General features: G+C 36.4%; 35 protein-coding genes, 4 tRNA genes and 4 pseudogenes. 13 read left to right on the forward strand and 30 right to left on the reverse strand.

Annotated features, from left to right (window positions below):
* From V5N67_RS00005 to V5N67_RS00020, 4 genes and pseudogenes are all read right to left on the reverse strand, one after another.
* Window positions 1–6,571: hypothetical protein (locus V5N67_RS00005; RefSeq protein ID WP_332059660.1), on the reverse strand; the 6,571-nt coding region annotated here is incomplete at its 3' end.
* A gap of 1,210 nt (window positions 6,572–7,781) precedes the next feature.
* Complete coding sequence (pgi, locus tag V5N67_RS00010) at window positions 7,782–9,440, reverse strand: glucose-6-phosphate isomerase (protein WP_332059662.1); 1,659 nt, start codon at window positions 9,438–9,440, stop codon at window positions 7,782–7,784.
* Window positions 9,441–9,636: 196 nt separating this feature from the next.
* Window positions 9,637–12,772 (reverse strand): annotated as a pseudogene (locus V5N67_RS00015) (efflux RND transporter permease subunit).
* Window positions 12,772–13,911, reverse strand: a complete 1,140-nt coding sequence (locus tag V5N67_RS00020) for an efflux RND transporter periplasmic adaptor subunit (RefSeq protein ID WP_332059663.1) — start codon at window positions 13,909–13,911, stop codon at window positions 12,772–12,774. Before V5N67_RS00020 ends, V5N67_RS00015 begins: the two are co-directional and overlap by 1 nt.
* A 404-nt stretch (window positions 13,912–14,315) precedes the next feature.
* On the opposite strand from V5N67_RS00020, the gene V5N67_RS00025 reads away from it, so the two are divergent.
* Window positions 14,316–14,392 (forward strand) — tRNA-Arg (locus V5N67_RS00025).
* Window positions 14,393–14,827: 435 nt separating this feature from the next.
* Here the strand turns inward: V5N67_RS00025 and V5N67_RS00030 are convergent.
* Together V5N67_RS00030 and V5N67_RS00035 are read right to left on the reverse strand one after the other, a co-directional pair.
* Window positions 14,828–15,718: a hypothetical protein gene (locus V5N67_RS00030; protein ID WP_332059664.1), complete on the reverse strand. Its 891-nt coding sequence runs from the start codon at window positions 15,716–15,718 to the stop codon at window positions 14,828–14,830.
* 140 nt (window positions 15,719–15,858) lie between these two features.
* On the reverse strand, window positions 15,859–16,068 hold the full coding sequence (locus V5N67_RS00035) for a type II toxin-antitoxin system RelB/DinJ family antitoxin (RefSeq protein ID WP_332059665.1): 210 nt from the start codon (window positions 16,066–16,068) through the stop codon (window positions 15,859–15,861).
* Between the two features lie 915 nt (window positions 16,069–16,983).
* Here V5N67_RS00035 and V5N67_RS00040 point away from each other — a divergent pair.
* Window positions 16,984–18,657, forward strand: a complete 1,674-nt coding sequence (locus tag V5N67_RS00040) for a formate--tetrahydrofolate ligase (protein WP_332059666.1) — start codon at window positions 16,984–16,986, stop codon at window positions 18,655–18,657.
* Between the two features lie 169 nt (window positions 18,658–18,826).
* A complete protein-coding gene (rpsU, locus tag V5N67_RS00045; RefSeq protein WP_332059667.1) occupies window positions 18,827–19,060 on the forward strand; it encodes a 30S ribosomal protein S21 in 234 nt (77 codons plus the stop codon).
* A gap of 1,596 nt (window positions 19,061–20,656) precedes the next feature.
* Here the strand turns inward: rpsU and V5N67_RS00050 are convergent.
* Window positions 20,657–22,030, reverse strand: a complete 1,374-nt coding sequence (locus tag V5N67_RS00050; RefSeq protein WP_332059668.1) for a glutamate--cysteine ligase — start codon at window positions 22,028–22,030, stop codon at window positions 20,657–20,659.
* A 68-nt stretch (window positions 22,031–22,098) separates the two neighbouring features.
* Window positions 22,099–22,842 (reverse strand): 16S rRNA (uracil(1498)-N(3))-methyltransferase, encoded by a 744-nt coding sequence (locus V5N67_RS00055; protein ID WP_332059669.1) that lies wholly within the window; start codon window positions 22,840–22,842, stop codon window positions 22,099–22,101.
* A gap of 223 nt (window positions 22,843–23,065) precedes the next feature.
* Between V5N67_RS00055 and V5N67_RS00060 the strand changes: the two genes are divergently transcribed.
* The gene (locus V5N67_RS00060; RefSeq protein WP_332059670.1) at window positions 23,066–23,209 is read left to right on the forward strand and encodes a hypothetical protein; all 144 of its coding nucleotides are present in this window, start codon (window positions 23,066–23,068) and stop codon (window positions 23,207–23,209) included.
* Window positions 23,210–23,295: 86 nt separating this feature from the next.
* On the opposite strand, the gene V5N67_RS00065 is transcribed toward V5N67_RS00060, so the two are convergent.
* Complete coding sequence (locus tag V5N67_RS00065; protein ID WP_332059671.1) at window positions 23,296–25,179, reverse strand: AsmA family protein; 1,884 nt, start codon at window positions 25,177–25,179, stop codon at window positions 23,296–23,298.
* A 331-nt stretch (window positions 25,180–25,510) separates the two neighbouring features.
* Here V5N67_RS00065 and folD point away from each other — a divergent pair, with 331 nt between their 5' ends.
* Window positions 25,511–26,410, forward strand: coding sequence for a bifunctional methylenetetrahydrofolate dehydrogenase/methenyltetrahydrofolate cyclohydrolase FolD (gene folD / locus V5N67_RS00070; RefSeq protein ID WP_332059672.1), 900 nt, complete (start codon window positions 25,511–25,513; stop codon window positions 26,408–26,410).
* A 17-nt stretch (window positions 26,411–26,427) separates the two neighbouring features.
* Here the strand turns inward: folD and V5N67_RS00075 are convergent.
* The 9 genes and pseudogenes from V5N67_RS00075 to V5N67_RS00115 form a co-directional block, all read right to left on the reverse strand.
* Window positions 26,428–26,571, reverse strand: a pseudogene (locus V5N67_RS00075) (6-phosphogluconolactonase); the annotation flags it as partial.
* A gap of 453 nt (window positions 26,572–27,024) precedes the next feature.
* A complete protein-coding gene (gene pgl / locus V5N67_RS00080) occupies window positions 27,025–27,783 on the reverse strand; it encodes a 6-phosphogluconolactonase (protein WP_332059673.1) in 759 nt (252 codons plus the stop codon).
* Between the two features lie 148 nt (window positions 27,784–27,931).
* Window positions 27,932–28,096, reverse strand: a complete 165-nt coding sequence (locus tag V5N67_RS00085; protein WP_332059674.1) for a hypothetical protein — start codon at window positions 28,094–28,096, stop codon at window positions 27,932–27,934.
* A 316-nt stretch (window positions 28,097–28,412) separates the two neighbouring features.
* The gene (locus tag V5N67_RS00090; RefSeq protein ID WP_332059675.1) at window positions 28,413–28,601 is read right to left on the reverse strand and encodes a hypothetical protein; all 189 of its coding nucleotides are present in this window, start codon (window positions 28,599–28,601) and stop codon (window positions 28,413–28,415) included.
* Window positions 28,602–28,621: 20 nt separating this feature from the next.
* Window positions 28,622–28,852 carry a hypothetical protein gene (locus V5N67_RS00095; RefSeq protein WP_332059677.1) on the reverse strand — a complete coding sequence of 77 codons (231 nt, stop codon included), beginning with the start codon at window positions 28,850–28,852 and terminating at the stop codon, window positions 28,622–28,624.
* A 433-nt stretch (window positions 28,853–29,285) separates the two neighbouring features.
* Window positions 29,286–30,569, reverse strand: coding sequence for an NAD(P)/FAD-dependent oxidoreductase (locus tag V5N67_RS00100; protein ID WP_332059678.1), 1,284 nt, complete (start codon window positions 30,567–30,569; stop codon window positions 29,286–29,288).
* 12 nt (window positions 30,570–30,581) lie between these two features.
* Window positions 30,582–31,985, reverse strand: coding sequence for a glutamine synthetase family protein (locus V5N67_RS00105; protein ID WP_332059680.1), 1,404 nt, complete (start codon window positions 31,983–31,985; stop codon window positions 30,582–30,584).
* Between the two features lie 211 nt (window positions 31,986–32,196).
* Window positions 32,197–32,273, reverse strand: a tRNA-His gene (locus V5N67_RS00110).
* Window positions 32,274–32,416: 143 nt separating this feature from the next.
* Window positions 32,417–33,505: a quinone-dependent dihydroorotate dehydrogenase gene (locus tag V5N67_RS00115; RefSeq protein ID WP_332059681.1), complete on the reverse strand. Its 1,089-nt coding sequence runs from the start codon at window positions 33,503–33,505 to the stop codon at window positions 32,417–32,419.
* A gap of 318 nt (window positions 33,506–33,823) precedes the next feature.
* Between V5N67_RS00115 and mscL the strand changes: the two genes are divergently transcribed.
* Window positions 33,824–34,237 (forward strand): large conductance mechanosensitive channel protein MscL, encoded by a 414-nt coding sequence (gene mscL / locus V5N67_RS00120; protein WP_332059682.1) that lies wholly within the window; start codon window positions 33,824–33,826, stop codon window positions 34,235–34,237.
* Window positions 34,238–34,251: 14 nt separating this feature from the next.
* On the opposite strand, the gene V5N67_RS00125 is transcribed toward mscL, so the two are convergent.
* On the reverse strand, window positions 34,252–35,565 hold the full coding sequence (locus V5N67_RS00125) for a PAS domain-containing sensor histidine kinase (protein ID WP_332060276.1): 1,314 nt from the start codon (window positions 35,563–35,565) through the stop codon (window positions 34,252–34,254).
* Window positions 35,566–36,306: 741 nt separating this feature from the next.
* Window positions 36,307–38,868 carry a DNA translocase FtsK gene (locus V5N67_RS00130; RefSeq protein WP_332059683.1) on the reverse strand — a complete coding sequence of 854 codons (2,562 nt, stop codon included), beginning with the start codon at window positions 38,866–38,868 and terminating at the stop codon, window positions 36,307–36,309.
* Window positions 38,869–39,274: 406 nt separating this feature from the next.
* Here V5N67_RS00130 and V5N67_RS00135 point away from each other — a divergent pair, with 406 nt between their 5' ends.
* From V5N67_RS00135 to rpoH, 3 genes are all read left to right on the forward strand, one after another.
* The gene (locus V5N67_RS00135) at window positions 39,275–40,705 is read left to right on the forward strand and encodes an aldehyde dehydrogenase family protein (RefSeq protein ID WP_332059684.1); all 1,431 of its coding nucleotides are present in this window, start codon (window positions 39,275–39,277) and stop codon (window positions 40,703–40,705) included.
* Window positions 40,706–40,736: 31 nt separating this feature from the next.
* On the forward strand, window positions 40,737–41,741 hold the full coding sequence (locus V5N67_RS00140; RefSeq protein WP_332060278.1) for an RluA family pseudouridine synthase: 1,005 nt from the start codon (window positions 40,737–40,739) through the stop codon (window positions 41,739–41,741).
* A gap of 153 nt (window positions 41,742–41,894) precedes the next feature.
* A complete protein-coding gene (gene rpoH, locus V5N67_RS00145) occupies window positions 41,895–42,788 on the forward strand; it encodes an RNA polymerase sigma factor RpoH (protein ID WP_332059685.1) in 894 nt (297 codons plus the stop codon).
* 124 nt (window positions 42,789–42,912) lie between these two features.
* On the opposite strand, the gene V5N67_RS00150 is transcribed toward rpoH, so the two are convergent.
* The 3 genes from V5N67_RS00150 to V5N67_RS00160 form a co-directional block, all read right to left on the reverse strand.
* Window positions 42,913–44,337 (reverse strand): hypothetical protein, encoded by a 1,425-nt coding sequence (locus V5N67_RS00150; protein ID WP_332059686.1) that lies wholly within the window; start codon window positions 44,335–44,337, stop codon window positions 42,913–42,915.
* Window positions 44,338–44,562: 225 nt separating this feature from the next.
* On the reverse strand, window positions 44,563–45,852 hold the full coding sequence (locus tag V5N67_RS00155; protein ID WP_332059688.1) for an adenylosuccinate synthase: 1,290 nt from the start codon (window positions 45,850–45,852) through the stop codon (window positions 44,563–44,565).
* Between the two features lie 356 nt (window positions 45,853–46,208).
* Window positions 46,209–47,366, reverse strand: a complete 1,158-nt coding sequence (locus tag V5N67_RS00160) for a phosphoserine transaminase (protein WP_332059689.1) — start codon at window positions 47,364–47,366, stop codon at window positions 46,209–46,211.
* A gap of 405 nt (window positions 47,367–47,771) precedes the next feature.
* Between V5N67_RS00160 and V5N67_RS00165 the strand changes: the two genes are divergently transcribed.
* Window positions 47,772–47,847: transfer RNA gene (locus V5N67_RS00165), tRNA-Phe, on the forward strand.
* 489 nt (window positions 47,848–48,336) lie between these two features.
* Window positions 48,337–49,272, forward strand: a complete 936-nt coding sequence (locus V5N67_RS00170; protein ID WP_332059691.1) for a YopJ/AvrA family T3SS effector serine/threonine acetyltransferase — start codon at window positions 48,337–48,339, stop codon at window positions 49,270–49,272.
* A gap of 94 nt (window positions 49,273–49,366) precedes the next feature.
* Here V5N67_RS00170 and V5N67_RS00175 read toward each other — a convergent pair.
* Window positions 49,367–49,587 (reverse strand): annotated as a pseudogene (locus V5N67_RS00175) (hypothetical protein).
* A gap of 586 nt (window positions 49,588–50,173) precedes the next feature.
* Between V5N67_RS00175 and V5N67_RS00180 the strand changes: the two are divergent.
* Window positions 50,174–50,404 carry a hypothetical protein gene (locus V5N67_RS00180; RefSeq protein WP_332059693.1) on the forward strand — a complete coding sequence of 77 codons (231 nt, stop codon included), beginning with the start codon at window positions 50,174–50,176 and terminating at the stop codon, window positions 50,402–50,404.
* Between the two features lie 1,217 nt (window positions 50,405–51,621).
* Here the strand turns inward: V5N67_RS00180 and V5N67_RS00185 are convergent.
* The 6 genes and pseudogenes from V5N67_RS00185 to V5N67_RS00210 all read right to left on the reverse strand — a co-directional run bounded on the left by V5N67_RS00185 (window position 51,622) and on the right by V5N67_RS00210 (window position 55,840).
* On the reverse strand, window positions 51,622–52,176 hold the full coding sequence (locus tag V5N67_RS00185; protein ID WP_332059694.1) for a biotin transporter BioY: 555 nt from the start codon (window positions 52,174–52,176) through the stop codon (window positions 51,622–51,624).
* Between the two features lie 41 nt (window positions 52,177–52,217).
* Window positions 52,218–52,382 (reverse strand): annotated as a pseudogene (locus V5N67_RS00190) (energy-coupling factor transporter transmembrane component T); the annotation flags it as partial.
* 115 nt (window positions 52,383–52,497) lie between these two features.
* Window positions 52,498–53,040 (reverse strand): biotin transporter BioY, encoded by a 543-nt coding sequence (locus V5N67_RS00195; protein ID WP_332059695.1) that lies wholly within the window; start codon window positions 53,038–53,040, stop codon window positions 52,498–52,500.
* A gap of 41 nt (window positions 53,041–53,081) precedes the next feature.
* On the reverse strand, window positions 53,082–53,696 hold the full coding sequence (locus V5N67_RS00200; protein WP_332059696.1) for an energy-coupling factor transporter transmembrane component T family protein: 615 nt from the start codon (window positions 53,694–53,696) through the stop codon (window positions 53,082–53,084).
* On the reverse strand, window positions 53,693–54,373 hold the full coding sequence (locus V5N67_RS00205) for an energy-coupling factor ABC transporter ATP-binding protein (protein WP_332059698.1): 681 nt from the start codon (window positions 54,371–54,373) through the stop codon (window positions 53,693–53,695). Before V5N67_RS00205 ends, V5N67_RS00200 begins: the two co-directional genes overlap by 4 nt.
* Window positions 54,374–54,409: 36 nt before the next feature.
* Window positions 54,410–55,840, reverse strand: a complete 1,431-nt coding sequence (locus V5N67_RS00210) for an amino acid permease (protein WP_442879214.1) — start codon at window positions 55,838–55,840, stop codon at window positions 54,410–54,412.
* A gap of 1,607 nt (window positions 55,841–57,447) precedes the next feature.
* Between V5N67_RS00210 and V5N67_RS00215 the strand changes: the two genes are divergently transcribed.
* Window positions 57,448–57,523: transfer RNA gene (locus V5N67_RS00215), tRNA-Thr, on the forward strand.
* Window positions 57,524–57,671: the final 148 nt, after the last annotated feature.

Below are 57,671 nucleotides of genomic sequence, written 5' to 3' on the forward strand. Positions count from 1 at the left end.
CTGTTTGAGTAATTCCAGCGATAACATCATTATTGATTCCATTAACGATTTCTTCCGTTACATCATCCAATACACCGTCTATGACGCCCTGTTTAATATTTATGAAAGAACTGCTTATACCTGCAAGGGCATCAGCAACACTTTTATAACTTCCCTCTACAAAAGCACCTTCATCATTGACTTGGGTAATCGTGAAATCTGGGAGTTTCCATTCTCCACCTTCATATTTAGCTCCTCCTCCAAAATATGAAGCAAGTGCGTTACTCGCCAAATAGAGCTGTGCACCGTTAACAGCCTCTGTTGAGCCAGCTGTAAGCATTCCTGCTTTTACCCCAGAGATACTACGTGATACACCTTCACTGTTGGCAACTGTAATTGCAGTACCACCTATTTCTCCACCAATGCTGATAGTATTTGTGGATGAATTTTGTTTAACAAGGCTAGTGTTCTTAACAGCAGTCGTGACTGTTTGAGTGATGTCATCAATGACATCTTGAGAAATACCATTTGCAACATCGTTTTTAATATTTTTGAACGAGTTGCTCATACCTGCAAGAGCATCGGCAACATTTGTATAGCTTGCCTCTTCAGCAACACCATCATCATTGAGTGTAACAACTGTGAAGTCTGGGAATGTCCATTTTCCATCTTCATATCTAGCGCCACCTCCAAAATATGTAGCAAGTGCATTACTCGCCAAATAGAGCTGTGCACCGTTAACAGCATCTGTTGAGCCAGCAGCAAGCGTTCCTGCTTTTACCCCAGAAACAATACGTGATGCACCATCATTGTTGGCAACTGTAATTTCATTACCAGCTACATTTCCACCAATAATAATAACATTTGTGGATTCATCTTGTTTAACAAGTCTATTACCGTTAACCGCATCCGTAACTGTTTGAGTAATTCCAGCGATAACATCATTATTGATTCCATTAACGATTTCTTCCGTTACATCATCCAATACACCGTCTATGACGCCCTGTTTAATATTTATGAAAGAACTGCTTATACCTGCAAGGGCATCAGCAACACTTTTATAACTTCCCTCTACAAAAGCACCTTCATCATTGACTTGGGTAATCGTGAAATCTGGGAGTTTCCATTCTCCACCTTCATATTTAGCTCCTCCTCCAAAATATGAAGCAAGTGCGTTACTCGCCAAATAGAGCTGTGCACCGTTAACAGCCTCTGTTGAGCCAGCAGCAAGCGTTCCTGCTTTTACCCCAGAGATACTACGTGATACACCTTCACTGTTGGCAACTGTAATTGCAGTACCGCCTATTTCTCCACCAATAGTGATAGCATTTGTGGATTTATCTTGTTTAACAAGGCTAGTACTCTTAACAGCATTCGTGACTGTTTGAGTGATATCGTCAATGACATCTTGAGAAACACCATTTGCAACATCGTTTTTAATATTTTTGAACGAGTTGCTCATACCTGCAAGAGCATCGGCAACATTTGTATAGCTTGCCTCTTCAGCAACACCATCATCATTGAGTGTAACAACCGTGAAGTCTGGAGCTTTCCATTCTCCATCTTCATATCTAGCGCCACCTCCAAAATATGTAGCAAGCATGTTGCTCACTGAATAAAGCTGACCACCAGTTATAGCCTCTGTTGAGCCTTCTGAAATACTCCCTGCCTTCACGCCAGAGATAATACGCGCAAGACCTTCACTGTTGGAAACTGTAATCTCAGCGCCACCTATTTCTCCACCAATAGTGATAGCATTTGTGGATTCATTTTGTTTAACAAGGCTAGTACTCTTAACAGCAGTCGTGACTATTTGAGTGATATCGTCAATGACATCTTGAGAAACACCATTTGCAACATCGTTTTTAATATTTTTGAACGAGTTGCTCATACCTGCAAGAGCATCGGCAACATTTGTATAACTTGCCTCTTCAGCAACACCATCATCATTGAGTGTAACAACCGTGAAGTCTGGAGCTTTCCATTCTCCACCTTCATATCTAGCGCCACCACCAAAATATGTAGCAAGCATGTTGCTCACTGAATAAAGCTGACCACCAGTTATAGCCTCTGTTGAGCCTTCTGAAATACTCCCTGCCTTCACACCAGAGACAATACGCGATGCACCATCACTGTTTGCAATTATAATCTCAGTGCCACCTGTGTTCCCACCAATTGTGATAGGCTTTGTGGAAGAACCTTGTTTTATAAGGCTAGTACGATTAACCTCAGTAATAACTGTTTGAGTAAGATCACTTAGAACATTACCTGTAATTTGATCAATGACCTCTTGAGTAATCTCTGTCGTGAAATCATTTTTAATATTTTTAAACGAGTTGCTCATACCTGCAAGAGCGTCGGCAACATTTGTATAGCTTGCTTCTTCAGCAACACCATTATCATTAAGCTTAGTAACCTTGAAATTTGGTAATGTCCATCCTCCATTTTCGTACCTAGCACCACCACCAAAATATGTAGCAAGCATGTTACTCATTGAATAAAGCTGATTACCAGTTATAACCTCTGTTGACCCTTCTGCAATACTTCCTGCCATCACACCAGAGATAATACGCGACGCACCATCACTGTTTGCAACTATAATTCTATTTCCACCTGTACCTGCACCGATGTTAATAGGAGCAATCTTTCCATTTTGCTGAACAAGAGTCTGATTTTTTACATCATTAATCTTGTCATCAAGACTTACGAAAGCTTCATTAACCCCAGAAAAAGCACTAGCAACATTATTATAACTCCGCTTTTCGCTGATCAATCCACTAGAATTAAATTGTACGACCTCGAATTTTGGCGCAACCCACACTCCATTTTCAAAATTAGCACCACCACCAAAATATGTAGAAAACGTTTTATTCACAGAATAAAGCTGGCCACCTGTTACAGCTTCCGTTGATCCTAACGAGATGTTTCCATCAAGAAGAAACTTAAGCTTAGCATTGGTTTTCACACCATCTATGACATGATTGGCAACAAACGCATTTTCATAGCTATCCCACACCAGAGTGTTTGGATTAATATTTCCACTAATATCATTTTTTATATCAAGAATAGAGTTATTTATACTCGTAATAGAGTTATTAACTCCCTCAAAAGCAGAACCAACATTATTATACGCAGTACCCTGAATACGATAAATTGGATCTGTCCACATTCCATTCGCATACTTAGCGTTACCCCCAAGGTATGAAACAAGAGCATCACCTACCGAATAAAGTTGACCACCATTCACTGCTTCCGTTGAACCTTCAAAGATCAGTCCATCTGCTACACCAGTAAGTTTACGATATACCCCATCCTTATTTGTGAAATCAATTAAAATACCACCTACTGCTTGACCAATAGTAATAGGCAACATATCCCTTGCTTGTTTAACAAGAAGACCATCTTGTACATCACGAATATTCTTATTCAAATTTGCAAAATTGCTACCAACTGCGTCAAAAGCGCTCGAAACAGTATAATAGCTCTTTTTTCCATTACTTAATCCATCAGAATTGAATTCTATAATATCAAATCTTGGACCCGTCCATCTTCCATTTTCGTACCTAGCATCACCACCAAAATATGAAGCAAGCGTGTTATTTACCGAGTAAAGCTGAGAACCATTTATTGCATCAGATGAATCTACAGAAATCTGCCCACTGTCTACACCAGTAATTTTTCGAGACACACCACCACTATTTGCGACATCAACTACAAGACCAACTACTTCACTACCGATAGTAATGATATTATTGCTTTTATCCTGTTTAATGAGAAGATTATCTTTGAGAGTGTCTCTTACATTATCAATCTTACTATTTAAATTTGTAAAAGCAGTATTAACTCCATCGAAAGCACCAGAAACGTTATTATAACTCTGCTTATCACCGATCACTCCCTTAGAGTCTAACTGCACGATATCAAATTTTGGCGCAGTCCACACTCCATTTTCAAAATTAACACCACCACCAAAATATGAAGCAAGCGTGTTATTTACCGAGTAAAGTTGCGAACCATTTATTGCATCAAATGAATTTGCAGAAACCTGCCCACTCGCTACACCAGTGAGCTTGCGAGCCATACCGCTACTATTTGTGACATTGATTACAGTACCAAGTACTTCATTGCCAATAGTAATGATATTACTGCTTTTATCCTGTTTAATGAGAAGATTATCTTTGAGAGTGTCTCTTACATTATCAATCTTACTATTTAAATTTGTAAAAGCAGTATTAACTCCATCGAAAGCACCAGAAACGTTATTATAACTCTGCTTATCACCGATCACTCCTTTAGAGTCTAACTGCACGATATCAAATTTTGGCGCAGTCCACACTCCATTTCCAAAGTTAGCACCACCACCAAAATATGAAGCAAGCGTGTTATTTACCGAGTAAAGCTGAGAACCATTTATTGCATCAGATGAATCTACAGAAATCTGCCCACTCGCTACACCAGTAAGTTTGCGAGACACACCGCTACGATTTGTAACACTGATTACAGTACCAGCAACTTCATTGCCAATAGCAATGATATTACTGTCACCATCCTGTTTAATAAGGAGATTATTTTTTACATTATCAATCTTACTATTCAAATTTGTAAAAGCAGCATTGACCCCATCAAAAGCACCAGAAACGTTATTATAACTCTGCTTATCACCGATCACTCCTTTAGAGTCTAACTGCACGATATCAAATTTTGGCGCAGTCCACACTCCATTTCCAAAGTTAGCACCACCACCAAAATATGAAGCAAGCGTGTTATTTACCGAGTAAAGCTGAGAACCATTTATTGCATCAGATGAATCTACAGAAATCTGCCCACTCGCTACACCAGTAAGTTTGCGAGACACACCGCTACGATTTGTAACACTGATTACAGTACCAGCAACTTCATTGCCAATAGCAATGATATCACTGTCACCATCCTGTTTAATAAGGAGATTATTTTTTACATTATCAATCTTACTATTCAAATTTGTAAAAGCAGCATTGACCCCATCAAAAGCACCAGAAACGTTATCATAACTCTTCTTCTCATCGGACAATGCGTCGGAATTAAATTGCACAATATCAAATTTTGGCGCTGTCCAATTTTCATCTTCATAACGAGCACCCCCGCCCAAATATTTAGCAAATGTATCACTTAAAGCATAAAGTTGACCACCCGTCACAGCTTCTGCTGAAGCGACAGAAACTTTCCCACCCTTAAGATTAGCGATCACTTTATTTCCAGCATCAATGCCATCGTTCGTAATTTTTGGACCACCAGCTATTACCAAACCAGCTGCATCTAAAACACTATCTCCTACTTTTACACTATCCAGCGTAATATTTTTTGCCAAATCAAAAGCTATTTTACTGTCTGAATCTTTTACAACTTTCAAATTGTCACTTGCAGCTGAAAAGTCTAGCTTACCATTCGGTGAAATATTTTCTTCATTAACAGAAATATTCAACTCTAAACTTTCAGCATATCCTTTTAAAGCTTTTAACTGAGCAACATTTACTGCATCGGTCTCGCTGGTTCCTGCAGCCACTCCTGTAATCTGCCGTGTTACCCCATTTTCAACATCACCAATACTAAAAGCACCTTTAGTGCTTACCCATGCAGTATTTTCACTTTCTAATGTCGTATTGATTCCAGGATTATAACCCGCAATGGAAGATTCAGCGCGAGAAACAGCCCCCGCACCCACAGCAACACCACCTTCAGCAACTACCTGTGCGTTTATACCAATAGAAACCGAACCATCCGTATCAGCCTGAGCGTGCGAACCTATAGCAATCGCATTTGCAGCTCCTGCTATTGCCTGTTTTTCATCAGAATCAGCACTGCCTATTGCAATAGAGCCTTGAGCTTGAGCTTGAGCTCGTGAGCCTATAGCTACCCCATAATCTGCATTTGCAGTCGCTCTAGTCCCTATAGCAACACTTTCTTTACCAGATGATAATGAAAGCCCACCCAAAGCAACAGCAGATTCTCCTGAAGCTTCCGATCCCACACCCATAGCAAAACTTACTCTTCCGCTAGCAAGTGCAGAAACGCCAAATGCCATTGCTCCTCCAGCCGATGCAGTTGCGCCCGAACCAAATGCTGTTGAATAATTCCCTGTTGCAGAAGACCCACAACCAGTGGCAAAAGAAAAAATACCATAAGCCTCAGGCTTAGCATTCACTACACCTCCCGTTAGACTCCCCATATAGCCACTATCGCTCTGATTCGTTTTAGTATCAACTACACCATAAGGATTCTTCCCACCAAACACTTGATTTTCAACAAATCTAATATATTGCTCCTCTGCAGTTATTCCCCCAGCACCATGTGAACCGCCTCCACGACCAATAACAAGATCTGCACCACAGGCATTATAATTATCAGCAGTACCACTACCAGGAACACCAGCTAAAATAATACTACCATGACTACCTTCCACAGCACCGTTTTGTGTATTAGCATTTGAACCCTGATTGTTCCACCCCTGTATTGCAAGACTCGCAGCATAAACAGGAGATACACTCGATAAAAGTACTGCCATTGCAGTGCTTAACGAAACAGTTGTAATTAAATTTGATTTTAGCTTTTTCATAGAATCCCCATAAGAAAAATTTTAAAACATAAAAAAAACATATTTTATAATTAGCTTTGGCCATGTTTTTTGAAATTCACGTAGTTTAGTGTGATGTGACGTGCTTTACTCAGGTAAGTTGGTATAATGAGTGAGAAAAAAGTGCACTGTAATAGACATAAAGAAGTCGCATTTGTGTTTTACCATGTATCGAGGTAGGTGTTTAAGTTTGTAGATAAGTGTAGACATTTTGTAAGGGTTACTTTTTTGAATTAAATGAGTGAAGTAATCTGTAAAGTTGTTTTGTAGCGAGATTATTTTTTATATTTACAGATTATTACACGAAATAGTCGTAAAGTGGTAGTGGTTTTTTTGTCACTGTGTGGACTATTCGGGTGTTAAGATTTTTTTTGATGTTAAAGATTGTGTTTTTGCGGAGGGTGATTTGGCTATAGAAAGAGCTTCATCGTTGTGAATTGCGTTGGGTGTTTTTTTGCGTATATTGATGGAGATCTTTGTGGTATTTTGTATCTTTCGTTTTTTTAGAGAATTTGCAAAAAGCTATTCAACGCTGTGGTGGTGATGGTTTTTTGCGAGGTTGTAGTTTATGATGATTAGTTTTTTAGTAAGAACAATGTTTGGTTAACAATGTGATAGCTTCTTTGTATATGAAGGAGTAACAAGTGTGTATTTTACTACTTTACTGCTAAGTTTAAACGTTGCAGTATAAAAGTCGAAGAAAATTCCTTATCGTTAAAGTGTTCAAATTTTAAATAGGTAAGTGTTGAAATTTTTTGTGGCTGTGGTAATCATACATGGCTGATAGTAACTTTTTAGAATCCGATACAAAATCGTATAAGTGGTTAACTATTCTCGCTGTGGATCAATTTTTCTAAAAGGCCTCCATCTCGATAAAGGGTTCATGTGAGTATCATTTGGAGAGTATCTTCAATTATTTCGAAATATTTTAACAAAACAATTATCTAATAAAAAGTAAATATGAAAACATCAATAATAGATTTTTTTCTATTTTTTGAACATTTCATCAAACGTGAAATTCTTTTTGGTTTTTTAGTGATTTTATTCTTTATGTGATTTTTTTCAAAGACTTTTCAGATTTTTCAAAGTCCCCTCCCCTTGTTGCTACTAAATTCAATTTTTGCATTTTCTTGTGTCAAAATTCTATGAATTCCTCCCTAATCTCACTTTTTTCGCTTAATACAACTTACTGTCAAGCTACACTCAAAATACGCCTCTCTTTAATATGCGTTAATAACCCTAATGTTGAGCTATCACGATTATTGGCTTTGTGTGTTCCGCGAATAACAGGTAACAATTCATTTGCAAGCTCTTTTCCCAGCTCAACGCCCCACTGATCAAATGAATTAATATTCATTAAAACACCTTCAACAAAAACACGATGCTCATAAAGTGCAATTAAACGACCAAGCGTAAAAGGAGTCAGTAAATCTTGGATTAACATAATGCTTGGACGATTTCCTGTACAGCTTTTATGAATTGCAAACCTGTCTGCCTCGTTATTATAAGTTTCACCGCTTACAGTGACACGCCTAGCATCCTCAACCCCGCAGCCTTTCATTAAAGCTTCTGACTGTGCTAGACAATTAGCTACCAGCATATCATGCATATGATGTAAATCAGACTCATGCCCTTTTACAAATAAAATAAACTCCACAGGAACAACATCTGTGCCCTGATGTAAAAGTTGGAAAAAAGCATGTTGTCCATTTGTTCCTGAACCTCCCCAAGTAACTGGACCTGTTGAAAAATTTATTGGCTTGCCATTTAAAGAAATATTTTTGCCATTTGATTCCATATCAAGCTGCTGTAAATAAGCTGGAAGACGTGATAAACGCTGTGCATAAGGAATAATAGCTCGCGATGAATAACCACAAATAACACGATGCCAAAATCCTAAAAGAGCAAACCGCACAGGAATATTTTCATGCAAAGGTGCATTTTTAAAATGTTGATCCATTTGCTGAGCACCTTCAAGAAATTGGCGAAAACCTTGACCTCCTATTGCCAACATGACAATAAGACCAACAGCTGACCAAACTGAATGACGCCCTCCTACCCAATCCCAAAATTCAAAAATTCGCGAAGAATCTATACCAAATTTCGTCACTTTATCGACTGCGCTCGAAACAGCAACAAAATGCTTCCCAACAGCCTCTTCCCGTGTATGTGAACTGATCCATTGACGTGCAACGTGAGCATTTTCTATTGTTTCAGCTGTAGTAAAAGTTTTAGAAACAATAATAAACAGTGTCGTTTCTGGATCTAAATCAGCAAGAATGTCAGAAATATGCGCACTATCGATATTAGAAACGAAGTGACAACGTGGTCCATCATGATAAGGCTTTAAGGCACTGGTAACCATTGCAGGTCCAAGATAAGAACCTCCAATACCAATATTTACAACATCAGTTATCCTTTTCCCACTGCTTCCTTTATAACTGCCATTACGAACTGTTTCAGAAAACTTTTCCATATGAGCAAAAACGGCTTGAATATCTTGAACAATATCGCGCTTATTCAAAATAAAAACTTCATTAGCAGGCAAACGCAAAATAGTATGGAGAACTGAACGCTTTTCAGTAAAATTAATAAGCTCACCAGAAAACATGGCTTCGCGTCTACTTAATACACCTGCAACAACAGCCAAATTATCTAAGAGGCATAATGTATGAGATGCTACACCGCATTTTGAAAAGTCAAAAAGAAAATCATCAAGTTTTAAAGAAAAATTGGTAAAGCGTTTTTTGTCTTTTGCAAAATGTTGACGAATATCACAAACTTTATCTTTTGTAGCATGTTCTTTTAGAGCTTTTAAAGCATCCTCAAAGATTTTTTCATCGCGAATCATAAACTATATCTCCTATGGTCATCACCAATAGAATTTAAATACAGATGATAATAGGATAGAAAAGCTCCTTTACTGCAACTAATTCTCACTGTCCATACACAAATGAAACAGTGAGAAAATAAAGTGATAAGATCCCTAAATGATATCTTTTAAGAAAAAGTTTAAAAAATCTTTCAGCTATTTTGTGCCAAACGGATCATTCAGCTTGGCTTAGTTCTCTCGCTAAACGTGCAGTTTCCTCTGCTTTTGGTTTCACAAAACGCCCAAGAAAAAGATAAACAACAGGTGTTACATAAAGAGTGCAAATAGTTGCCAACCCCAAACCACCAACAATGACCCAACCTAAGGCTATGCGTGCTTCCGCACCAGCTCCTTTTGCTAAAATCAAAGGAATCCCCCCTAAAATAGCACAAATCATTGTCATACAAACTGGACGAAGGCGAATATTGGCTGCTTCCTCTACAGCTTCACGCACGCTTTTACCTTGATCACGTAACTGATCCGCAAACTCAACAATTAGAATACCATTTTTGGCCATCACACCAATCAATAAAACCAAACCAATTTGGCTATAAATATTGAGACTAACACCACTCAAAAGCATAGCAATGGCTGCACAACCAAGTCCCAATGGCACAGTAGCCATTATAATAAACCCTGAAATAAAACTTTCAAATTGCGCAGCTAAAACCAATAAAATGATTAAAAAAGCAACTCCAAAAACAACCGTTAAATTAGAAGACGTTTCACCAAGCGTTGCAGCTCCCCCCCAAAGGAATAATATAATTTTCTCCCGATAACAAAGGAGAAGCAATTTCTTGCACAATCCGATAACCACTGCCTAATGCAACACCTGGAGCAAGATTTGTACTTAAAACAACAGCGCTCATACGTTCCTCTCGTTTTAATTGAGGCGCAGTAGCTTTTTCATGCATGTTTGCAATAACTGACAAAGGAATATATTTATTATCTTTTGTTTTTAAAACAACATTTTCTAAATCGGCAGGGTTATTGATAGGATTTTTACGCGACATAAGTTTTACATCGTAAGAATGGTTATCCACATAAATGGAACCAATTTTTTTCCCATCCAACATTGCCTGCAATGTATTACCTAAATTGGTAATATCAATTCCTAAATTAGAAGCTTTTTCTCGGTCAATTTCAATAAAAAATTGCGACTGTGTTGCATCAACAGTAAGGCGAGGACGAACAAAACGCTTATCAGTTCTTAGAGCATGCAGTAGCTCATCAGCAGTTGACTGTAATTTCGCATAATTATCTCCAAGAATTGCAAATTGTAACCCTTGACCAGTTCCTCGAACTCCTAAAGAATTACCTTGAGCAACAAATACGAACACTGCTGGAAACTGTTTAACTTTTTCATTAATATCTTTAACGATTTCCTGTTGGCTACGCGAGCGATTCTCCCAAGATGAAAGCAATAAAATCAGGAAAGCTTTATTAGGAGAACCACCAAACCCCGCTATAGAATAACTATTAGCAACCTCACCAGCATCACGCAACGGCTGCAAGCTCGCTTCAATTTGCTCTACCTGCTCATTCAAATATTGCGTTGACATCCCCTGCGGCCCATTAATAACCAATAGGACAGCACCCCTATCTTCTTCTGGTGTTAGCTCGTGTTGTAATTTCATATAGCTTCCAATACAAACAACAGAAAAAATAAGTGAAACAAAAATAACAGTCCACGGTCGCTCCAAACATCTGCGCAAATTACGAGCATAGCTCTCACTAAAGAAAGTACCTAATTTATCTAAAAAAACAAAATAGCGCGCACTCTTCCCATCATTTTCAACATGCGCTTTAAGAAAACGGGAAGCAAGCATAGGACAAAGCGTCAAAGCAACAACTGAAGAAAGTAAAACAGAAATTGCTAGCACAAAACCGAACTCTCTAAAAAGCCCCCCAATTTGTCCAGGAAGAAAAGAAATAGGCACAAAAACAGCCACGAGAGTCAATGTTGTTGCCAAAACAGCAAAAAATACTTCTCGTGTTCCTAACACCGCTGCTGACAAAGAACCAAGCCCCATATTGCGTCGTCGAACAATATTCTCAAGAACAACAATTGCATCATCCACGACAAGCCCAGTTGCTAAAACAAACCCTAAAAACGTTAAAATATTCAAAGAAAAACCTGCAAAATAAATCGCAGCAACTGTTCCAATGAGCGCTACTGGAATAGATAAGGCAGGAATAAGCGTTATGCGAATATCTCTAAGGAAAAGAAAAATGACTACAATCACACTAAGTATAGCAATGACCAACGCAGCTTCAACTTCATGAAGAGCACTCTTAATAAAAATAGCATCATCATTAATAATATTTACTTGCACAGAAGGAGGAAGAATAGCTTTAAGATGATCAACAACCTTTCGAATACCTTTAGAAATGTCAAGCACGTTAGATTGCGCCTTACGCACAATACCCAACCCAATTCCCGTTTCTCCATTAACGCGCAGAATAACTGTTTCTATATCAGGTGACAAAGTAACACGCGCAATATCACTAATACGTACATGAGGCTTCAATATAACTTGCTCAAAATCTTCTGGCGTCGTTAATCGAGCAGTAGCACGCACAATTAACGATTCTTTGGAATTTCGCAATGATCCCACAGGAGCATCAGTAGACATATCAGAAAGAACACGTGCAACATCCGCCACAGTCAATCCATAGCTAGCAAGCTTTGCTTGATCCACATCAATCTGAAAAATTTTCGTGCGAGCACTATCCACCTGCACATCACCAACACCATCAACTGCAGAAAGCAAATCAACAATTTGATCGTCTACAACCTCTGTCAAATCATCAATACTCATCGTTGGTGAAGTCACCACTAGATACATAATCGCAGCAGCGTCAGCATCTGCCTTAATAATCTGAGGAGAATCAGCCTCCTTGGGTAAAGAATTAGCAATACGAGAAATAGCATCGCGAATATCCGAAGCCGCAACATTTAGATCAACACCAACATTAAATTTAATCTCGATACGAGAACGACCAAAAGAAGATGTCGAAGAAATTGTTTTAACTCCTGAAACACGAGAAACCCCATCTTCTATAGTTTTCGTAACTTCACGATCAATTGTTTCTGCTGATGCACCAGCAAAACGCGTTACAATCGTCATTACTGGAATATCTACATTAGGCAATTCACGTATCTCAATGCCCATCCATGCAGCAACCCCTGCAATTATGATCATGGCATTCAAAACAAAAGTAAAAATTGGTCTACGAATAAAAATCCCTAGAATACCACCCTGCTCTGGCTTTGCCAAAGGTTGTCTCGTTTCAGATTCTTGAACCATTATGCATCCTGCCCATCAGCTGTCGATAATTTTTGTTGATGGACCGTTGAATCATCAATAATAACGCTGCCACCTGGGTAAAGCATTTGCACTCCCTGAATAACAATTTGATCACCATCTTCTAAAGGAGCTTTCACAAATACTTGATCTTCTTTATGTTGGATAATCGATACAGGAACGTACCCTACCTTACCCTCTTTTACACGCCAAACAAAAGATCCTCTACTGTTCCACTGAATTGCAAGAGGATCAACGACAGGAAAAGAACCATCAAAAAACTGAAACTCTATAGAAAAAGACATACCAGACATGAGCACATCTTTTTCGTTTTGAATTTCAACCTGAACATGAAGTGTACGACTTTCTGCATCAATTTTATTGTCAAGTGCGTAAATATGACCAACAAAGGTTTTATCCGATTGTTCGGTCAAACTTGCAACCACTTCATCTCCTTTATGAATGTGTGGTGCATATCGCTCAGGAACCCACACATCAACTAAAACGCGTTCCCTATTTTCAATACGACCTATTATAGTATTAAGAGCAACGGTATTCCCTATATCAATAGGTAAAATACCAACAACTCCGCTAATCGGCGCACGAATTGTTCGTCGATCAAGTGCTAAATCAGCATCCCGCAAAGCCAAATTTGCGTTATCCAGTTCCAAGCGTGCAGCAATTTCCTGAACCTCTGTTGCAGTATTGGTAGCACGCAACTTAAGAGTCCTTGAAAGCGCTAATGCACTATTGTCACGTTGCACTTTTGCTCTTGCAACCGCAATTTCTTCCTTTTTAGAATCAAGCTTTGCAATTGAATCACCTGCTTTCACTTTTGCTCCCGCAGATACATAAAGCTCATCAATCATACCAGCTGACCACGGCGTTAGCTCTGCTGTCGCAATAGCTCGCCCACTACCAAGTGCATTAAACTGTTTATAAAAATCTTGAATTTTCACAGAACTGACAGCAACATGCGATGAATGCATCCCCTTCGATACTTCTGATGTTGTGTGTGATACATTTTCTTTTTTATCCACTGTAGGAATAGATTGTTCTGAACGGTGTTTTGACCAAAAATAAGCGGTGACCAGAACGATTACTAAAAATACTAATGGAACGATCTTTTTCAATGCCCCCATGATCTATCCTTGCTTCGTAATTAATACGTAATTTTTTTTTGAAATGCTCCTCAACAGCAATACCTGAATGCACAAAAAATCGAATGTGGATGTAGACAACGCGCCCCACTCCCCACCAAAAAAAGCATACTTTATCCAGTACTATGCTGCGTATCCGATTATAATTTCATGAATTAAACTGTCAAGTCAACTATTATTCATATTGAATTACACTGTGAACATAAAAAAAAATCACCATGAAAAAATCCAACTAGAGCCGAAAATATATCGGGATCTTTTAAAAAAATATAACGAATGGATAGATAAAAGTTTTATTTTCAGCAAGTTTTACTTGCAATTCCTCAATGAAACGATTAGGAACCCCTTATTCTTATAAATTATAATATAGAAAACTAAAAATATACGCACCCGTAGCTCAGCTGGATAGAGCACCAGACTACGAATCTGGGGGTCAGGAGTTCGAATCTCTTCGGGTGCGCCATATTTAAGAAATTAAAATAATCAGTTAGTTGGTTATTTTCATTATTCCTCAGGTCATAGAGCAATCTCTCTTTCATCGTACAATTTTAAACGTATGTTCACATCGATTCTAAAGAATTGAATATGTGTGCTGTATGCTATAAGTCATAATGATATAGCTATTATTCTTACAATAAGACTTGATAATTATTAAAGCAGTAAAAACCGTTGTACCCTCATGACATAATGAAAAAAGTACATTCTTTCGATAATTATCAAAAAATACACAAAATTCCCTCTCGGTATTCGATCAAGCTGGGAAAATATGAAATTTTATATCAAACACCGCTTAAAAAATTTAATGTGTAGAATAGATATTTTGAAGTAAACTCTTAATGAACCCCATATTCACCACTCAAGAGATCTTCTCTATATTCTTTTATGAAGAAACAAAAAGCTATTTGGATCTACGCAATATTCGACCCAGTAAAATCCCTACAATGAAAATTACAACAAAAATCGAAGCTAGTACCAGCCAATCTTGTTTTGAATAACAATTCCAAACATTCCCAAGATCCTTTGTGTTACCAGCAACCTGAGTTTGACCAGAGACTATAGCCTTGCCAGAAATGATAGCATTGCCCGAAACATTGGCATAACCAGAAACTTGAGCATCGCCAGAGATCAGCGCTTTACCAGAAACTATAGCCTTGCCAGAAACATTAGCACTACCATCAACTACAGCATTATCAAAAACACTGGCATCACCAAAAACTTTGGAATTACCAAAAATTTGAGCGTCATCAGAAATTTTAGCATTACCAAAAATTTGAGCATTTTCAGTAACGTGAACTTTGCCATAAACTACAGCATTACCATAAATCTGAGCATTATCATAAACGAAAGCATTGCCAAAAATCTCAGCATTATCAGAAATTTTAGCATTACCATCAACTGTAGCATTATCAGAAACTTGAGCATTGCCAAAAACTTGAGCACGATCAGAAACTTTGGCATTACCAAAAACCTTAGCATTATCGGAAATTTGAACATCTCCAAAAACCAAAACATTATCAGAAAGCATGGCATTGCCAAAAATCTTAGCACCATCAAAAATCCCAGCTTTGCCATTAATCATAGCATTATCAGAAACCTGAGCATTGCCAAAAACCTTAGCATCATCAGCAACCCAAGCATTTCCAAAGTGACTCAAATTCTTTTCTGACTCTATCCAGCCACCTAGTGTTCCAGATTTCACATCTCCAAAATCTCTAACTGCCTGAATTTTGTGAAGCACAGTATCATACCAAAGCAACGTCTGACCTGTAAATTTATACTTAGGTTGCATAATAATAACTTTTCTCAAATAACCTTATATTCTGGACTCATTTTACATTTGGAATTATCCAAAATTATAACTTAAAGACAGCAGCACACCCAATCATTCGCACATAAATTATCGAATAGCGTCTCTACAAAAGTAAATCTTTAATTCCCTTCATCACAGTCAGAAAAAGCCACTTTTGTCTCTACACTAGGTTGGAACAATACTGATGGAATAGCTTTATCTTGTGCAATACGGGTCATCAATACTCTCACCACATCACTAACTGACAAACCAGATGCTTGAATAACCTGACTTGCCACACGCTGAATATCTTCTGAAACTCGTGCCTGAACTATACGACTAGCAGCCATAAAAATTACCCCTCACAAATTACATTGTACTACAATGCATTATACATATAACATGTATGTAATACAATGACAAAAAACTTATCAAATGAAACAAGCACTTCTCACTTTGGTATTAAATACACAAATCCTTCACACGCATAATTACCAAACGATTGCCTTATAAATAAATTTTTTGAAATTGTTTTTATTTAATTTAGCAAGCGTAACAGCGTGAACAGCCAAAAGCTGAGCTTATAAAATTACCAGATCAGCTTTTAATTTATTGAATCTCGCTACCCTTCCCATCTGGCAAAGCTTTTTGCGTAACAGAATCGATAAAATCTTTTAAATTATCTATGCAAGCTTCCAACATACTTAGAATTATGAGATCGATCATTATAATACTACCAAATGCAAAAATTCCTACTACTTAAGAATAATAAAAAATTTATCCACGACATCTTCCATTAATGTGCTATGGATAATAGCGTCATCTTCAAGCTAAAAACACAATATTATCGCATCAATTCCATAATAGTGTATCGGTATCAATTACCTAAAAATGCAAATATATGGATAATAAATTAAGCATGAACAAAGTACAGAGTTCTTGTTGAGATTAGATCACAAACTATATTCAATGATGAGCAATTTTTTAATTGCTGTGAGGTAAATTTTACATAGATCACTCAACTTGGTGCAATATCAAGTTATTACTTGTACATAATCATTTGCTACTTTTTTCAAAACTAAATTATTATTGTTCTCTTATACACCTCAATAAAAATCCATAATAATTTATTCCATTTCAGCATTTCCTCTTGCACCGCATATAATCGACTTTTATGGTGTTTTATTATATGTTTATGTGCTATAATTATATTGTCTAACTTACAGCACACAATTTAAACACCAACGAAAAGCAAATTTAAACCTATGCCTAAAACAGATATTGAAATTGCTCGCGCTGCTCAAAAGCAGCACATCACTGAGCTTGCGCAAAAAATTGGTATCGCGCATGAAAATCTCATTCCTTATGGACATGATAAAGCAAAAATTTCTTCTGCGTATATAAAATCACTCAATAAAAACTCAGATGGTAAACTTATCCTTGTCACCGCTATCAACCCTACACCTGCTGGAGAAGGAAAAACAACAACAACGATTGGATTGAGTGATGCACTCAACTTTATTGGGAAAAAAACAATAGCAGTCTTGAGAGAACCATCTTTAGGTCCTTGCTTTGGTGTAAAAGGAGGTGCTGCAGGAGGTGGTTATGCCCAAGTTGTACCAATGGATGACCTTAATTTACATTTTACTGGCGATCTTCATGCTATTACAGCCGCTCATAATCTTCTTGCTGCAATGATAGATAATCACATCTACTGGGGAAATCCCTTAAACATTGATTCACGTCGCATTGTTTGGAAGCGTGTCCTTGACATGAATGACCGCGCATTACGTGATATTGTTATTTCATTAGGTGGAATAACTAATGGCTTTCCACGTCAAACAGGCTTCGATATTACCGTTGCATCAGAAATTATGGCTATTTTTTGTCTCGCTGAAAATCTGGAGGATCTCACACAAAGACTTAAAAAAATCATTGTTGCCTATCGCTATGATAAAACGCCTGTAACAGTTGCTGATCTTAACGCAGAAGGCGCAATGACCGCTCTTCTTAAAGATGCTATACAACCCAACCTTGTACAAACAATTGAAAATAACCCTGTTCTTGTTCATGGAGGACCTTTTGCCAACATTGCTCATGGTTGTAATTCAGTTATCGCAACAAAAACTGCCTTAAAGCTTGCCGATTATGTTATTACAGAAGCAGGATTTGGAGCCGATCTTGGAGCGGAAAAGTTTTTTAATATTAAATGTCGACAAGCAAATATTATACCAAATGCTACAGTGATTGTCGCAACAATGCGCGCATTAAAAATGAATGGTGGTGTAGAAAAAAATAATCTTGCAGTAGAAAATATTCCTGCTTTGCAAAAAGGAGCAGCCAATCTTGTGCGACATATCGAAAACATGAAGCATTATGGTATCCCCTGTGTTGTTGCTATCAATCACTTTGATACTGATAGTGATGCTGAGATACACGCATTACAAAAAATAGTTGCCACAACTGGACATAAAGCTATTCTCTGTAAACATTGGAAACAGGGTGGGAAAGGTGCCATAGACCTTGCACAAGAGCTTGTTACCTTAATTGAAAAAGAAGATGCTCACTTTAAAGTTCTGTATCAAGATGATCTTTCACTCGTTCAGAAAATTAATTGTATCATAAAAAATTTATATGGTGGACGTGGAGCCATAATCGCAGATCATATTCTTAAACAGCTTGAGTGTTGGGAAAAAGAAGGTTACGGAGCATATCCTATTTGTATGGCAAAAACACCTTATTCCTTTTCTGCTGATCCAACACAGTACGGTGCTCCTGTTGATTTTGAAATTCCTGTACGAGAAGTTCGCCTGTTAGCAGGCGCGGGCTTTATTGTTGTTATTTGCGGAAATATCATGACCATGCCAGGTTTACCGCATTATCCTAGCGCTGAAAAAATTTATCTTGATAAAAATAATGAAATTCAGGGGCTTTCATAAGTTTATACCTGTCATGAAAAGCTCTTTATAGCAAAAATAATGAGTTTTTAAAAAGCAATATAGACAAGCACCTTATTTGTGTGATATATGCGCTAATAGTATATATCCTTTTTTAAAGGATGAAGTTTTTACCTATCATTTATGGCATTAACACAAAACAGGATAGATCGTGCAAGTACTCGTTCGTGATAACAATGTTGACCAAGCGCTACGCGCGCTAAAGAAAAAAATGCAACGTGAAGGCATCTTCCGTGAAATGAAAATGCGCGGGTATTATGAAAAGCCATCAGAAAGGCGTGCACGTGAAAAGGCTGAAGCTGTTCGTCGTACCCGTAAGCTTGCCCGTAAACGTGCACAAAGAGAAGGTCTTGTGAGCAATGGATGGACTGCTTCTATAAGGTAGTGCGTTTTTATTGGTGTGTTATGAAGCTGCAACGCTAATAGGGCAGAGATTTTAAAGATCTGTGTGTGTGTGTGTGTAGATTATAGAGCTTTTTCTTTTTTATATAGTTTATGGTGTTCACTTTGAAGACAAAGAAAAGTGAATTTTAAGTAGGTGTCCTTTGAGTGGACTGCTATATTTAGCTGTCTTCAAATTGCTTTAGTAGGATGTAAGAATAATCTGTGATCAAAAATAGCTTAGCGGCTAATTAAAAGAAATTTTAGCGGTTTATTTAGAGATGTTTACAACGCGTTGAGAATTTAAAAGGTATATACATAAGAAAAGTTAGTTATTATATATGCTGCAAGTTCAGATGCAATGGTATTGCAAATCAAAATACTCTTTGGTGAGCGATAAGATGTTCTTTTTCTACAAAAGAAGTGTGGACGAGTGAAAGCGCTGATTTTTATATCGATAAAACTATAAAACAAAAGCTAAAAATTTTAAAAGCTTAATTTATGAAATCTCATCCTATTTTAATGAGCTACCAATTTTATGTATATCATAGCACAGTTTATTTAAACATGGTAACTGGCTCTTTGTTATAGTGAAAATCTCAAACGACTCTTCATCCTTTTAAATCACAAAAATAAAGAGCATTTCGGGGAATTGTTCGTAGCATATACTGCTATACTGAATATATATTATAAGATACTTTGTTGCTATTTCTTAGTAAAATTCTTCTTGTGCATGAATCCTGTGATAGCTTTCTTATCTGGGCTTAAACATCCAGTACCATTTAAATTTCCTGAATATGTCAATTCGCAAAATGCAAATTACCATTATAATATGTAGCCAAATTAAAAAATTGTAACATCGAATACACTTCTCCTCTCTAATTTTTAAAATTAAGCCTATAAAATGCCTTGATTTTTAGCATCTATTATTAACATTAATGATCTGGGTGTTAACACGTGTTCATGTAACTCAATTTGTTTATTTCGTGTATAATAAAATTAATCAATCATCATAATATTATGGAACCCTATGATCAAACTACAAAGCCTGTAAAATATTGATCATTTATAGTTCATAAAGGGAAAACTGTTCATTTTTTGTTATGTAGCATCTAGTGACTTTTATCTGTTTTATAAGGTAAAGGATACACAAATAAAGATTAAGAAATAAGACTTACAATGAGGTAAAATAACCCCTGCCTTTAACGAATTTACTTTTCCAATGAAAGCAAAAAATTATGCGCTTATTAAAAAAAAATAACAAACTTTTTAAAATAATGATGCATTTGCACCTTAACATATCGTATCAATCAAATTAACAGCATTTAAAACTTCATTACCACTTACTCATGCTCCCCTCTCTATTGCTCCTATCAAGAACTTCAGAAAATGATGCGACAACCTCTTTTATATGATTAAACCCTTTAATTTTGTCAGTACCAATTTAAGAACTAATTTGTATGGTACATAAATAAACTACGTACTTCATTCTTACTATCGTTTAGCTTGTAAAGAACTGCTCTCATAAAACATGCAGTATCACAAAACCATCAATTCTTCTTTTGCAAAATTACAAAAAATCTTTTCTACTTCAAAAAGCCTAATAGGCATATTCTAAAAACACTGGCTCTACAGACTTACCCCAAATAGAGTGATAATGAGATAAAAATTTATCAGCATCTGTCTGACCCATTGCAATCACCTCTTCCAAGGGGCTCAGAAAAATTGTCTCATCAACACCATTTACATCATATTGTTTACGGTTTTTTAAGCCTTTGCGTGAAATCGTAATAGCTTGACGTGCTAATTCTAAAACTACAGTCTGACGAAAAGAAGTTCTTAATCCTTCTTTAGGAACACTTTTACGCATCTCTAAAACTTCTTCAAAACACCAATCTTTTGTCAAAGCTTCTGCTTCATTTAGCGCTTCACTATCATAAAGAATCCCCACCCAAAAAGCTGATAACGCACAGATACGCTTCCAAGAACCGCAATCCGCACCTCTCATTTCTAAAAATCGCTTTAAGCGAACTTCGGGAAATAAAGTTGATAAGTGATTTACCCAATCTCCCATACTGGGTCTTGGATTTGCAATCTCTCCTTTTAGCGCTCCAGCCATAAACTGCCGAAAAGTTATATGTGTACAATCATGATAATGACCATCGCGCACAACGAAATACATTGGTACATCAAGTGCCCACTCCACATAATCTGAAAAACCAAAACGTTCGGAAAATATAAAGGGAAGAATCCCACACCTCTGATTATCAGTATCGCACCAAATTTCAGAACGCCAAGACAACAAGCCATTGGGACGCCCTTCAGTAAAAGGTGAACTGGCAAATAGTGCTGTTACAATAGACTGCAACTTCATTGATACTTGCATTTTGCGCCGCATATCCGCTTCAGAAGAAAAATCAAGATTAACCTGAACAGTTGCGGTTCGATACATCATATCAAAACCACTGTGACCAACTTTCGGCATATAATTCGCCATAATCTGATAGCGTGACTTAGGCATTCGTGGCGTTTCAGCTAACGTCCACTTTGGGCTAGCACCAATACCAAGAAAACCAATACCCAAAGGCTCTGAAATTTTCTTAAGAAGAGCTAAGTGCTCCACCACCTCGCAATAAGTATGACCAACTGTTTTCAGCGGTGCACCAGATAACTCAAACTGTCCTCCAGGCTCCAAAGAAATAGCACCTTGACCAACCGGCCCTACGAGCCCAATAATGTTCCCTTCATCTAAAATGGGTTTCCACCCCAAAGCTTCTTTCATTCCCTCTAACAGTGCACGGATTCCTCTTGTGCCTTCATAGGGAACAGGATGAAAGCCATCTATATAAAACGGAAATTTTTCATGTTCTGTACCAATACGCCAATCATTCTTTGCTTTACATCCCCCTTGGAAATAGCTCACGAGGGAATCTAAGTTATCAATTTCACTTTCATCAATTATATCAAGCGCCATAACTTATTTTATCCTATCACTAATTCCAACATTCTAAATGAATCGTTTAGAATGATTTTACAAGCTTCTTAATCAATTGACCAATCCCCCACGGTAGCATTAAGAAGAGCCAAAGCAGCAACAGCCGCAGTGTCAGCACGTAAAATACGCGAACCTAATGATATCGGAACTACAAAAGGATGTTTTTTTAACAAGCTACGTTCTTCTTCACTAAACCCACCTTCTGGCCCAATAAGGACACCTAATGCAGAAACTTTGTGTTTTTTCAAAAGAGATAATGGATTATGCGCTTTATATGCCTCATCACAAAAAAATAAAGGTCGTGCCTTATCCCAATGTGTTAAAAGCTGTGTTAAAGATACAGCTGGCAGACATACAGGTAAAGATAAAATACCACATTGTTCAGAAGCTTCAATAACATTAGCCTCCATACGCGTCATATTAACACGAGTAACCTGCGTATGATGTGTTATAATAGGCTGCAAAACCGATACCCCCATTTCTACAGCTTTTTGCACCATGTAATCCAAACGTGCATTTTTGAGTAAAGCGAAACAGTAAATAAGATCTGAAAGCGCTGTCTGCAACCTTTCTTGATGGATAAGCTGAGCTATAACAAATCTTTTCTTAATAGTGGTGAGTGTAGCAAGCCACTCACCATCCTGTCCATTGAAAATTAAAATTTCAGCTCCTTCCTGCATGCGTAACACATGTATAAGATAGGAAGCTTGTGATCCTTCTATCCGTATTTTTTTATTCAAAGAAAGTGGTTGTTGAATAAATAATCTTTTAAGTTTATAATTTACGCGCATAATAATTGTGCCAAAATTAACTATAATCACAAAAAAATATATAACAAAAAGAAAAAAACACATCTATACAATTATAATATATTAAACGTTATAGAGTTTCTTTAGCTTTATGAAATAATAGTGGAACAAATAGAATATTAAATGATTCTAGTCTCATGTAAGTTCATAACGATGCATTATTCACTATTAGAATTAATGATTTACCACATGATTTGAGGAAAATATGTCTGCTAAAAAAGCTACAGTTATTACTATCGTCACCATCCTATCTTTTATTTTAATTACTGTAGGAATTGGGTCAGTTGGAGCGGATGAAAAGCACACAATAGCCAAAGATGGATATGGCATCTCCTCTCAGATTCAATAGATATATAGAGGCATATCTTTATTATCTCAACGTAATAATATTTTTCAGCAATTTACTAAACCGTTGCCAATAATGAAAAACAAAATTTAATCCGTATAGACATCTTTTTTAACCCAAAAATTTCCACGGTCTTGCCCCGTAGAGCTAAGAGAAAAGATAAAAGGCCGTATAAGACTATCAGCAAGGCATTGAACATCTCTACATAAAGTTTCTGAACTATTATTTTTTTGTAACTTTGCCTGCAAAGTAAATTCACTTTTTTGATTCTGAGCAATAGCTGCTGCAATTTGTCCTTGAATAAATAAACTCCAATTTTCCGTATGCATCAATGATTCTGCTACTGTAATTGTGCCATCTGAAAATTTCGTTTGGATATCCCAGTGATCAAAAGCTGTTGATAGAGTATCGTTACTCACTAAAAGAAATTGCTCATTTTTTAAAAGTCTTGTCTGCAAATCATTTAAATCATACCCTAATAGCTGACCAGAAGACATATTTAGTGCTAGTTCACCTCGAATCTTTGCAAAAATTTCCGACCAACAACACGCAAGCGTTTGTATTGTTACGATAAAGCTAGCTTTGGTTTGAGCAAATGGGATAATTCCCAAAGCTTTTAAGGCAGCCTGCATATCAATAGAAACGCCCGAAGCGCGTCCTTTTACACATACTTTTTGATCAGCTGCTGATGTAATTTGAATGTTACTTTGAATAGATCCACCAAAAACATTTGCGTGTCCAAGGTCAAAAATACCATGTCCATTTTTTATTTGTACCGCAGCAGCTAAATTAGTGAGTGCAATATTCCCTATTTTTGCTTGTGGTGCAGAAAGCCGTACATCTACTCCAACACGATCAAAAATTGTCATATCAAGAAATGTCTTCTTTTCTTCAACGGGAGAAAAAACCGATTTTAAAAGATTAAAATCTAGATTATCAAATGCTAAAGACCCAATTACAATTGGTGCATCATCTTGAAAATCAAACTCTAAAGCTCCACGCGCATTTGCCGTACCTATCATAAATGTAACATTATTCATTTGGATATGCATCGGCTGGGCTAAAAAATGTGATTCCCATACAATGGGTGCTTCTAATTTATGACCTAAAAACTGATTGCCTCCAATCCAAGCCAATGTTTGATTCCAGCTTGGAGAGCGCATTGATATCTTTCCATCTAAAATATAATATTCAGATAATTGTGCCTGTCCCGTAAAAATTATACCACCCCGCACAGAATTGATACTTGCCTTAATCTGACTTTTCCCTCCTGCTAAAAGCAGCAACGCTTGATCTGCATCAATTAATAATTTTGTCAACTCTCCACGCCAACGGGCATCTGCACGAAACCGTATCCCCTGTGTCAATTCTGGCCAATCTAAAGTCGCATTTAAGCCTGTTATTTTTTCTGCTACCCTAGAAGCACTATCATGATAAACGAGCACGCCATTTTCAATAATAATCCGTCCAAAAGGTTGATTCAAAAGATGCTCTATATCTGGCTGATCAGGATTATTCTTAATTATTTCACGCGCATTGCGTATCGCTAATCCTAACGCACCTTGTGACCACAAAAATCTCTCGAAAAAATCTGCGATTGTTTTAACAGATTTTTCCATAACAAATTGTGGACGTACAATACGCGTCTCTGAAAAAGAAACATGTCCCCAAAAAAGATCCATCAAAGAGAGTTCAACTTCTATTGATTCAGCTTCCAAAAAGGGTACAGAACTATTCATTTTTGATGTTAAAGTAACACCAGAAAGAAATGCTTTAGGGTAAGGAAAGAGATTCAATCGTGGCGGATCACGTAATTGTACATCATAGCCCGTCCATGCACTCAAATCATGCGCCAAACGAATACGAATCGCATCTGTTGATACAAGATATGGTAAAATGAGAATACCAACCCCAAACAAAAAAACAGTCGTAACAAAAATCCCGCTTAAAAACTTTATTACTCTGATGCGCACGATCTTCCTCTATACTTTTGCTCCTATAATAGTTTAAAAGCAACTCTAAATTATCATTAAAAAGCTTTTTATAATCCTAGAAATCGTATATCTCATTTAATAACTTAATTATTATTGTTCTTATCCAAAGTTTATTGGAACGGCAATGTTGCTGCTTCTTAATAAAGTAATTATTTTAAAATCTTCTGAAAAAGAAAAAACACACAATATTATCATATCGCTCTTAAATATTAATGTTACTGCAAAATATTAATGTTATCACAAGCCTTTATTGTATTATCAGCAAATGCTTTACAAAAAAGCAAACAGCCCTACCGAAAGGATCCCTCTCATGAACAATATTATCGACGGAAAAAAGCTCGCTGAAGAGATCATTGTGAAAGTTAAGGCTGAAACAACAAAACTCCACAAAAACTATAAGATACAACCTGGTATCGCTGTTATCATTGTTGGAGAGGATCCTGCAAGTCAAGTATATGTCGCATCAAAAAGCAAAAAAGCTGAAGAATGTGGTTTTTTTTCAATCAAGCACACAGTCTCTGAAGATACACAAGAAGAAGAGCTCCTTCAACTCATTGAAACATTAAATTCTGATCCTAAAATTCACGGTATTTTGGTGCAGCTTCCCCTGCCTGCTCATATAAATACAAATCACATAACACAAGCTATCGCTTTTCAAAAAGATGTTGATGGCTTTCATTATATCAATATAGGAAAACTTGCAGCAAATGCACTTGAAGATGCTATCATTCCTTGTACGCCAGCTGGTGCCATGATGATGATTGAACAACAATGCGGACGAGACTTATCTGGTCTTGATGCCGTAGTCGTTGGGCGTTCCAACATTGTCGGCAAGCCTATGGCAGCTCTCTTAACAGCAGCTAACGCTACGGTGACAGTCGCTCATAGTCGTACGCGTGACCTCGATGACGTGTGTCGTAGCGCCGATATTTTAATAGCAGCTGTAGGTCGTCCACAAATGATCAAAAAAGACTGGATTAAAAGTGGTGCCATTGTTATTGATGTTGGTATTAATCGCATTGCAGCACCAGAAAAAGGTGTAGGAAAAACACGCCTTGTCGGTGATGTTGATTTTGAAGGAATAAAAGACAAAACCGCCGCAATTACCCCTGTTCCAGGAGGGGTTGGACCTATGACCATTGCCATGCTCATGGTTAATACACTTAAAGCCGCTGCGCGAGCGCATAATCTGCCTGTACCAAAATTTTAACATATTGTACGCTAAGCCTTGGGCTCAAGAACACTCCTCGTATGAATAAGTAAGACAAGTGCCTGCATCTGAAGATCAAGCGCTTGATTTAAACGATTAGCATCAGGGAAAAAGGAAGCAGTGTGTCCATCAGCCCCCATCCCCAAAACAATAACATCAAATCGCCATTACATGCGCTATCGCTTTTTTATTTTTCACGCTTTACTCATGTTATGATAAAAGATGTCTTTTTGTTTATACAATTTGCTGATTAACGAAAAAGTTCGCGTCTTATACTGTATTCATTATTGGAAGAATTATGAAGTGCAATCGTTCGCGCGTTAAACTTTATCACCTCTTCTTAAATAGCGAATTCACTCCCCTGGTCTTCAAAATAAACGACCTTATGATTTTAAGTGCTTTTTATCTGTTGAATCATAGGCAAAAAACCATAAGTCCAATTGCCTCCTAAACTCCACCTTGAATAATTTCTTACAATTTTTATACAATCTAGGTAAATTTCTCGTGTTTTTACGGGAATCTCATAAATTTCTTGCATGACCATAAAAATTGTCTTTGAAAATGCCATGTTTATTTCTTCCCTGTAAGTACATGTATCTCTCACTGAAGAGAGATTAGGTGCTTACTGCACCTACATTATGTTCTGTTTCATTTATTTCATTTTCTGAAGGTGACCAGTACACCTGCACAAGATGATGGGCATGGCGCAAGACCGCTCGAACAGTCATTTCCATTTCAGATCCTTCCTGACAAACTGCTTCAAAACAATCGCGTTTCTGGAAACCTTCAAAATGGAGGACAATACAGCGAGATTGCATTATAACTGGCAAAGTTAACGTAAGCCTTGGCTCAAGAGCACTCCTCGTATGAATAGGTAAAACAAGTGCCTGCGTCTGAAGATCAAGCGCTTGATTTAAACGATCAGCATCAGGGAAAAAGGAAGCAGTGTGTCCATCAGCCCCCATCCCCAAAACAATAACATCAAATGGTTTAGGCAAAGTATTTATACGATTAGCTGCTGAAAAAGCGGCAAGCTCAGCAGTAATTGCCTTATGATAAAGTCCTACAAAACGCGCTTTAGCTGCAAAGTTTTGTAACAAATAGCGTCGCACAATATGTTCATTTGAACGCTCATGATCTGTAGGAACAAAACATTCATCGACTAAAGTTATAATAATGTTTTTCCAATCAATATCAGCCTTTGACAAGTAATGAAAAAATAGTTCTGATGTTTTTCCACCAGAAACTGCTAAAATTGCTCGCTTGCGTTCAAGAATAGATACACTAAGCTCTGCTGCAACGCGATCAGCCAATCTCACAGCTAAGGCGGTAGGTGTCTCAAAATTTAAACGGTCGATATTCATTTTATGCATTATCATCGCTCTAAACTAAATTGTTTTATTTACACACATCATATTCCATCAAAACGGTCGAGACAAATATACTCTCTCCCCATGAAACAGCATTATATTCATGAATAGAATGCTTTATTGTTTTCCATCCTTTAAGGATCGGATCAATCTAACGCCAAACAACTTCAATTTCATCACGATATATCAATAATATTTGATATATGCGAATAATATTCATCAACAAGCGTTTATAAGTGTCAACAAAACGCGTGCCCAATAAAATATGACGAAACCGCGTACCACTAAAACCGAAATTCTTATAACCACCAACCATTGTTTTCTACCTCCACCAAGCTGAAAACAAACAATTAACTGATCAGAAAAAGCTTTATCCGAATCTGCATTAGAAATATTATGGAGAAAAGATCTGAAAACGATAACAATTTTGGAAAACCTATACAGACATACGTTTATAAATTTGTAAATAAAAAGGTGTACTATTCAACACCAATTATTAATTTTAGCTTTATTAATACTAGGGAACTACAATTGTTTTATTCCTACGAATCTTTTTGCTTAGATAATTCAGATAAAATCTTATAGAATTACCATCTAATATACCAACAAGCTACTGCCCATGTATAAGTGTATTACTCTACATTATGAACATCGAGAAACATTAAAACGTGTAAAACTTTAAGTTTTTGATCACATACAATGTTTGCATTAATGATAAACGGTATCCCCATGGTAACCAAACAAAGCAGTTGCAGCATATAATTCTGTATCATAACGCGTAGCGCAGCCGTACTATCATTATATTCTGTATGTTCCTCCAACCCTAAAAACTCAACAACTGTTAGCTAACTATAACTAATATAGTTGAAATTATATAGAAGCTCATAAAGTGTATTAACACAAAGCGTAATACCATAAAATTTTGAGCAATTTTTTTGCTACAATAGCAGTTAATGCGGTGAAAAATTTGATTTTCACCAAATATTTTTGCCAATATATCATTAAATTCAATTGCTGTTTTTATATCGCTACCAGTTGTTTTTTTAATGATAACCCGTGTTTGCTGTATCACCAGACCGCCTACCCCACGCCCATTGCAATATCACTAAAAAGCAGTAAACCAACCGCTAAATAAAAACTCTGATTATCATCAAAATTTTTCAATAACAATAGAGCTAATTTTCCTCACTCTCTGTTTGATATGGTATAAGTAGAAATAACAGTTAAATATGCAATTCCGATAAAATACGTCGGTTGAGTAAATTATTCAACACACTAATAATAATATAGGGCAGATATAAATTTGCATAATGCCAAATCGCCATTGCTACTACAAACAATATAATCAAAAGAAGAGACTGAAATAACATTATTAAGGCATGAACTTGTTTATCTTCTCACTCAATTATAAAAGCTTAAAAAAAATTTATAGAAAACTCATTTACCATTAAAGCAAACAGATATTAAACAAGCTATTAATTTTCTTCATTTTTCATGATATCCAATTAAAAATGATCCATCAAAGAAAACCAATGCATTGCTAAAAATACAAGCGGATAACGCAGAATCTTTCCCCCTGGAAAGGAGGAGATTTTTAAGTCCTGAAAATACTCAAAACGCTCACGCTTTCCAGTCAGCCATTCAGCGTATAGCTTTCCCATGAAAGGAGCGAGAATAACTCCATGTCCTGAATAACCACCACAATAAGTTATACCTGGTACAAGTTGGCGAACATAAGGCATACGCTCAACTGTGATAGCAACCGTTGCACCCCAATGATGAGTCAGATTTATAAATTTGAGATGAGGATAAATTTCAGAAATTTGCTGTCGTATACGTTCATCTAATTTTGCAGGATGCTTATTATCATAACTTTCCACTCCACCAAATAATAAGCGATTATCAATGCTTTTCCGAAAATAGCGAACCATAAAACGAGAATCATCCACCGATTCTCCCCCAAAAAGAATCGGACTATGCTTTGGTAATGGTTCAGTTGCTCCAATATACGAACGGATAGCAACAATATTTTTTTCAACAAAACGTTGAAGCCCAAGCTTATACGCATTGGTTGCTAATAAAACATGCTCTGCTGTTATGTTACCTCGTTCTGTTACTATTATACAACGGCCACCATCGCGCTTTACTGCAGTTACTTGCGTCTTCTCATAAAGCTCCACACCCGCATTTTTTGCTTTTTTTGCCAACCAAACAACTAACTTTAAGGGATTTATATGACCAGTATCTGAATCAAAAATACCACCATAATAAAAAGACGAGCCAAGCCGTTTCGCTGTTTCATCCCTATCCATAAAAGTGAGTCCCTGATAACCATAACGCCACATCATCTCAACATGCCGCTGATAAGATACTAGCTCACGTTTTTTATGGGTCACAGAAAGCTGGCCTGCCATAAAATCGCTATCACAATCAGGTAGAGAACACCAAGATAAAACATCTCCTTTAGCTTCTTCAGCGAAATCAAACAGTGCCTTACTTCGCTCAAAACCATATTTCTTTTCTAGTGTTTCCACCCATTGTCGTTGTCCAGTACCCAATTGACCACCATTACGCCCTGAAGCACCATCCCCAAAACGCGAAGCTTCACACAAAACAACGCTAACCCCAGCATTAGCTAAATGATACGCAGCAGAAAGCCCCGTAAACCCACCTCCAATAATAACTACATCACATTGTATCTGCCCGCAAAAAAACGGATAAGAAGGACGTTCTTTTAAGGTATCCTCATACCAAGAAAATCCTGGAGAAATCGGGTTATGATTGATCATCGTGATAAAACTTTAAACATTAAGCAAGAGATATTCACGCTCCCATGGGCTAATCACTTCCATAAAAGTTTCAAACTCTTGTCGCTTGATTGCAGCATAAGTACTTACAAACACATCTCCTAAAATAGCACGTATTGCTGTATCTTGTTCAAATAAATTAACAGCCTCAATAAGTCCACGCGGTAATTCAATTGTATCAGCATTCACATTATTTGTTGTTGGCTCATCTGGTTCAAGTTTTTGCTGTAAACCAATGAAACCACAAGCCAAAGAAGCTGCAAATGCTAAATAAGGGTTAGCATCTGATGAAGGAATCCTATTTTCAACACGTCGCCCCTGTGGAGCAGAACGTGGTACGCGAAAAGCTGTTGTACGATTATCATATCCCCATCGCAAATTAACAGGCGCTGAAATATTAGGCATAAGACGTCGATATGAATTCACATAAGGAGCAAGCATCACAAGCACACCAGCCATATGTCTTTGTAGTCCACCAATAAAATGGCGAAAATAAACACTTTCTCCACCATCTTTCTCCGTAAAAATATTAATGCCCGTTTTCTTATCAATAACCGACTGGTGAATATGCATAGCAGATCCTGGCTGCCCTTGAATAGGCTTAGCCATAAAAGTTGCATACATATTATGTTTTAGTGCTGCTTCACGAATTGTTCGCTTAAACATAAAAACTTGATCAGCTAATTCAATTGGATCACCGTGACGTAAATTAATTTCAAACTGGCCAGCCCCTTCTTCATGAATGAGCGTATCAATTTCTAACCCCTGCGCTTCCGAAAAATGATAAATATCATCAATCAAATCATCAAATTCATTCACAGCAGCAATCGAATACCCCTGCCCTCCCTCAATTGAGCGCCCCGAACGGCCAACTGGAGGGACTAAAGGATAATCAGGATCAGGATTTTTCTGTACCAAATAAAACTCAATTTCTGGGGCAACAACTGGCTTTAGCCCTATTTGAGTGTAAAAATCAATCACTGTCCGTAAAACATTTCGTGGCGTGTAATCCACAACTTGTCCATTTTGATACACAAGATCACAAATTACCTGTGCCGTAGGAGCATCTTCCCATGGTACAATGCTTAACGTAGAAAGATCAGGCTCAAGACGTAAATCACCATCTGTTTTGGGATATTGAAAACCATGACCATCTTCAGGATAATTTCCTGAAATTGTTGCCATAAAAACTGCTGAAGGCAATGCCAATGATGTCTCTGATATAAATTTTTTAGAAAGCATCATCTTACCACGTGCCACGCCTGCTTGATCAGGCGTAATACATTCAATATCTTCGACGCCTCGAGAAGCAAGCCATTGCGAAACTTGTTTCCAATTGTTTACACCCCGTAAATTTTCGAGAAAACTAGAAACAAGCTGAGAATCTTCGTTTTTCATTTATTTACCATTCTACACAGCCATAACACACTAACTCAAAAAACAACAAAGCTTCACTATGATAGTAGCTATGGGAAATCTCCTCTCCTATATGAACACCACATAAAAACTTTATCGAGTTTAATTTTTTAAAATACCATAACTTTCATCAAGGCAAAAAATACCTTGCAATCATTATAAGCTGCTTATCATATCAAACATAGTGAAAAATTGGTACGGTTGGTGGGATTCGAACCTACGACCTCTGGTGCCACAAACCAGCGCTCTAACCAACTGAGCTACAACCGCATAAAAATGACTCTATAACTGGTCACAATTTAGTAAACATTTATCCTCTGCTTTTGTGACATAAGGAAGATCAGAAGAGTTTGCAAGCCCCTTAAAAAAAATCCCACATTTTTTATCAAATTTTATAAAAAAAAACAACTTCATTACAAAGGAAGCTCACATTTTGCCCAATGTTCAACACGGTGATCGCGATAAGTTTTTATGGTATCAACACCATCTTGCTGCATAAATTGCAAAATTTCTTTTAAAATGGTTACAGCAAGGTCTGGACCTTCATAAACCATCCCACTATATAACTGGATTAAATCTGCACCCGCTTTAACTTTTTCCAAAGCTGTTCGCGCATCATTTATGCCGCCAACGCCGATGATTGCGATCTCTTTCCCTAACTTTTGACGCATCTTTGCAAGCACAATAGTAGAACGCTCAAATAATGGGCGCCCAGAAAGCCCTCCCTTCTCACTACTTAATGTATTATTCATAAGACCTTGACGTGAAAGAGTGGTATTGGAAACAATCAAACCATCAAAATCAGAAAGTTGCATTTCTTCAGCCACACCATCCAATTCCTTTTCTGATAAATCAGGTGCAATTTTTAAAAAAACTGGAACAGAAAATCCATATTTTTTCTTTTGTTCACCACGAGCTTGCGAAATCGCCTTAATCAAAAGGTGCAAACTGTCACGAGCTTGTAAATCTCGTAAGCCTGGCGTATTAGGTGAAGAAATATTAACCGTAAAATAATCGGCGACATCATAAAAACGAGCAAGACCAATAGTATAATCATTAATTTTATCAATCGTATCTTTATTGGCTCCAATATTGACCCCTACAATACCAAGTCTTTTACATATACGAAGTCTGTTATAAACAATTTGATGCCCATCATTATTAAAACCCATTCTATTAATAATAGCCTCATCTTCTCTCAAGCGAAAAAGACGTGGCTTAGGATTTCCAACCTGAGATTTTGGAGTTATTGTGCCAATTTCAGTAAAACCAAACCCCAAACGAAAAACAGCATCTACAACCTCTGCATTCTTATCAAAGCCCGCAGCAAGACCGACAAAATTTTCAAACTCAAGACCTGCAACAGTCACACTCAAACGCTTATCAACGACCTTCTGACAACTACTCAATCCACTTTTCAGCCCAACAATCGCTAAACGGTGTGCATGCTCTGGATCCAACATAAATAAAGCAGAATGACCAATACAACGAAAAAAACTCATCAATCCTTCTCCACAAACATAAAAACGACCCTCTGCAATCTTACACAAACCATTTAACACGCAATATGGAAGATTTACTCAGATAAAAACGTTATTCCTCTACCACAAAAAAATCCATAATATAATCGCCATTTATATTTACGGATATTGAGTAAAGCTCATAGTTGAGTTCTTCTACATATTATAGAATATTTTTTGGAAAAAATTTTGATATTTGTAATTATAGCACTGCAAGAAAATAAAAACTGCCCTTTCCTTTTATATTAAAAGCGATAATTAAAATTACCGTATATCGCATAAATAAACAGGGGCGTAACAATGCTTAAAGAATTCAAAGAATTTGCTATAAAAGGCAATATGGTTGATCTTGCTATCGGTGTGATTATAGGAGGTGCTTTTGGTAGTTTAGTCAATTCAATTGTCAATGATATCTTTATGCCGATCATTGGTTTTATCACAGGTGGAATTGACTTTTCTAACATGTTTATCCAGCTTGCTGGTGAAAAACAAACGACGCTGAGTGCAGCAAAAGAAGCTGGAGCGACCATTAGTTACGGTAACTTTATAACTTTGCTTATCAATTTTCTTATTATTGCTTGGGTTCTTTTCCTATTTGTTAAAGGCATGAATAAAGTACGTCGAAAACAAGAAAAAGAAGAAAACCCTAAAAAAATGTCTCTGGAGGAACAGCTTTTATCAGAAATCAGGGATCTGTTAGCCCAGAAAAAATAAATTTATGAATAAGCTTACTCATGGAATACAGGGAAAAACATTTCCACTGTTGTTCCGTGATTAGGTTTTGAAAATAATAAAAATTGGCCGCCACACTCTTCTACCATTGTCTTACACATTGGTAGGCCTAGACCTGTTCCGGTAAAAACACTGTCACCCGATCTGCTATCTTTGCGTTTTACCTGACCATAAGGTTTCATAGCTTGTACAATTTCTTCATTGTTCATCCCTATGCCATTATCACTCACCGCAATCTTTACGCACTCTTTTTTCCTATAAGAAACATGAATAATAATCTGTCCACCTGATGGTGTAAAACGGATGGCATTAGAAAGAAGATTCCATATAATTTGTCGAAATATCTGTTGTGATACACAAATAAATGGTACGTACTCTGGTGCAACAATGCGCATGATAATGCCATTATGGTTCGCTTGTGTTTCAAGAAACGCCATACTAGAATGCAAACAAGATATCACATCAAATGCTTCAGCAATAAAAGGCGTATTAGCCTGATTATTTGAGTCAGAATATTTTGCTTTTGAGGAATCTAGTAATTGATTTACCAATGACAATATATGCTTTCCCGATGAGATAATATCGCGTAAATATCCATGATAACGCTCATTGTCTATCGAACCAAAACGTCCATCTCTCATAATTTCCGCAAACCCAATGAGAGCATTCAAAGGTGTTCGCATTTCATGAACAACTTCAATTGCTTTATTTTCTTCAGTTTTTTGATCTAAAGGGAGCAGCGTTTCTGTCATATCATGCAGCATAACAGCATAATTATCTTGTCGTGCCAAAGGTATAATTATCATAGAAACCGTTATAGTTTTATGACTTTTCGTCACTAAATCAACTGTCTTATCATAATTAAACACTTGACTTTTCCCCTTTACACGGGTCAACTCAAAATATTTTTCAACCAAAGGTTGATTTTGCAAAGTAAATAATGACGATAATGGCTGCGTGAGTAATTCATTTATTTCATAACCAGTCAATGCCAAAACAGCGCTACTAACCGATTGAATGAGACCCTGCCCATCTAACCACAAAACACCGTCACTCGCTGTCTCCAACAATGATAAAACTACTGCTGGTTCTTTTATGAGAATTTGTTTTATAACGTTTACATGCAATGTCTGCACATATGGCAACTGAATTGCCATCTCTTCAATTAAATGCTCCGATCTGATAGATGAGTGCAATTCTCCACGCAATCGTTCTGCAATTTCACGAAAAGCCGAGCGCTCTGTCTCTGAAAGACTCGATACTTTTATATCTTGCTTTTCATCTCTTTTTTTTTGTATTTCTTCTTGCATCTTCAAAACACTAAAGCCACAAAATTCCTTAAGCTTACATCTGGCATTAAAAACTGGCAAACTTACGTGCTTACACTTACTATGAAGAAAATAGCTTTGGCTGACATGTCATTATGAAGCGTTTACAGAAAAATTTTGACTGTTTTACCACAACAACAAAAACGAGAAACCCCCAACATAATTGCATGCTCACCACTTATTGCAACGAACATTATTGAATCATGCAAACCAGCGATAAGAGAAATGTTTCTCCTCAGCAAAGCTGCAAGCAAAAATACCTTACTTACACTAATATACCAACAAAACTACAGAAAACTTAGCGTAGCGCTTTAAACCGCCAAACGCAACATAAATCATATATTGAGCGCTTTTTAGTATCTTATGGTGTGACACTTTATTTAAAAAAGATCGCTCTTTAACACTAACCGCTACAGAAGAAACAAAAAATACGCCGCAGAATTCTCTCATAAAAGAATATTTCACAACCAATACAAGAGAGCAAGCATCCTTTCCTCAAAATTTATTTAATTTTCTTACATTCCAGATAATCTAAAAATGCCAAAGATGTCTTTACTTCTTCTTTGTATCATACTCTGTGCTATTCACCCGTAGCTTTAACACAAACTATCGTTTCTACTTTGCCATTTTCTGTTCAAAATTTTAATTTTTCATAGTAAAAAATAAATACAGGATAGCACCCACTTTCATAAAATCAAACATTAACCTTTTAAAATAATATCGTCACGTATCTATAATATCGTTTTGATTATTATTATACTCATTAAGCAAAATTTCACGTCTACCAACATGATTGGCAGCTCCAACAATGCCTTTTTCTTCCATCCGTTCAACGAGAGAAGCTGCCTTATTATAGCCAATTGAAAGCCGGCGCTGGATATAAGACGTCGAACATTTTTTATCACGCATAACTATCTTAACAGCTTGCGCATAAAGTTCTTCACCATTCTCACTAAGATATTCCGTCACCGCAGTTTTAGCAACTGAATCAGTGGATTCCATTCCTTGGCTCTCCTCTGCACTATCCGTTACTGTTGCTAAGTAATCAGGCTTTCCTTGCATTTTAAGATGCGCAACCACAGACTCAACCTCTTCGTCAGAAACAAAAGGCCCATGAACACGTACAATGCGCCCACCGCCTGCCATATGAAGCATATCTCCTTGACCCAAAAGCGTTTCCGCACCTTGCTCTCCCAAGATTGTGCGACTATCAATTTTTGATGTTACTTGAAAAGAAATGCGAGTTGGAAAATTCGCCTTAATTGTCCCTGTAATAACATCTACGGAAGGACGCTGCGTTGCCATAATAAGGTGAATACCTGCAGCACGTGCCATTTGCGCTAAACGCTGAATAGCGCTCTCAATTTCTTTCCCAGCGACCATCATAAGATCGGCCATTTCATCAACAATAATAACAATATAAGGGAGTTGCGTCAAATCCATCGCTTCTTCATGGTAAAGCATTTCCCCACTTTCCTTATCAAAACCCGATTGTACAGTGCACATAATCGTTTCGCCTTTTTCTGCTGCAAGTGCAACTCGCGCATTAAAACCGTCAATATTACGAACACCTAACTTAGCCATTTTACGGTAACGCTCTTCCATTTCACGAACTGCCCATTTTAAAGCTGTTACAGCTTTCTTTGGATCCGTCACAACAGGCGTTAAAAGATGTGGAATACCATCATAAACAGAAAGCTCTAACATTTTAGGATCAACCATGATCAAACGGCACTGTTTTGGTGTCATTTTATAAAGAATCGATAAGATCATTGTATTAATGGCAACTGATTTACCCGACCCTGTCGTTCCTGCAACCAATAAATGGGGCATTTTAGCTAATTCTGCAATGACAGGCTTACCATTAATCCCTTTCCCTAAAGCAAGAGCTAATTTGAACTGGCTTTCACGAAAAGAGTTTGATTGAATTAATTCACGCAAATAAACCATTTCACGAACTGCATTTGGCAATTCAATCCCAATAACATTGCGCCCAGGAATCACAGCAACACGCGTAGAAATCGCGGACATAGAGCGAGCAATATCATCAGAAAGACCAATAACCCGTGATGATTTTACTCCAGCAGCAGGTTCAAATTCGTACATTGTCACCACTGGTCCTGGATGAACATGAATAATTTCCCCCTTAATTCCAAAATCCTCCAAAACGCTTTCCAAAAGTCCAGCACCACGCTCTAATATTTCTTGCGTAATAATTGTACCTTCGTGAAAAACAGGCTCCTGCAGTAAATCAATTGGAGGAAATTCATAATTACTATAACTAAGAGATTGAAAATTTGGCATAAAAGCAGAATTACAACTGCCTAACGAGACATTGGCAGTAGGCAGCTTTTTGCTTTTCACTCTCAACGCGGAACAATCTTCTGAACTTTTTGCCACATTTTTTTCTATACAATCGGCAATATTTCTGGAGTTGTTGACTATTTTAGGAGTGCCTACATCACTTAATGCTTGACCCGAACCCCCAACAACAAGCTTAGAACCGCACTCTTGAGCCTTTTTAGTAGCATCACTCTTTGTATGTATTAAATCAAAATTTTTCCTGCCTCCTTGCATATTCTCTGCTGAAGCTTCTGATATAACTGAATCGTAAAACTGTGGAAAACGATATTCAAGAACACGATAAAGAGCAGTAATTGATTTATCAAAGGTAGAGACCTTATCCAAAAAAACCTCACCGCTTACAACATCAACAGACGTTGCGTTTTTGGCTGAAATTTTAGTATCGATCTTCTCAAATATAAACGGTCCGCATTCAAAAAATACATCATCAGAAAGGTGAAAAGAAGGCTTCATTTCTTGTACAGTATTTTTTACTTGTTGTAAGCCATGCTTCTCTGCATTCCCCTCAACTGAAGTACTCATATTCTGTTGTGATAATTGCCCCAAAACTGGCGAATGGCACAATGACGCTTCATTCTCAACCAATCGAGAATTAATCGCTTCTTCAGACGAATGAGAATTTGTTATTTCTCTATTCCTATCACAAGGCATAACACTTGTAAGCTTTTGCGATTCTTGCTCTGTAAAAACTTTAAATTGTTTTGCAAAAATTGGATCTGTTTCTATGCGACGACGCAAAATTTCAACTTCTGGTGTTCGCGTAAAACGCACATTCTGCCCAAGGGTAAACGCCTTTTTCCATACTTCTGGATAAGGAAATATTTCCGTAACCTTAGCAGATAATTTTTTTTCTGATGCAACTTTTGCACCTTCATTAGAAAAAGAAAACGTAGAAAGAGATTTTGTTTTCGAATTATGCATGACACCCAACAAAATTATAGCAATGAGAATAACTGCTCTTTCGATAAAGAACGCGTGAAAACTATAGTATGAAGGTTAATAACCTTTTGCCAGCATCCACTTTTTAACAAAAAAGTGATGCCTATCGATAAATACTTCCTCTGCACTCTTCCTGCATAAATTACAAAATCTACAGCGTCATCCAATGGCACTTCATTAATATTAGGAAAAACTTTATCACAGAAATTACAAATTATTTTATTCTCTTTCCTCCCCGCATCATATCAGTAATACTATTTAACTCTCCATTCCTCATTGTCACAAAACAGTTTAATTTCTTTACTTTTAATAAAATTATCTTTGTTGTCCTTGTTACAAAAGACTCAAATAGTATACAATTTAACAATAATGAAATAGGGAGCAAATTATGTTTAATAAGCGAAAATTTTATATCAATGGCCTATGGAATGATCCAAATACTCCTCATGATTTACATGTGATTGACCCATCAACAGAAGAAACCTGCGCTATCATTAGCATTGGCAGTATAAAAGATGTAGATAAAGCGATTAGCGCTGCTCAAAAAGCTTTTCAAAATTGGAAAATAACCCCACCGAGTGAGCGTCTCAGCTTCGTTGAAAAAATTTTAGATATCTATGAAAAACGCTCAGAAGACATGGCAAAAACCATTTCAATGGAAATGGGAGCACCCATTGATATGGCACGCAATGCACAAACTGCAACTGGTAGTCATCATATTCGCAACTTTATCAAAGCATTCAAAGAATTTTCGTTTCAAAATGTTTTAATAGAAGGAAATGAACAAGCAATTCTTCACTATGATCCAATCGGCGTTGTAGGGTTGATTACTCCATGGAATTGGCCCATGAATCAAATAACCCTCAAAGTTATCCCTGCTCTACTAGCTGGCTGTACTATGATTTTAAAACCCTCTGAAATTGCTCCTCTTTCTGCTATGCTCTTTGCTGAAATTTTAGATGAAGCTGCCCTCCCTGCTGGCGTTTTTAATCTCATCAACGGAGATGGTGCTAATGTAGGCTCTTATTTATCTTCTCACCCAAATCTGGAAATGATTAGCTTTACTGGATCAACTAGAGCGGGAAAAGCTATTTCTAAAAATGCTAGCAACACTTTAAAACGAGTCTGTCTGGAACTTGGAGGAAAAGGAGCAAATATTATTTTCAATGATGCCGACACAGATGCTATTCAACGTGGTGTACACCACTGCTTTTACAATAGTGGGCAAAGCTGTAATGCACCAACACGTATGCTTGTGGAACAAAACAGCTACGAAAAAGCCATAAAAATAGCTAAAAATATTGCCGAAAAAACAAAGGTAGGCTCTGGTCATCAAACAGGAAATCACATTGGTCCCGTAGTCTCAAAGCAGCAATACGATAAAATTCAAGAGCTCATACAATCTGGAATTGATGAAGGTGCAACTCTCGTCGCAGGGGGGACTGGTTTGCCAACGGGAATGGAACGCGGTTATTATGTTCGCCCAACAGTTTTTGCTGATGTGAAACCCAATATGCGCATTTTTAAAGAAGAGATATTTGGTCCAGTCCTTTCAATTATTTCCTTTAACACAGAGGATGAAGCCGTGACCTTAGCCAACGACACAGAATACGGTCTTACAAACTATATACAATCACAAGATCGAAACAAATGTCGTCGTATCGCTGTGCAAATACGGTCTGGTATGGTAGAAATTAACGGACACAGTTTACCCAATGGCAGTTACTTTGGAGGTGTAAAGTTTTCTGGACGTGCCCGTGAAGGTGGAAAATGGGGAATTAAAGAGTTTCTGGATACCAAAGCAATTTCATATTGGTAAAAAAATTTATTAAAAACTTGATAGGAATTCTATAGTGATACAGCAGATAACGGATGAAGGTGCTCTTGGGCAACGACTCGATCAGTGGCTCGCTAAAAAATATCATCATGAACTGTCACGTTCACGCTTGCAAACCCTCATCCGTGAAGGCTACCTTAAAATTGATGGACAACTCATAAAAGAGCCGAAAACAAAATTAAAATCCAATCAAATGATCGAATTGGTAATGCCTACCCTTAATGATGCAAAACCAAACGGCGAAGCTATTGCATTGGATATTTTATTTGAAGATAATCACATCATTGTCGTAAATAAACCTGCTGGTCTCGTTGTTCATCCTGGCAATGGCAATTGGACGGGTACGTTAGTTAATGCCCTTATCTACCACTGTGGCGATAGTTTGTCTGGTATTGGAGGCGTTAAACGTCCTGGTATTGTCCATCGTCTCGATAAAAATACAAGCGGAGTCATGGTTGTCGCCAAAAATGATCTTGCTCATAAAAATCTCTGTGCCCAATTTTCTGATCACGGACGTACTAACGCATTAGACCGACGTTATTATGCTTTAATTTGGGGATCTCCCAATCATAATATTTTGACAATTGACGCCCCTCTTGGTCGCTCTCCCCATAACCGAATAAAGCAAGCTGTTATTCATAGCAAAAATCCTCATGCTCGCCGTGCTGTTACGCATTTTTCCTTACTTGAAAAGTACGGTTTTTGTGCAGATACAACATCTTTTGCTAGTCTTCTGGAATGTCGTCTAGAAACTGGACGCACACACCAAATTCGTGTTCATATGGCTCATATTGGACACCCGCTGGTAGGTGATACTGTTTATGGAAATGCTTTTAAAACAAAATCAAACGCGCTTAATCCTGTAATAAAAAATGCCATTGATCAATTCAATCGACAAGCGCTGCACGCGGCCAGTCTTACCTTTGAGCATCCCTCTACAGGCGAAATTATGTCTTTTTCTTCACCACTCCCTCAGGATATAACTGAGCTTATCAAGCATTTTAAAAAAATTAATTGAAACTTTTGGCTTTCTTATGATTTCACAGTAAAATATCTCTTTTTGAACAAAATTAAAAATTATAAAAGTGATAGTATTGTAAGATATAGTTTATATGATGTCTGAAAATAGAATTTGCCTTATTAGGGAATTCGTACAAAAGGAGGGTGCTATATGGCCCATATGAATCTAGTATCAATAATAGCAGGTGATGGGGGATTGAATCACTACTTAGAAGAGATACACCGTTTCCCGATGCTTGAACCAAAAGAAGAGTATATGTTAGCTAAGCGTTATCATGAGCATAACGATTTGAAAGCTGCGCATAGATTAGTTACGAGTCATCTGCGTCTCGTTGCTAAAATTGCTATGGGGTATCGAGGTTATGGATTACCGATTGGAGAAGTTATTTCAGAAGGTAATGTTGGGCTTATGCAAGCTGTTAAGCGTTTTGAGCCAGAGCGTGGATTTCGTCTTGCAACCTATGCAATATGGTGGATTAAAGCGTCAATTCAAGAATATGTATTACGATCTTGGAGCTTGGTTAAAATGGGAACGACTGCGAATCAAAAGCGCCTGTTTTTTAACCTTCGTAAATTAAAAAGTAGTCTTCAAGCACTTGATAATAGTGATCTTAACGCAGAACAAGTCAAGGAAATTGCAACCCGATTGAATGTCACGGAAGATGAAGTCGTATCAATGAACCGTCGGCTTGGTGGTGATACTTCACTCAATGCGCCTCTTCGTACCAATGAAGGTGAAGATAGCGAATGGCAGGATTGGTTAGTTGATGATTCTGACAATCAAGAACAAATTTTGATTGAGCAAGATGAATTAGAAAATCGTCGTTCTATGTTAACATATGCTATGGATAATCTTAATGAACGTGAAAAGCGTATATTCCAAGCTCGCCGTTTAAGTGACGAACCATTAACGCTAGAAGAACTTTCAAGCGAATTTAACATCAGTCGGGAACGTGTAAGACAAATTGAAATGCGTGCATTTGAAAAAGTGCAGCACTCCATAAAAACTTCTACTTTTTCCCGAAAGCAGATGCAAAGCAAATAGTGTTGATATGTTTTTAAAGTGCACTAAAGTCAATATATTGGGTATATTGACTTTATATTTTTGAGTTAAGCTTTTTTCCTGTTTACAGAAGCGAAGATATTCGTTCATTCGTAATTTTGTGTCTCTATTCGCTTTTAAAGTTGTTATTATCTGATTGTGCAATCCACTGCCCAATGACTTTGTTAAAAATAGCCTTACCTATTGATCCTTTTGTAAAAGTTAATTCATTTATGCGTCCATTTTTGTCAACTAATATCAAACGTATCCAATCCAATTCCTGTATTATCTGCAAATTGCGACCAAGAAATGGGTGATTAGCACTTAATGCCACAAGAAAAAAATCATCTTTAATCTTCGCCGCAACAGTCCCCGTTAAAGTTTGTCCGATTGATTGTTCACTTGCCTTAAAAGTCAATGCTTGAATATTGCTTATAGCTTGACCTGAAAATTTATCAGAAAGAGTAAAAATAAAATCCATAATATACGCAGCAGGAAAAGATAAATCAGTATTACGACGTAAAATTAACCGTAACGATAATCCTTCATCTGGAATTGTTATATCGCCTTGTATAGCTGATTCTCCTAGCTCTCCCTTAATACGATCTTCTTTTATAAGCGACCACCGTACACGACCTGTTGCCACCTTTTCTACATCATAGTTCGTACGCGTTTGATAAAGGACAGCTTCACCCAATTGATCTATTGGCTGTAAATTAGAAGAAACAACTGTTGAGGTTCCTCCTCCTTTATTCAAAGAATCTGCCATTTTATCTAAACTAGTATCAATTTCGCTCCCATCCTCTAGTAAACGTTGCGTTAACTTTCTATTCACTGATAATGCATGCGGTATTGTATGCGAAGCTCGAAAATTTTCTTCTGACAACTGATAATCACTTGATACAAATACACGTCCAAAAACAAAACAAACACCAATAGTTAAAATGACAAAACTGATACAAGAAGCAATCCCTACCATAACACGCTTTTGCATCGACGAGCGATTAGCACGACGTAAAGCTTGAGAAAAAATATGCGAAACAACATGTAAATTATCGACTTGCGCAGCAGAGGCTATAATAGAATCCTTTAACGTATTTTTATCAATATGCTGAGAGGCTAAATAAGTATCCATATTAACAGGCTCTGCATCTGGTATGCCTGATGTAGAAAGCGTATCAGACGCCTTATTATTCTTTAAATTTGTTGCAAAAAATTCTTGTCTTTCTTCTGCTACTACAGCTGAAGCATCATTACCTTGTGGCAAAACAAAATCTATGTTTTTGTCACCTTCAGCCGTACCTATAGATTTCCATTTACCCCCTGAAGAAAGCAATTCCTTTTCAACCGCTAAATATTCTTCTTCAACAGTCGTAATAGCACTTTGCAAAACCTGTCTTTGCTCATCAGCTATTGCTTGTGGTATTGTCGCTTCTGTAAATTGATGCTCTAATGTTTCGATAGCTCGTTTATAAATCCGCTCGCGCACTTGTGATGTAACATTACTTTGCGCATTAATTGCCTTTTTTAAGATTTTAACAAAATCTATCATATCCTATCTAATCTTTCTCAAACTGAGGAAAAACCTCAGCTGCGAGGTAAAAGCCTTTTTAGCCATCTAAGTTGATTGCTCTGTATAATTGAAATAACTATTGTTGCAGTCTAAAATGAATACATAAATTAAACAATGCTATTTGATACTTTTTATCATTTGCTCTTAAGTCTTTATACGTACAAAAGTATAAAGATAACATGAAAACCATGATGATCATAATGATTAATCTGCAAACGGATCAGTAATAAGAATAGTATCTTTGCGCTCAGGACTCGTAGATAATAAAGCCACCTGTGTATTGGTTAATTTTTCAATATAGCGTATATATTTGGCAGCTTGCACAGGTAAATCTTCCCAGCTTAACGCATGTGCTGTTGCCTCTTTCCAGCCTTCCAATGTCTCATACACTGGTTTTACACGAGCTTGGACTCCCATAGAAGAAGGTAAATAATCAATCTTTCTACCATCAAGTTCATAACCAACACAAATTTTAATTTCATCCAATCCATCCAATACATCAAGCTTTGTTAGTGCTATACCTTGAACCCCGCAAATCGCTACCATCTGACGTACTAAGACAGCATCAAACCAACCACATCGGCGCTTTCGACGCGTTACAACGCCAAATTCATTACCACGCATCCCAAGAAATTCGCCAATATCATTTTTCAGCTCTGTCGGAAATGGTCCTTCTCCAACGCGTGTTGTATAAGCCTTTGCAATACCTAAAACATAATGAATTGAATTAGGTCCCATACCCGAACCTGTGGAAGCCTGTCCAGAGACCGTGTTTGATGACGTCACATAAGGATAAGTCCCAAAATCATTATCTAATAAAGCACCTTGCGCACCTTCAAAAAGAATGCGTTTTCCCATCTGATAATTTTCATCTAAAAGACGCCACGTGCAGTCCATAAAAGGTAAAATTTCATCCGCTACTTGCATTAATTCATCATAAAGCGCTTGAGGATCAACCTCTGCAATACCCATCCCACGACGCAAAGTATTATGATGTCGCAAAAGCCGTTCAATCTTAACCATAAGCGTATCAACTTCTGCCAAATCCATCACGCGAATAGAACGACGACCCACTTTATCTTCGTAAGCTGGACCAATACCACGCTTTGTTGTACCAATTTTTAAACCCGAAAAACCACTCTCTCGACTTGTATCAAGATCACGATGCACAGAAAGAATTAAAGGAGCATTTTCAGCAATACGTAAAATTTCCGGCGTAATCTTCACGCCTTGATCACGTAATTTTTTTAACTCTGCAACAAAATGATGAGGATCAATAACAACGCCATTGCCAATAATTGATAACTTCCCACGAACTAAGCCAGACGGTAAAAGCGATAATTTATAACTAACTCCGTCAATAACCAATGTGTGACCTGCATTGTGTCCACCCTGATATCTCACCACGATATCTGCTCGCTCAGATAACCAATCTACAATTTTACCTTTACCTTCATCGCCCCATTGTGTACCGACAACTACTACATTGGCCATAACTTTCTCCGTCGTGTTTGGTAAAATAAAACCAGCATAAAAAAACAAACGCTCTCTTATAACGAAACCTTAGAGCAAGTGCGACTCTTCATTTTAGCTTTTTCCCAATCTTCATGTTATTAAACCCTCAATTTCATGATAATAAAGGCAAACAACATGAAGATATAAAATGTACCTTTATTCTAAACCCATTATTTTTTCTAAAAAAGTAGAAGAATTTAGAGCTTTTGGTTATTATCTTTGCAAAGATCTAGTAAAAAATAACATCTCCCCCATAACTTTTTATAATCTATGTCACGCTTGAAGAGAGTTTTTCTGATAAAAAGTACGTGTTATAAAAATCGTAAGAAATTATTTTAAAGTCGAGCTTTTTCAACCTGAAATGCCCATTCAAGCCATTTTGTTAAAAGTTCAAGATCAGAAACCTCAATTGTTATACCTGTCCAAATCCGAAGACCTGGAGGAGCATTTCTATATGAACCAATATCATATGCCACACCCTCTTCATCAAGACGATCCACTATTGCTTGTACAAAAGATGCCTGCCTTTCAACATCCAAAGCAGTAATGACTGGATCCACAATTTCTAAACAAACAGATGTATTAGAACGTATTTGAGGCACCTTTGCTAAATACTCTAACCAAGGTGTTTTACAAACAAACGCATCCATTACTGCAAAATTTTTATCAACTCGTGCCATTAATGCTGGCAAGCCACCCAACGACTTAGCCCATTTTAATGCACCAAGATAATCTTCAACACACAATAGAGAAGGCGTATTAATTGTCTCTCCTTTAAAAATATTTTCGTTCAGTTTTCCATCTTTTGTCATACGGAAAATCTGGGGCATAGGCCAAACTGGAGTATAATTTTCAAGCCGCTCAACAGCACGAGGACTTAAAATCAATATACCATGTGCTGCCTCACCTCCTAAAACTTTTTGCCATGAAAAAGTAACAACATCTAATTTTAAAAACTCAAGCTTTTGCGCAAAAGCTGCTGATGTTGCATCACAAATTGTTAATCCTGCCCGCTTATCTGGAATAAAACATGCATTAGGAATACGCACACCAGAAGTCGTCCCATTCCATGTAAAAACAACATCACGATTAAAATCAATTTGTGTTAAGTCTGGCAATTCACCATAAGGAGCTCTAAAACAACGCACATCAGGAAGCTTTAACTGCTCGACAACATCAGCAGCCCACCCCGAACCAAAGCTCTCCCACGCCACCATATCAACACCACGTGCACCTAATAAAGACCACAAAGACATCTCAACAGCACCAGTATCTGAAGCAGGAACAATACCTATACGATAATCAGAAGGCACTTCAAGAACTTCACGAGTTAAATCAATAACTTCAGCAAGTCTTAATCGTGCTATTTTAGATCGATGAGAACGCCCTAATAATGCCTTTTTTAAGACCTCAACAGTCCAGCCAGGATACTTACTACAAGGACCTGAAGAAAAATGAGGATTCGCTGGACGGCGGTCTGGTTTTTTCAACATTATTACTATTCTCCCCTTTTAAATGGCTTGTTTTAAGAGCGACAAATTATTATAAAGGCTGCTGTGCTAAAAGCCTTTTACACAGATACCAAAGATATTTTCTATTTATTTCGTAAGTTTTAAATACGCAGAATCTTTATAAAAAGTACTCTCACCAACCATTCTCCCCTCTAGATTGGTTTGTAAAAGGAATTGCCTGCGTCATTACTACGATAAAATAGCATCTGATGAATTTACACTAACGTATCGCAATATACCTATCAAGTTGATTTTACGAAAAGGATAATTATAATGTCTAGAGAATACAAAAATAACTTATAAAAAATCGATTATTTTTCTTTTGATACTGGACAGAAGAGATTTTAATGTTATAACCGCACACGTTTTACATGTTCAGTAAGATGTGCCCAGATAGCTCAGTTGGTAGAGCAGCGGACTGAAAATCCGCGTGTCCGTGGTTCGAATCCGCGTCTGGGCACCATACCGCTTTTTATTGCGTATAACTTATTGATTTTATTTATGTTTTTTAAAGGTGAGGGATACGTAAATAAAGGTGAGGGAATAGGATCTTTGAACGTGCCCTTAATCAAAGGCATCTTTTTTGCTAATTTTTTCATCAATTCTTTAATTTTTGAGTCTTGTTGTGAAAGACCTGCTATTTCTGACTAAACATACTATAAATTTGACGATCAGGTGAGGGCTCTTCTTAAAGTTTTTACGGCAAGAATCAGCTTCTTTTCTAAACATCGTTTATCGCTTTTTCAGCGTATCTTAAGTGCATATGTACACCATAAACTTATTACAGATTTTGTTTTAAGAATATAAAAAACACAACAAGCTTTTTTTACAAAAATAATAAAAAAACAAATATAATCAAAATCTTACATATTTCGCAATTGCATAAGACATTAATTTACCAAAATGTAAGCCAATAATATCCAGCATTAATTACTAACTGGAGGTTAATATTATGAAACCTCGTGATTCTCGAGCTGTCGCCTCTTCTTCTTCACAAATGCAAGAAAGCGATGCTGCAAACGAGCCACTGGCAGGTGCCCGTGCAGATTTAGAAAAAAACATTTCTTCAGAAGAAGATACAGAATTCAGTCCTGAAGAATTAAAAAGTGTTATTGCAAATTTAGAGAAAGATATTGCCGATGGTCGTTGGGTAGATACTAATTATGCACGTATAGATCTCAGAATGATGCCTGCCTTGGTAGAGCAAGCAAACGAGAAATATCCAGACGTGAATCTTCGGTTAGCAAATAATCCTCATCACCTTGCTTTCCTCATGGAAAAAGCAATCGATTATAAAGTTCAATCTTCTAGATTTATAGTTAGCTCGAGGGATCGAGGAATTCATTTTGCGGTCATTGATTATAGAGCTCTTGACGAACAAAACTCCTTTATACTTTTTGAACCTACAACCTTTCATGGCGTACAACAAGACATGCTAAGAATGAGAACATTAATGGCTGTTAAATCTCGCGGATTGCCTAATTGCCATTTTTCCATGGTGGAGATGGATATTCAGCGAAGCTCCTCTGAGTGTGGAATATTTAGTTTAGCTCTTGCTAAAAAACTTTATACTGAGTCTGAACGATTAAGAAAAATGCACGAGGATAACGTTAGAGATATATTATGTGAACCAGACACGCCTTTGCCTTCTCATAAATTAGATCAGTATCTTCCCGTTACTTTTTACAAACATACGCAGGGAAAGGGACGTCTCGAAAAATATATAGAATCAAACCCAAGCGCTGTAGGTGAAAAAGTTAACAAAAAAGATGAAACTGTCTTTGAAAGATACGATAAGAACTTAGTTGCAACTAAAGAAGAGAAAGCTGTCTCTGTTTCATCGCATAAAAAGAGAATTCGTGAATATAAATCTGTTCTCACTTTGTAATTAAATAAATACTTTGTTATTATTATACTTAATTTTAGTAATATGAAATACAAAATTATCGCGTAATGTAAAAAGCTTTTTTAAACGTTCATTTTCAATTTTTCGTTATCCATTGCTTCGGATGCGTGAAAATATTGTCTACTGCGTCTACGAGGCGTGCAAATTCAAGAATAAATAAAAAGATGATGAGCGCTATCCACTTCATGAAGCGAAACATCATTTTCACACTTTGGTAGGTAACAATTATTTCTTGAAGCATTTCCTTTTCTGCATCCGTAAGCTCTCTGTGTGCTTCTCAATTTTTCTTTTAACCATATCTCCACCCACACAAACGTTCGCCCTGTTTGTTACGCTTTAAAATATCTCTTGCTAAATTCGGGCTGATGACAGTAACATCTTGTCAATCCAAACAAATCGGTATCCAACCAACACAAGAAGTTCTTTTATTTGTTACGCACCCAGCCAGAAAGCTCAACGCGCACATCTGCAAAATATGCAAAAATATTTAGAATTAGTGAAGGATGATTATTAACTGGAGAGGGAGATGGATCCTCTTTTTCAATCCCCGCCACAAAACAAACTATTGATGAGCAAATTATTGATCCGCTAGAAAAAAACTCAACCCGATAAAGGAACAATTCTTCATCTTTTAAATCGTCTGCATGCAGAAGGAAAAAATAAAAGCTTTTTTCTTTTATAACTAAATGCAGAAATTAGCTGTATTATTCTTATTATCTAATTTCATGTCATCCTTTGTTATCTTCATAACTACTTCCTTTCCCCTTTCTTAAAAAATTGTCAATTAATAAAAATTTTATAAGAAAGTTTTTATACTTTTAAAAAATACACGTAATACATGCTTTATTGTTAATATGTATGCATTATAAAAAAGCTAATTTTTGTGAATTCTGATGAAATTTTGAACGTTTATAATAACAATGAACACGCTGCTAAACCAAGACCATTCTATGATAAATTTGAAATTTTGAAAGTTCTTGAAAGCACAGAAGATGTAATAAAAACCCTTTGTATAGATAATTTAACTAAATATTGTGAAAATGTCAGCGAAGAAATTGCAAAAGCACACATGAAGGAAAATGATATTCTTCAATCCAACAGCATCGGTACTTAACTTACCTCATTTTCTCTAAAAGCTTCATTACATAGTAACCGATCTTTTTTTAGAAAATTTACAGTATATTTATAACTCTTTCATCCCTACTCAGAAGAGCGTTACAAAAACCATATCGCTCTTTTAACTAAAGGAAAATTATAAATATAAATTTCTGCAAAATCAAAAGCAAACAGTCTCTACATATGTGCATAATCCAAAAAGTTTTACTTTAATATAAATATCAACTTCTTTTTTTTAAAATATTGAAACACTTCTTAAAATATTATGTTTTTACTGGGAAAAATTAGGTTAAAGGATACTATATCCCTACTACTTAAATATGTAGAATATAGAAGCGTATAAATATCGCCACAAATCGACAAACACACGTTTTATTTTTTTAAACGTCGATTGTACAGCTTTCTCAAATACATAATTATTACTTTGAGTAGTGTATAATATAACTCTATTCAATAAAGAATCAACCTGTTCACTACACAATAAACTTATTTTAGAAACAGTAGGAGCATTAATCACAGATACTGTTTCTTGAGGAAATGGATGATTAGACGCTTTTGCAACAGAGGAAAAACTTAAAACAATAGCGCATATAGCAAAAAAATATCTTATATTCATAGCTTTATCTGTATAGTTTATTTTCAATTGTATTCACAAATTTTAACAATTTGTGTTCATTGTATTTAACAAACATTCATAATGGAGTCAACAAAATTTTACTGATATTTATATAGTATAAAAAATATTTATTAAAATAGTATTTTGAATCTAAAATATATTACATGCTATGCAGTTATCAATAAATCATCGATTACTAAAATTTAAATTAAAATATGATCAAAATGCTATAATTTTTCTTTTTTTACAAAAAACTTGCGAATTTGCAGATAGAAAAAATAACATTTTGCACAGTTTACATTCAATAAATCATCTAAATTTTCTACAAAATACCATTTTCAACAATAAAGCATAAAAATTAAATTATGCAGTTTATCAATAATATTTTTGTATTTTATCCTCGTAATAACAATATACATGAATTATATAATACTTATTTTTGAGATAAACATTTAGATAACATACAATAAGCTTTTTTTATGTGTCTGTTCTCTCTCATTAAATAAAAATAAATAAGACAGGGAGTTTTATTATTTTATCATTCCCTGTCTTTTATCCAAAATTATATTGCTGTATAAAAGCTTCATTTAAAGTCAAGATTATCCTTTCTGTGACGAAATGAGAGGAAAGGACTTCTTAACTGTAAGTGCTATAGAGGATGTAATAAACACTTTCAAAAAACCACTAATCATAAGACCTGATGAAATCGTTAAAGCTTCAAGTAAAGAAATTTCAGTAATATAAGCCATCCATGGTATTCCAAAAAGATACACAATCCCGATACCACCCACAGCATTTATCACAAATAATATAATAAAATTTAACCGATCCCAGAACAGCTCAACCATAAAACCAATAAAAAATGCAGCAACTGCAAAACCAATCAGATAGCCACCTGTAGCTCCTAAAAAAACACTAAAACCTCCACGCCCTCCAGCCAACAAAGGAAATCCAGCCGCAACCATGACAAGAAAAAGAACCGATGCTAAAGCCCCTCTTTTTGCTCCAAGTATAGATCCCGCTAACATCGGCCCCATAGACTGAGCCGTAATAGGAACTCCCATAAGAAAAGGCAAGTGAATGGGGGGGAAAAGACCTAAAACTGCATAAATAGCAGCAAATAAAGCAATATAAGTCAAATCTTTTGTATTCATGAATTATTCTCCCTCATAATCATAAATGTTTTTATCAATCATTAAACTTCATCATCAGCATCACTATCATAAGAGCGTGCATCTAAAGCTTCAGCAACCTCTGAAACCATCTTGATAGTTCGTAAAATTAGGGGCATTGCAAGAGCGAAAATATTGGTATCCAACCCGCGTGCCTTCTGTGCTTTACGAATCTGATTAAAATTTTCTACGAACAATTAGAATAAATTTTAAGAGGAAATTTATCATGTAATCACTCCTCACTTTTATCCAAAAATGTATGGCTATACAAAACCATCATTTAAAGTAAAAATTACCTTTCTCTTACGAAATGATAGGAGAGGACTTCTTAACTGCAAGCGCGACAGAAGAGGCAATCAGCACCTTTAAAAAATCACCAATTATAAAACCTGATGCAATTATTAAAGCTTTAGGTAAAGAGACTTGAAGAATATAAGCCATCCATGGTATTCCAAAAAGATACACAACCCCAATACCACCTACAGTATTTATTACAACTAACGTAATAAAATTTAATCGATGCCAAAACAACTCAACCATAAAACCAATAAAAAATGCAGCAACTGCAAAACCAATCAGATAGCCACCTCCGGCTCTTAAAAAAGCACCAAAACCTCCACTCCCTCCAGCCAACAAAGGAAATCCAGCCGCAACCATGACAAGAAAAAGAACTGATGCTAAAGCCCCTCTTTTTGCTCCAAGTATAGATCCCGCTAACATCGGCCCCATAGACTGAGCCGTAATAGGAACTCCCATAAGAAAAGGCAAGTGAATGGGGGGGAAAAGACCTAAAACTGCATAAATAGCAGCAAATAAAGCAATATAAGTCAAATCTTTTGTATTCATGAATTATTCTCCCTCATAATCATAAATGTTTTTATCAATCATTAAACTTCATCATCAGCATCACTATCATAAGAGCGTGCATCTAAAGCTTCAGCAACCTCTGAAGCCATCTTGATAGTTCGTAAAATTAGGGGCATTGCAAGAGCGAAAATATTGGTATCAAACCCACGTGCTTTCTGTGCTTCACGCACTTCATTAAATTTCTCACTAACAACTGGAATAAATCTGATTGTCATAGATAAAACCATACTAAATTTTGATGGATTTATACCAAAACACCGAAATGGTCGAAGCCCTGCCTCAATTGAAGTTACCATATCTGAAACTTTGGTTGTTAGAGAAACGAGTGAAGCTAGAAAAATAAGGGTAATCAAACGTAATATGACCTCAAATCCCGTAAGCCAATTATTAAAAATCGCTTGAAAAACAAATATAAGTACTAAAAATAAACCCGTAGATTTAAGCTGTTTTAAAATATTTTCAAAAGGAATCTTTGCAATTCTGTACAATAAAGCCACAAACAACAAAAATAATGAGAGCAAGGGTATCGATGAAACCATAATTATAATGGTTGCACAAACAGTAAGGAACACCAACTTAATTTCTGGTCTAAGCCGATGGATAAATGTGTCTTGAGGGAAATATAAACCAATCACGACATTCTGCTTATATATTCTTTAATTGCAACAGAAGGTACATCATCAACCGCTATTTCCCCCTTATCAAAAACAAGCACTCTATCAAAATCTCTGAGAAATTCCAAATCATGTGATACAACGATTGCTGTTTGTGACAACTCTTCTATAACTTGTGTAACACGGCGCTTATTTCGCAAATCAAGTAATGTCGTTGGCTCATCAAAAATAATATAATCCGGTTTCATTGCCACCACACTCGAAATGGCAACTAATTGCTTCTGTCCACCACTTAATAAATGAACCGCGTGATTTCTGAAAATTTGGAGATCATAACGCTGTAAAATCTCATCTACACGCTCCTTAATTTGATCTTTACTAAATTTTAAATTTTTGAGACCAAAAGATAAATCTTCTTCTACTAATGGCAGGACAATTTGATTATCAGGATTTTGAAAAACAAATCCTATTTTACGCTTCACTGCCTTTGCATCACGCTTTGTATCAAGCCCATCAACGCTCACAAAACCATGAGATGGTAATTGTAACCCATTTATAAGACGAACAAATGTGCTTTTTCCAGAACCATTTGCACCAATAACTGCAATTCGTCTTTCAGTAAGCTGTACATTAATATTCCTTAGGACACACAAGTCACCAAAGACTTGTGTTACATTATCGAATTTTATGATTCCCAAGACTGCCCCCAATCAATCCTTTTATCTTATCTCTTCTTATCGTTTAAGTCTATAGCACAAAAGCAAAAGTAAACACCATAGAGGAATAATAATAATTGCCAAACTCATATCAGGCATCTGCGCGGGAATATATGATTCAATGGAGGATATTCTTATTCCCACAATATTGAAAAGTTGAGCCATCAATCCATTTTTTCCAAAACCACTTACGAACATAATGCACAACAACAAAACAAGAAAACAAAGACACAGATAATTAGCGTACGGATATAAACCAAACGCATAAATAAATGGCTCCTTTCTGCCTTTATGTGCTTTTCGAAATTTTAAATGAACAATAACGATAATGAACCAAGTAATAATTGCTGCTGCAGTTGCAAGAGCCATAACACGCATAAAACTATTATCGGGGACAAGAGCATTAATAACGACAATTATCGCCGTACAAATCGATGAAAAAAGGAGAGCAACATAAGGAACACAAGCGGCACTCAGTTTACTAAAAATATGTGGTGCATTTTTTTGTATAGCTAAACTATAAAGCATACGACTATTAGAATAAATGCCACTATTGTAAACTGAAATGGCAGCCATAATAACCACAAAATTCAAAATATGACCAGCTGCAGGAATTCCTACAGTCTCAAAAATTGTAACAAAAGGGCTGCCATTCTTCCCAATCATATTCCATGGGCTTATCATCATAATAATACTCATAGAACCAATATAAAAGATCACAACTCTCCACATAACTTTACGAATAGCAGTTGGAATTGTTTTTTGTGGGTCTGATACCTCTCCAGCGGCAATGCCAATAAGCTCTGTTCCCCCAAAAGAAAACATCACCACACAAGTAGCCAAAACAACCCCCATCACACCATACGGAAAAAAACCTCCATAATCCCAAAGATGATGAATGCTTGCATGATTCCCGCTTATTCCAGTGACAATCAGAAAAACTCCAAAAATAATTACACCAACAACAGCAGCTACCTTAATTAAAGCTAAAGCAAACTCAAACTCTCCGTAAAAACGAACATTTAATAAATTAATCAATGTAACCAATACCAAAAGGATAAAGGATGACTTCCAATGATCAATCAAAACCCAATGATCAAGATAAAGCCCAATAACTGTAAGTTCTGTCATATTAACGAGAATATAAAGGAACCAATAATTCCAACCCGTTATGAAACCAGCAAACCCTCCCCAATATTTATAAGCAAAAAAACTAAACGCACCCGAAGTTGGCTCTTCTACTGACATCTCACCAAGCATACGCATGATCAAATAGATAATAAGCCCTCCGAAAAGATAAGCCAGAATAGTTGAAGGACCAGCTAATTGTATAGATTCTGTTGATCCATAAAAAAGGCCTGTTCCAATTACACCTCCTAAAGCAATCATTTGAACGTGACGATTTTGAAGGCTGCGCTTTAATTCATTGTGCTTATTCTCAATCATCATTCCTCATTACTTTTATTGGATGCAATCTAAATTTTATCAAAAAAACAAACCATGATTTTTATGTATATTTTGTAAAAAAATCACAAAAATAAATCTAAATTCATTTTTTTGTCATAACGCAACTACTTGTTTTTCCGTGTATTACTTAAATGTTCCATTAAAATGACAAGAAGAAATATGCTCCATCCTTTATTTAAATTAATAGTTTTTATTTTTGTTACACTGACGATTATAGTATCTGTCGTTGATGGAACACATAACTGTAAACGCATTACATTAGACAGTAACATCCTTCAATAAAATATTAGCAAACTTCCTACAAACAAATATCTATGATTTTAACCAGTTTATACGTAATATCATATCACCTTTCCTATCTTTAATTTGCCCCACCCTAACTTGTTTACCAGCACGGTTTCTCTTAAGCGCTTTAGCAATATGTTTTGTATCTTGAATTACGAAAAATAAGAATCTTTTCACAAAACTTCATTTATAAAGGGAAAATATATTTGATATTATAAAAATTCCTCTAAAATTCATTATGCTACATACAACCGATACACTTAGAGAACTTCACCCTATAAAAATAGGCTTGAAAGTCATTTCGTTAATAAACATAGATTAAGAACATCTAACTATGAACATACACATCACTTATAAATATTGTAGGTTACTATGTTATAAACTTTCATTTTGATAAATTTTAAATTTAAGGTATTTAATTACTAGAATTTATTCTAGAATCTTCACCTACGAAAAAGTCTGCACGAAAAAACTCAAGTAGTAAACGCAAGCAATTGCGATAAAAATTTCACATCATTGCAGTCCACTGCTTATAATATCCTGTAATATCTTGAAAAAATCCGAAAAATTCTCTTTAGAAAAAACTTGAAATCTTCAACAAAAGTACTAGATGTCTTCCCCGATAAGAGGGAATTAGAACAATAGTTTTAAAGCAAATGTAATCTTCTAAATTTAAAAATCGTTTCGTTACAGCATTACTTTTTAGATATTTCATTTAAACTTTTTCATTGGTCAGCTATCACACAAAAAAAACCTCCACAAGTTTTTCGTAATGCGCTAATTTCATTTCTAGTTCTGCCAGCCAACTTTCATCTGATATGATTTCTTACTCCGCCTTAAATGACAAAATATGTTTAATTTGGCCAAATCACTTCTCTTACTTTTACCCTATAAAAATGAGAAGGTGACTTTTATCAAACAATTGTTACACTGACCTTATCTCCATAGTATAAGTAACCGATAGCATTTCTCATTCCCCCAATAGCTTACCAAATAAACTTCCCTCTTTCTCACAAAAATCGTAGGCACCTTACTTATTTATACAAAGAGATCTTAACATCATTTATCATCCTAAAGATGCACTTTTGGTATCACCTCTAGAGTCACAGCTCTCATAAATTAAGAAAGCACTATAACATAAAAGACCAAAAATACCGTTGTCTTAACTTCTGCAAGCTCCTTCTCCTACCTCAAACGACCTTCCATATCTTATAAATCGTTAAACAAAATGTACACTTGCTTTTATGTATTGTTTTGGCTATTACCCTCGAATTGACCTTTGTCTAATCAGTGCGTAGATTTGTGCCGCATTAGCTCAGTTGGTAGAGCACATCATTCGTAATGATGGGGTCGCTGGTTCAAATCCGGCATGCGGCACCATACCTTTCAATTGCATGTATTTATTGATTTTATTTATTTTTTTATGGTGGATATGTAAATAAAGGTAAAGGAATAGGATTTTTAAATGTACACTCTATAAAGTGCATCCTTTTTTCTAAGTTTCTTCATTGATTCTTTAAGTTTTTCT

The organism is Bartonella rhinolophi, assembly GCF_036576165.1.
Taxonomy (GTDB): Bacteria; Pseudomonadota; Alphaproteobacteria; order Rhizobiales; family Rhizobiaceae; genus Bartonella.

Bases quoted from the DNA above. Each gene is read 5' to 3' on its own strand.
- pgi (WP_332059662.1), bottom strand. From the start codon at position 9,440: ATGATTCGCGATGAAAAAATCTTTGAGGATGCTTTAAAAGCTCTAAAA.
- V5N67_RS00020 (WP_332059663.1), bottom strand. From the start codon at position 13,911: ATGGGGGCATTGAAAAAGATCGTTCCATTAGTATTTTTAGTAATCGTT.
- V5N67_RS00030 (WP_332059664.1), bottom strand. From the start codon at position 15,718: ATGCAACCTAAGTATAAATTTACAGGTCAGACGTTGCTTTGGTATGAT.
- V5N67_RS00035 (WP_332059665.1), bottom strand. From the start codon at position 16,068: ATGGCTGCTAGTCGTATAGTTCAGGCACGAGTTTCAGAAGATATTCAG.
- V5N67_RS00040 (WP_332059666.1), top strand. From the start codon at position 16,984: ATGCCTAAAACAGATATTGAAATTGCTCGCGCTGCTCAAAAGCAGCAC.
- V5N67_RS00050 (WP_332059668.1), bottom strand. From the start codon at position 22,030: ATGGCGCTTGATATAATTGATGAAAGTGAAATTGATAACTTAGATTCC.
- V5N67_RS00055 (WP_332059669.1), bottom strand. From the start codon at position 22,842: ATGCGCGTAAATTATAAACTTAAAAGATTATTTATTCAACAACCACTT.
- V5N67_RS00060 (WP_332059670.1), top strand. From the start codon at position 23,066: ATGTCTGCTAAAAAAGCTACAGTTATTACTATCGTCACCATCCTATCT.
- folD (WP_332059672.1), top strand. From the start codon at position 25,511: ATGAACAATATTATCGACGGAAAAAAGCTCGCTGAAGAGATCATTGTG.
- pgl (WP_332059673.1), bottom strand. From the start codon at position 27,783: ATGCATAAAATGAATATCGACCGTTTAAATTTTGAGACACCTACCGCC.
- V5N67_RS00085 (WP_332059674.1), bottom strand. From the start codon at position 28,096: ATGGTTGGTGGTTATAAGAATTTCGGTTTTAGTGGTACGCGGTTTCGT.
- V5N67_RS00100 (WP_332059678.1), bottom strand. From the start codon at position 30,569: ATGATCAATCATAACCCGATTTCTCCAGGATTTTCTTGGTATGAGGAT.
- V5N67_RS00105 (WP_332059680.1), bottom strand. From the start codon at position 31,985: ATGAAAAACGAAGATTCTCAGCTTGTTTCTAGTTTTCTCGAAAATTTA.
- V5N67_RS00115 (WP_332059681.1), bottom strand. From the start codon at position 33,505: ATGAGTTTTTTTCGTTGTATTGGTCATTCTGCTTTATTTATGTTGGAT.
- mscL (WP_332059682.1), top strand. From the start codon at position 33,824: ATGCTTAAAGAATTCAAAGAATTTGCTATAAAAGGCAATATGGTTGAT.
- V5N67_RS00125 (WP_332060276.1), bottom strand. From the start codon at position 35,565: ATGCAAGAAGAAATACAAAAAAAAAGAGATGAAAAGCAAGATATAAAA.
- V5N67_RS00130 (WP_332059683.1), bottom strand. From the start codon at position 38,868: ATGCATAATTCGAAAACAAAATCTCTTTCTACGTTTTCTTTTTCTAAT.
- V5N67_RS00135 (WP_332059684.1), top strand. From the start codon at position 39,275: ATGTTTAATAAGCGAAAATTTTATATCAATGGCCTATGGAATGATCCA.
- rpoH (WP_332059685.1), top strand. From the start codon at position 41,895: ATGGCCCATATGAATCTAGTATCAATAATAGCAGGTGATGGGGGATTG.
- V5N67_RS00150 (WP_332059686.1), bottom strand. From the start codon at position 44,337: ATGATAGATTTTGTTAAAATCTTAAAAAAGGCAATTAATGCGCAAAGT.
- V5N67_RS00155 (WP_332059688.1), bottom strand. From the start codon at position 45,852: ATGGCCAATGTAGTAGTTGTCGGTACACAATGGGGCGATGAAGGTAAA.
- V5N67_RS00160 (WP_332059689.1), bottom strand. From the start codon at position 47,366: ATGTTGAAAAAACCAGACCGCCGTCCAGCGAATCCTCATTTTTCTTCA.
- V5N67_RS00170 (WP_332059691.1), top strand. From the start codon at position 48,337: ATGAAACCTCGTGATTCTCGAGCTGTCGCCTCTTCTTCTTCACAAATG.
- V5N67_RS00185 (WP_332059694.1), bottom strand. From the start codon at position 52,176: ATGAATACAAAAGATTTGACTTATATTGCTTTATTTGCTGCTATTTAT.
- V5N67_RS00195 (WP_332059695.1), bottom strand. From the start codon at position 53,040: ATGAATACAAAAGATTTGACTTATATTGCTTTATTTGCTGCTATTTAT.
- V5N67_RS00210 (WP_442879214.1), bottom strand. From the start codon at position 55,840: ATGATGATTGAGAATAAGCACAATGAATTAAAGCGCAGCCTTCAAAAT.